This is a genomic window from Actinophytocola algeriensis, from assembly GCF_014203735.1.
In the GTDB taxonomy this organism is placed as follows: Bacteria; Actinomycetota; Actinomycetes; order Mycobacteriales; family Pseudonocardiaceae; genus Actinophytocola; species Actinophytocola algeriensis.
In genome coordinates, this window is the sequence record NZ_JACHJQ010000008.1 from 331,787 (window position 1) to 388,806 (window position 57,020).

The following is a 57,020-nucleotide window of genomic DNA, read 5'->3' on the forward strand; positions in this document are numbered from 1 at the left end:
TGAGCGGAGCTTGCGGAGCGAGCATTGTTCCTGAGCGGAGCTTGCGGAGCGAGCATTGTTCCTGAGCGGAGCTTGCGGAGCGAGCATTGTTCCTGAGCGGAGCTTGCGGAGCGAGCATTGTTCCTGATGGATCCGTGAACGCACCGTGCGGAGCCGGTCGGCCGACCGGCTCCGCACGGTTTCGTGCCGTGCTGCGTTCCTGTCAGCGGGCGGTGTAGGTGAGGCAGTTCGCGGCGTGATCAGCGTCGCCGGGACCGACCCGCACCGCGTCCGCGGTGCACTCGAGGTGCTGGTTGTGCATGCAGTCGGCTCGCGTGCACGCGCCGACCTGGGACACGATCATGGGCAGGCCGCCCTTGGCGGACAACGGGATGAACGTGCCGCAGTCGGCCGCTCCGTTCGAGCCGCTCACGGTGATCGCGAACGCGTGGCACCCCTCGTGGTCGTTGTACGAACACGCGGTGACCGTGCACTCGCTGACGGCGGGCATTTCCGTGGTGGTCATGTCATCTCCTCCGAAACAGTTCGGCGTATTTGACGGTGCCACCATCGGAATGGGTCCGCAACAGGAAGGGTAAGGCCATCCTTACCTTATCTGCCTGCGGAAACACGTTTCGAATTCAACCCCGAAATCGATCAGGTGCGATTCCGCAAAGCCGCGATCGCCGTGGCGACAACGGGTTTCGTGGCCGAGGACGCCTGTGCCCACGCCTCGAAATCGAGCACCGCGTCGAACGCCCCGCCCGCGGCGATCGCGACGGTCCGTTTGACATCCGCGACGAGCCCCGGATCGAGCGCGGCGTACCGGGTGGCGGTGGCGAGCGCGGCACCGAGCGGGTCGTCGACGACCCGCCAGCACGAGGCCGGCCGCCTCGGCCTCGGCGGCGCTGAGCGTGGCGCCGTCGAGGAGCACCGCCAAGGCGCGCTGCGGGCCGAGCGCGTCGACGAGGAAGGCCGTGCACCCGCCGCCGGGGTGGAGGCCGAGCCGGGTGAACGTGATGCCGAACCTGGCGCGCGGGCCCGCGATCCGCAGGTCGCAGCACAGGGCGAGATTGGCCCCGGCGCCGACCGCCGCGCCCTGCACGGCCGCGATCGTGGGGATCGGGAGGCGGCGGACGCGCAGGAAGCTGTCGTAGGTGGCGCGCAGCCGGTCTCGCAGCACGTGCACGGGGAGGCCGGGGTCGCCGAAGGTGGCGGTGAGGTCGGCGCCCGCGCAGAACGCGGTGCCGTTGCCGGTGAGCACGAGCGCACGAGCGTCCCCGTCGGCGGCGACCGCGTCGACGGCGGCGCACAGGTCGTCCCGCAGCGCGGGTGAGATCGCGTTGCGGCGGCCGGGGTCGTCGAGCCGCAGCAGGCGCACGCCGGGTGCGGGTTCTTCCAGCCGTACCAGAGACATCGCGGTCACCGGCCGGACGGACGGGTCGTGACCGCGGCCCACACGGTGTCCTCGGTGCCGGTGAGGTCGTACAGGCGTGCGGCGTGCCGCCGGGCGGGGCCGGTTTCGTCACGCAGTGCCCAGAGCAGGGTGGTGTAGCGGTGCAGTGAGTGCTCCTGGGTGATGCCCATGGCGCCGTGGAGCTGGTGCGCGAGCCGGGCCACGGTGGTGACGACGGGGTCGAGCAGCGCGGCGGCCGCGGCGACCCGCGCGGGTTCGAGCCCGACGGCGGCCGAGGCGGCGACCTCGAGCAGCACCCGCGCGCACTCCATCTCGGCGAGCCGGTGCGCGACGGCCTGCATGCGCACGAGCGGCCTGCCGAACTGGACGCGGGTGGTCACGTACTCGCGGGTCAGGCGGCACACGCCCTCGACGGCGCCGAGCGCGGCGTGCACCCGCAGCACGGTGAGCCGCCCGGCCGGGACCGGCACGGGGTCCGCCGCCACGTCCGCGCACTCGATCCGGACCCGGGCCCGGCCGGCGAGATCACGCCAGGGCCGGGTCGTCACACCGCCCGCGGCCAGGTCGACGCGGACGGCGGTGTCCGGGCCGAGGAACAGCACGGAGCGGGGCGGCGCCGCGTCCGGCCGGTCCGGCCACGCCGCGTCACCTGCCACCGTGATCCGGCCGTTCCCGGCCGCGCCGTCCGCCGTCACCGCCACCACGTCGACGGCCGCGGCCCTGGCCACGGCCACCTCGGCGAGCGGGAGTGGCTGAGCGTGCCTGCCGGTGGCCCGGACCAGGGCGGCGAGGTCGGCGAACGTGCCGCCCGCGCCGCCCTGCTCCTCCGGCACCGCCACCTCGGTCCAGCCGAGGTCGACGGCTGTCGCCCACGGGTCCGTCGTGGACGACAGCACCTCGTCGGCCATCCGGCCGACCTCGTCGATCTCCTGGGCGGGCGCCTGGCGGGACACGATCGTCAGCAGCATCTCGTCGGTGCCGCCGCGGATCGCGGCACCCGGCACCGCCAGCTGTGCCTGTGCCAGGAGACCGGCGAGCCCGTCCCCGTCCAGCTCCGGCACGACCTCGCTCACCGTGCGGGCGACGTCGACCAGCTCACGTTCGAAGGTGGTGCCGAGGTACTTCAGCACCGCGGCGGCAGCGGCGGGCGCGTGTCCCGCGTCCATCGACTCCGCGACCCGGCACGCCAGTTCCCGCAACGTCATCAGCCGCGCCACGAGCGTGCCGACCGAGGCCCGGTCGGGTCCCGACAACGGGCGGGCCAGCACCGCGGCCAGCAGCGGGTAGGTCGACAGCACCCGTTCCATCCCGCCGCGTTCGAACGACAGCTGTTCGGTGACCTGCCGCCAGCCCGCGCCCTCGGTGCCGATGACGTGGTCCGCGCGCACGTCGTCGAACACGACCTCGTTGAAGTGGTGCTCGCCGGACAGGCCCAGGATCGGCCGGACCGTCACCCCCGGCGCGCCCATGTCGACGACGAACTCGGTGAGGCCGTCATGCTTGCCGCCGCTGTCGTCGGTGCGGGCGAGGACGTACGCGTGGGTGGCGCGGTGTGCGTAGGTGGTCCAGATCTTGCTGCCGGTGATCCGCCACCCGGCGCCGTCCGCGGCGTCGTCGCGGACCGCCTTCGTGCGCACCGACGCGAGGTCCGAGCCCGACTCGGTCTCGCTCATGCCGAGGCAGAAGGTCATCTCGCCCGCCGCGATGCCGGGCAGAACCGCGGCCTGGAGCTCCGCGCTGCCGTTGCGGAGGATGGCGGGGCCGATCTGCCGGTCGGCGATCCAGTGCGCGGCCACCGGTGCACCGGCGCGCAGCAGTTCCTCGGTCACCACGAGCCGTGCCAGGTTCGACCGGCCCGCGCCGAAGGGGGCCGGCCAGGAGAGGCCGATCAGTCCCCGCCGCGCCAGCTCGCGCGTGAACGCCGCGTCGTGGCCGCGCATCCACCCGTCACAGCGGGGCGCCACGCCCACGACCAGGTCGCGGACCTCGCGGCGCAGCTCGTCCAGTTCGTCACCCATGCACGGCCTCCCGAGCCACCACGTATCCCCGCCCGGCCGCCTCGGTCAGCACCTCGGCGGCCACGTCCATCTCCCGCCCGGTCGGCGGTTCCTCCTGCTCCGCACCCTCGGTGTCCACCCCCAGCTGCCGCAGCCGGTGCACGAGCACGTCGCCGGTGGCGGTCAGCAGCCGCGGCTCGGCGCCCAACCGGACCGTGCCCCACCGGGTGCGCAGCCGCACCGGGCCGCCGGGCGCGGCGGTGACGTGTTCGACCCGCTCGACGATCCGCGCGGGATCCGCGCCGCCGTAGAGCAGGAGCAGATCGCGCGCCGCGCCCGCCGCGTCCGCCGCGCCTCCGCCACCCGGCATCCGGACGCGCGGTGCCCGGTAGTCGCCGATCGCGGTCGAGTTCACGCACCCCGCCAGGTCGACGTTCGCCGCGTCCAGGACCACCAGGTCGGCCCGGCGCACCAGCGTGCCGAGCACGTCACCCCGCCACACGATCGCGCCGCCGAACGCGGCGAAGTCGGTGGTGGACGTCGGCAGCACGTCGGCGGGCCCCTCGGTCGCGAACCCGGCCTCGAACAGCTGCCGGAACGACCGCGAGCCGCCGTCCAGCCGCGCGGCCACCTCCCCGGCCAGCACGGGCCAGTGGAACCCGGTGAACACCCAGCCCCGGAACTCCCTCGCCGCCACGGCGAGGAACGCGACGACCTCCCGGTTCACGCGTCCCTCCCGGTGTAGGCCGCGACGTCTCGCGGATAGCGGCCCGGGACACCGTCGGGGGCCGCCGCGCCCGGTGACACCACGACGGTGTCGACGAGCAGCCCCGGCAGGTCGGCGCGCACCCCGGCGGGCAGGCCGGGTTCCTCGGCGACCACCACGACCCGGCGGGCGGCCTGCGCGGCGACCACCGCCTCCCCAGGCGGCGCGCTGAAGACGCTGTTGCCGACCGCGTCGGCGCGGTCCACGTGCACGAACGCGATGTCGACCGGCAGCGCCTTCACCACGGTGGCCGCCCCGAACGGGGTGCTGACGGTCGCGAGCATCCCGCCGGACCAGTCGCCGGTGGCGTACCCGGTGCCGGGGTGCACGCGGACCGGTGCGAACGGCACGCCCTGTGCGGCGGCACCGAGCGCGGCCGCGAGGACGCCCATCGGCAGTTCGTGCCACCGGATGTCCACGCCGTCCTGCCACGCGCGCCGGAAGTGCCGCGTCGGGGCGGGACCGACGGCGTTCCAGCAGTGCGCGAACGTCACCTCCGACACCACGCCGGCACCGATCAGCCGGTCCAGCAGCAGACCCCCGGAGGCGAGCACGACATGCAGGCCACGGGCCTCCTGGCGGACCAGCTCCGCCCCCACCGCGAACAGCTGGGTGCCGAAGTTGCCGAGCCACACGGTGTCGCCTGCCGAGACGGTGGCGACGGCCTCGGCGAGCGTGGTCACCGGCGGCTCCCGGCGGCCTGCCGGACGAGGAGCTGCGCAGGCCGGTACCGGGGATCGCCGAACTCGTCGAGCAGGCCGCGCAGTCCCGCCAGCACCTCGGCGGCACCGGCCTGTGCCAGGTACTCCAGCGGCCCGGCCGGGTGGTTCATGCCGAGCCGCAGCGCGAGGTTCACGTCGTCGGCGGTCGCGGTGCCCTCCTCGACGAGGGTGAGTGCCTCGTTGACCATGGTGTGCGCCAGCCGGTCCACGACGAGCCCCGGCAGCGCGAGCACCAGGACCGAGGCGGCCCCGACCGCGTCGACGGCGTCGTGCGCGGGTGCGATCTTCGCGACCTCGTCGGCGACGACCTCGGCGAAGAACCCGTCCGCGGTCCGGTGCAGCCGCACCCAGCCGACGTCCCACGGCAGGGCGGACACCCAGCCGCCGTGGGAGGAGTCGACGACGACCCGGCCGTGGCGGGCGAGTGCGGTCACGACGGCCACGTCGGCGTCGGTGCAGGACGAGGTGCGGTAGAGCACGACGTCACCGTCGCCGTCGGTGGGCAGCGGGAGCTGCGCGGCGCCGGGGCCGGTGATCCGCACGCGGAGGGCGGTCGGCTCCGGCGCGCGCACGACCGCGGCCTGCGCGGCTTTCGGTTTGCCCTCGGCGTAGTCGTAGTAGCCGCGGCCGGCGGCGCGGCCGGTGGTGCCTGCCCGCACCAGCTGCCGGGTCAGCGGGATCGGCCGGTAGCGCGGGTCGCCGAACTCCCGCAGCGCGGTCTCGGACGATCCGAGGTGGGTGTGCAGACCGGTGAAGTCCAGCAGTTCCAACGGACCCATGCGGTGGCCGAGGGCACCCCGCACCGCCGCGTCGACCACCGGCGCCGCCACCCCCTGCGTCACCAGCAGCTGCGACTCGTAGTACAGCGGGCGGCAGACGCGGTTGACGATGAAGTTCGGCGAGTCCGCGCACAGCACGGCCGTCTTGCCGAGCGCGGCGACCCAGTCGCGGGCCTGTGCCACGACTTCCGGGTCGGTGCGCGCGCCGCGGATGACCTCCACGAGGCGCATCTTCGTGGGCGGGTTGAAGAAGTGCATGCCCACGACGCGGGCCGGATCGCCGTAGGCCACCCCGAGTTCCCCGATGGACAGCGACGACGTGTTGGACGCGACGACGAGTTTGTCGTTGCCCGCGGCACGCACCTTCGCCAGCAGCGCCTGTTTGGCGTCGAACCGTTCCACGATGGCTTCCACGAACAGGTCCGCGTCGCGCACGGCCTCCGTCACGTCCTCGGCCGTGGTGACCTCGACCGGGCCCTCCGCCACCAGCAGCGCGTGTCCCCTGGCGGTCGCCTCCGCGTCCACGTCCACCACGGTCACCTCGGCTCCGGCCGCCGCGAACACGCGTGCGATGCCCCGTCCCATCGGGCCGAGCCCGGCCACCGTCACCCGCATCACGCCACCCTCTCCAGTACCGCCGCCACGCCCTGACCACCGCCGACGCACAGGCTCGCCACCCCGAGCGTCCCGTCGCGGCGGGCCAGCTCGTGCAGCAACGCCACCACCAGGCGGCAGCCGCTCTGCCCGGTCGGGTGACCGAGCGCGATGCCGCCACCGTTCACGTTGACGCGTTCCTCGTCCAGCTTCAACGCGCGGGTGTTCTGCACGATCTGCGCGGCGAACGCCTCGTTGATCTCCACCAGGTCCATGTCCGATGTGGACAGTCCGGTGCGGTCGAGTGCCATCGGGATCGCGGCGGCCGGCCCGATCCCCATGACCGTCGGGTCCACCCCCACCGCGCTGAACGAGCGCAGCCTGCCCTGCGGGCGCAGTCCGTGCGCGGCGACGACGTCGGCGCCCGCGAGCACCACGGCCGCGGCGCCGTCGGCCATCTGGCTCGCGTTGCCCGCGGTCACGGTGCCGTCCGCCACGAAGGACGGCTTCAGCCGTGCCAGCCGCTCGGCGGTGGTGTCGGTGCGGAACCCCTCGTCGCGGTCGAGCACGTCACCGTCGGACAGCGGCACGTCGACGACCTGGCTCGCGAACCGGCCCTGCTCCCACGCGGCGGCGACCCGCTGGTGGCAGCGCAGCGCCCACGCGTCCTGGTCCTCCCGCGAGATCCCGTACCGCGCCACGATGTTCTCCGCGGTCTGTCCCATGTTGAGTCCGCAGACCGGGTCGGTGCCGCCGTCGCGCCAGCCGTCGGCGAGGACGATGTCGCCGCGGCGCACACCGCCCCACCGGAGCGCTCCCGGTGCGAGGTAGGGCATGGTGCTCATCGACTCGGCGGCGACGGCGACCGCGATGTCGGCTTCCCCGGAGGCGACCGACTGCCACGCCAGCTGCACGGCCTTCAGCCCGGACGCGCACGCCATGTTGATGGTCTGCGACGGCGCTCGCTCGGGGAACCCCGCACGCAGTGCGACCTGGCGGCCCGGGTTGGGACCGTTGCCAGCCTGCCTGCAGTTGGCGAGCACGACCTCCTCCACCAGCTCCGGCCCGAGGCCAGCGCGGGCGACCGACTCGCGGGCGGCGAGCGCGGCCAGCTCGACGACGCTGGTGTCGCGCAGGGCACCGCCGTAGCGCCCGTTGGGCGTGCGGACGGCACCGAGCAGCAGGACGTCACGGGACATGAAGCACCTCCGGTACCTCGCGGTCTCCGGCGCGGACGACCCGCCGCGCCTTGTGGGTCGTCCGCGGCAGTGCACCGGGCGCGACGATGTCGACGACGGCCCGGACCTGTAGCTCCGACCGGAGCGCGGCCGCGAGCCGGTCGCCCAGCTCGGCACCCGTCGCCGCTTCGACCTGCACGCGCAGCGCGGTCGGGTAGCCGGTGCCGGGGTCGGCGAGTGCCGGGTCGAGGACGACGCGGAACTCGGCGAGGTCGCCGACGGTGTGGCGGACGACGTTCTCCACCGCGGACGGGAACACGTTCACACCGCGCACGACGAGCATGTCGTCGGCGCGGCCGCGCACCCCGCCGGCGAGCCGCGCGTGGGTGCGGCCGCAGTCGCAGCGGGTGCGGTCGCGGACCACGACGTCCCCGGTCCACCAGCGGACCAGCGGGCAGGCCTGCTTGTCGAGGTGGGTGAGCACGAGGACGCCGGGCGCACCGTCCGGTACGGGTGCGCGGGTGACGGGGTCGACCACCTCGGCGTAGGCGAAGTCCTCGGCCAGGTGACCGCCCGCCTGCGCGGCGCACTCCCACGCGGTGGGCTGGAACTCCAGGCTGCCGTAGCCGTCGTAGCAGCGGGCGCCCCATTCGCGTTCGATCAGCGCCCGGGTGGCGGGGACCTGGCCACCCGGTTCACCGCCGACCATCACGTGCCGGACGACCGAGTCCGTGAGGGGCCTGCCGAGGTCGCGGGCGCGATCGGCGAGGTGCAGCAGGAACGACGGCGTGCCGCCGACGGCGGTGGTGCCGTACCGGAAGAGCGTCTCTAGCTGGCGTTCCGTGTCGCCGGAGCCGCCCGGGATGACGGTCGCGCCGAGGCGCGTGTACCCGAGCGTGCCGCCGAGCCCGCCGACGAACCACGCGAAGGAGAACAGGCACTGGTACACGTCACCCGGCCGCACGCCCTGGCTGTGGGCGGCGCGGGCGTAGAGGTCCGCCCAGCGGCCGAGGTCCTCGGCGGTCCAGCCGACCGGGGTCGGCACACCGGTGGTGCCGGAGGAGAAGTGCAGCCGGGCGAGGTTCTCGCGTGGTGTGGCGAGGAAGTCGCCGTAGGGCGGGTGTTCGTCGATCGAGCGCTGGTAGTCGGCCTTGCCGGTGCACGGCAGCGCGGCGAGGTCGTCGAGGTCGGTCAGGTCCGAGGGGTGCCAGCCCAGGTCGTCCCACTGGCGGCGGTAGTGCGCGCTGTCGGCGTGGAGGCGGGTCAGCTGGGTGCGCAGCGCGGCGAGCTGGTGGTCGCGGATCTGTTCCGGTGCCCAGGTTTCGCAGTCGTGCCGGGTGTCCGGCGTCGTCGGCATGGTCAGACCGCCTCCAGCACGGCACCCGTGCACATGGTGCTCGCGGGGCTGCCGAGGAACGCGACCAGATCGTCGATCTCGGCGTCCGGGGTGGCGAGGATCGCGTTCACCCGGACCCCGCGCGGCGCGGCTTCGCGGGCGAGGCTGCGGCACAACGAGGTCACCGCACCCGTCAGCGCCGGACTGTCCACTGTGGTGCACCGGATCAGCACGCCGTCGCCGGGGGCCGCCGCCAGCACCGCGTCGCGGGCCGCGACGAACGCGTCGCCGAGGTCGGCGGCGACCGCACCGGACGCGGACGCCGCCAGGTCCCCCTCCCCCGCCACGTCGACGACGACCTGTGCGGTCACGCCGCCGCCTCAGCCGCGATCGCGCGCGACAGCACGAGCCGCTGGATCTCCGACGAACCCTCGTAGATCTCCAGCACGCGCTGGTCGCGGTAGAGCCGCTCGGCCGGGCAGGGCTTGCAGAAGCCGTCACCGCCGTACACCTGGACCGCGAGGTCCACGGCCCGGTGCGCGACCTCGCTCGTGTACAGCTTCGCCATCGCGCCGGGCATGGACACCGGCTGCCCCGCGTCGTAGGCCGCGGCGGCCTGGTAGGTGAGCATCCGCGCCGCGGACAGCTCGACGGCGAGGTCGGCGAGCCGGAACCCGATGCCCTGGTTCTCGACGACCGGTCTGCCGAACGTGTGCCGCCGCGTCGCCTCCGCGGCGGCGAGCCGGTACGCGGCGTGCGCGATGCCGAGTCCTTGCGCGGCGACACTGACGCGGCCGAGGTCGAGGGTCTGGAACGCGAGCTTCAGCCCCCGGTTCACCTGCCCGAGCACGTCGGCCGCCGCGACGCGCACGTTGTCGAGCTTGAGGTTGCTCGTGCGGGTGCCGCGGATGCCCATCTTGTCCTCGATGCGGTCGATCACCACCCCGGGCGCGTCGGCAGGCACGACGAACGCGGTGATACCGCGGGCACCCGCGCCAGGGTCGGTCTTCGCGAACACGACGTAGCGGGTGGAGACGCTGCCGTTGCCGATGTAGATCTTCTCGCCGGTGAGCCGGTACCCGTCACCGTCGGCCTCGGCGCGGGTGCGGATCGCGGCCGCGTCGCTGCCCGCGCCCTGCTCGGTGAGCGCGAAGCTGATCGCCTCGCCCGCCCGCAACGGGCCGAGGAGGTCCCGCTTCTGGTCGTCGGTGCCTGCCAGGCGGACCGGCACGGCACCGAGCGCGTGCGCGGCGAGGATGGCGCCGGTCGACGCGCACGCGGCGGAGACCTCCTCGACGACCGCGCTGATCGCCGTCATCGACAGTCCGGCACCGCCGAACTCGGCGGGCACGAGCATCCCGGACAGTCCGGTCTCGACGAACGTCGCGATGTGCTCGTGCGGGTAGCGCTGTTCGCGGTCGAGTTCCTCGGCCAGCGGCGCGAACCGCTCGGCGGCGGTCCGCCGTGCCAGGTCCCGCCACCCGGCGGCATCGGCGTCCAAGGTCGGTTCCCAGAGCACCGTCATGGCCGCCCCTCCTTGCCAAAATCAACGTCGACGTAGATGCTGACAAACGTACACACGGGAACCGCCAAGTCAAGGGGTCGCCGGGCATGGGCAAGCTCACCATCAGCAGGAACGACCCGGTCGCGGTCGTCACCATGAACTCGCCGGAGAACCGCAACGCGCTGTCGACGGACGTGCTGGTCGAACTGGCCGACGCGCTCGACTCGCTCGACGCCGACCCCGAGGTACGCGCGATCGTCCTGACGGGCGGCCCCGCGCTGTTCGCGTCCGGCGCGGACGTGCGGCAGCTGCGCGACATCGCGCCGGTCGAGTACGCGGCGTCGGCCCGCGGGACGAGCTGGCGCCGGATCGGCGCCCTGGACACCGTGCTGGTCGCGGCGGTCGCCGGCTACGCGCTCGGCGGCGGCTGCGAGCTGGCGCTGGCGGCGGACCTCGTGGTCGCGGCCGACACGGCGGTGTTCGGGCAGCCGGAGGTGAAGCTGGGACTCGTGCCGGGCGCGGGCGGCACCCAGCGGTGGGCACGGGTCGCCGGGCGGTACGCGGCCGCCGGCGTGGTGCTGACCGGGCGGACCGTCGACGCGTTCGAGGCCCGCGAGCTCGGGCTGGTGCACCGGATCGTGCCCGCGGAACGGCTGGTGCCCGCCGCGATGGCGCTCGCCGGGGAGATCGCCGCGAACGGCCCCCTGGCCGTGACCGCGGCACGGGCGGCGGTGCGGCGGGCGGAGGAGCTGCCGCTGTCGGCGGCGCTGGAGTTCGAACGGCAGCAACTGCTGCTGATGCTGACGAGCGACGACCACGTCGAGGGGATCACGGCGCTGCTGGACAAGCGGCCGCCGCGGTTCACCGGACAGTGAGGATGACCATGACCGTTGCGCGAATCTCCGTCTCCGCCCAGGAGTTGCGGGCCGCGGAAGGTGACGCCGTGCTCATCGCGGCGCCCGGGGTGCGGTACTCCCCCGAGGTGGCGTCATTCGTGCGGCGCCTGGCGTCGCTGCCGCTGCCGACCGTCGCCGTCGTGAGTGGACAGTGCGACGCGAGCGCGCTGGCCGTGCTGGCGTCGGTGAGCCTCGGGTTCGTGACCGATGACGTGGTCGTGTCGGTCGACGCCAGGACCGTGCTCGCGCTCGGGCTCACCTCCGCGCTGCCCGCCGCGCTGGGCGGGACGCGGGCACGGGGTCTGTTGTTCGCGGAATCGGTCGACGCCACCGGGTTGCGCGCCTGTGGGCTCGCGCAGAGCGGGGACGCCGAGGACGCCGTGAAACGCCTCGCGCGGCCGTCGGCCGCGCTGGTGGTCCGCTCGCTGCGGGTGGCTGCCCGGTCCACACCGGACCAGGCGCGGCTGTACGACGCCGAGTTGCCGGCATGAGCGGAGCTTGCGCACAGGGCGCCGCCCTCGCGTTCGGGTGCGGGCCCATCGGCGGCCGCGGCGACGCAGGGCGGGCCGAGTCGCTCGCCGCGCTCGACGCCGCGTGGGCCGGTGGCATCCGGCACTTCGACACCGCGCCCAGCTACGGCGACGGCGCGGGGGAACGGCTCCTCGGCGCGGCGCTGCGGCGGTTCCCGCGTGCCGAGGTGACCGTGTCGAGCAAGGTCGGCCGCGTGCGGATGGCGATCGCCGACCCGTACGGCCCCGACACGTCCCGCAGGGAGCCGCTGTTCGACTTCACCTCGGCCGCCGTGCGGCGGAGCGTGGCCACGAGCCTCGACCGGCTGGGACTCGACCGCCTCGACCTGGTGCTGGTGCACGACCCGGACCAGCACCTCGACGTGACGCTCGCGGAGACCGTGCCCGCGCTGCGCGAGATGCCGGAGGTCGGCGCGGTGGGCGTCGGCACGACGTCGGTCGCGACCGCGGGCGCGCTGCTCGGCGTGGTGGACGTGGTGATGATCGCGAACGCGTGGAGCCTCACACGCCGCGACGCCGCCGGGCTGCTCGACCGGTGCGCGGCGGCCGGTGTGGCGGTGCTGGCGGCGGCCCCGTTCGACTCCGGGCTGCTCGCCGACGGCACCGCGAAGTACCTCTACCGGGACGCACCCGCCGACGTGCTCGCCCGGGTGCGGGTCATGGCCGCGGTGTGCGAGGCCCACGGTGTGCGGCTCCCCCAGGCCGCGTTGCGGTTCCCGCTGCGGCACCCGGCGGTCAGCCGGGTCGTCGCGGGCATGCGGTCGGCGGCCGAGGTGCGGGAGAACCTCGCGCTGATCGGCACGCCGGTGCCCGAGGCGCTGTGGGCGGCGCTCGATCAGCTCGTCACGTAGTCCTCGAAGACGCGGTCCGCGTCGTCGTCGCTCCACATCGGACCGGGCGGGTAGTAGAAGGCGAACTCGTCGATGCCGGCCTCCCGGTAGCGGCCGGTGAAGTCCTCGACGGCCGCGACCGACCGCCAGATCGGCGTCTCGGTGACGGCCGGGCTGCCCGCCAGGAGCATCCTCCTGATCGGGCCCACCCGCTCCGCGCGGCGGCGGGTCAGCGCCAGGTGCTCGGACATCGGCAGCCCGAAGCCGCCGTAGGACACCCAGCGGTCTGCGTGGGTGGCGGCGATGTCCAGTGCGCGTGGGCCGTGTGCGGCGACCGTCAGCGGCACGCGGCCGGTCACCGGGGCCAGCGCGGGGACACCGTCGAGGACCGGCTCGCCACGCAGCGCCGCGGCCACGGTCGCGACCACGTCCGCGAACGGCACGTCCGCACCCGCCGCGCGGTCGGCCGCCGCGTAACCCGAGCCGAGGCCGAGTTCGAGTCGGCCGCCGGAGATGTGGTCGACCGACAGCGCGTGGCGCGCCAGCACCGCGGGTGGGCGCAGGATTCCGTTGGCCACCAACGGTCCCAGCCGGAGCCGCGTGGTCGACGCGGCGAGCGCGGGCAGGACGCTCCACGCGTCGAGCCACGGCTGTGCCGGGTGGGCGGGGTTGAGCAGGTGGTCGTCGACCCAGACCGTCGACACGCCCATGTCCTCGAGCCGCCGCGCCCTCGCCAGCAGCTCCGGCCAGCCGACGTTCGGGATGAGCAGCGCGTGGATCACCGGGGAAACCCGCCGACCTTCGCGAGCCGTCCCGACACCGGGACGCCCAGCTTCCCGGTCACCCACTCGGCGTGTGCGATGGCCTCGCCGAGGTCCAGTCCGGTGTCGTAACCCATGCGGTGCAACGTGTACACGAGGTCCTCGGTGGCGACGTTGCCGGACGCGCCGGGCGCGAACGGGCAGCCGCCGATGCCGCCGAGGGACGCGTCGAGCGCCCGCACCCCGCTGCGCACGGCCGCGACCGCGTTCGCGACACCGGTGTTGCGGGTGTCGTGGAGGTGGATCCGCATCGGCACGTCCGGCGACAGCTCCCGCAGGATCCCGAACCGGGTCTCGACATCCGACGGCACGGCCACGCCGATCGTGTCGGCGAGACACACCTCGTCGGCACCGAGGTCCGCGACCGCCGCCGCCACCGACGTGAACCGGTCCTCGGGCACCTCGCCCTCGAACGGGCAGCCGAACGACGCGCCGATCGTGACCGCGACCTTCACCCCGTCGACCCGGCCCCGGCCGCGGATCTCCCGCACCACGTCCAGGGCGTCGAGGGTCGACATGCCCTGGTTGCGTTCGCTGAAGGTGTCGCTGGCGAGCACGACCGTGGTCACCTCGCGGATGCCGGTGGCGACGGCCCGTTCGTAGCCGCGCACGTTGAGCACGAGCGCGCTGTAGCCGATGCCGTCAGTCCCGTTCGCCGGCAGCGCCGTGGCGACCTCGGCCGCGTCCGCGAGCTGCGGCACCCGGTCGGGGCGGACGAACGAGGTGACCTCGATCCGCCGCGCACCGGTGCGGCGGGCCCGGTCGACCAGCTCCAGCTTGTCCGCTGTGGACAGCGTGGTCCTCTCGTTCTGCAGGCCGTCGCGTGGGGACACCTCGACGATCTCGACGCGGGTCACCGGCGTCTCCTATCCCGTCAGGGACGCGGCGGAGACGAGCCCCGAGCCACCGTCCAGTTCGATCAACGCGCCGCTCACCGCGTCGGCGACCCCGGACCCGAGCGCGGCCACCCATTCCGCGACCTCCGCGAGGGACGTGTCCCGGCCGAGCGGGGTGGTCGCGACGATCCGCGCGAGCACCTCCGGTGGCAGTTCGTCGCCGACACCGGCGGTGAGCACGGTGCCGGGTGCGAGGCAGAACAGGCGGACGCCCGGCCATTCCCGGGCGAGCGAGCGGGTCAGCGCGGCGATCCCGGCGCGGGCGGCGGCCGAGTGCGCGAGCCCGGCGATGCCGCGGTCCGGCGCGGACAGCGACAGGTTCACGACGCGCCCGCCCGCAGTGGTCAGGCCGGCGCGCGCGGCCTGCAGGAGCGCGGCGAGCGCGGTGAGGTTGAGGTCGGCGACGGCGTCGAAGCCACGCCGGGAGATGCCGGCCGCGGGGGCGACGAACTGGCCGCCCGCGTTGTTGACGAGCAGGTCGAGCCGCCCGAGCCCGGCGACGAACGCGGCGGCGGCGGCCCGGTCGCGGACGTCGAGCGGGGTGGCTTCGAACCGCTCCCCCGCGAGCCGCGCGGTCTCGGCGAGCCGCTCTGGCCTGCGCCCGACGCCGACGACGTCCGCGCCCAGTTCGACGAGCCGCAGGGCGACGGCCCGCCCGATGCCGGTCCCGGCACCGGTGACGAGCGCGGTCCGGCCCCTCATGGCGCCGGCGGGGAGGACCCGGCACCCGGCCGGTCGCGAGGCGGTCACGACAGCCCCGGCACGGCCGCGAGCAGCCCGCCGTCGACGGGCAGGACCGCGCCGGTGACGAACGAGGAGCGGTCGTCGAGGAGCCACCACACGGCCTCGGCCACCTCCTCGGGTTCTGCGGCGCGGCCGATGGGGTGCGCGGCGGTGAAGTCGTCGAGCCCCTGCACGAGACCGGTGCGGACGAGCCCGGGCGCGACGGCGTTCACGCGGACGCCCCGCGTGGCGTACTCGACGGCGGCGGTCTTGGTGAGCCCGACGATGGCGTGCTTGCTGGCGACGTACGCGGCCGACCGCGCCACGCCGCCGAGCCCGGCACCGGACGCGGTGTTGACGATCGCGCCACCACCGGCGGCGAGCAGGTGCGGCAGCTGGGCACGCATGCAGGCGAGGACCCCGCCGACGTTGACGCGCTGGACGCGCCAGAACACGTCGTCGGGGTAGTCGGCCAGCTCGGCCCGTGTACCGGTGACCCCGGCGTTGTTGCAGGCGAGGTGCAACCCGCCACCCCACTCGACCGCCCGTGCGACGGCGGCGTCGACCGCGGCGCTGTCGGAGACGTCCACCCGCACCGCGAGCCCACCGATGTCGGCGGCGACGACCCGTGCCGCGTCGAGGTCCCGGTCGGCCACGACGACGGCGATGCCTTCGCGGGCGATCCGGCGGGCCGTGGCGGCACCGATCCCCCGCCCGCCCCCGGTGACGAACGCGACCCGGCTCATGCCCGGCCCCCTCGGGTCAGCCCTTGGGTGCCAGGGAGGACAGCGCCATCTCGATGAAGACCTCGCCGAAGTCCGCCAGGCTGCGTTCGCCCTCCGGGTTGTACCAGCGGTGGATCCAGTTGAACATGCCGATGATGCCCAGGACGGCGATCGACGGGTCGATGTCGTCGCGGAACTCGCCCGCGTCGGCACCCGACTTGATGACCTGGGAGAGGACGCGGCCGTAGCGGTCGGCGTTCTCCCGGATGTGGTCGGCCTCCGGGCCGGACATCACCTGGTGCACGTTCTCGCTCAGGAAGATGAACAGCTCCGGCAGCTCGGCCATCGTGCGCACGTACTCGCGCAGCGCCGCCGCGAGGCGTTCCGGCGCCGGGTCGGGCTGGGCCGCGACCTCCTCCAACCGGGTGCGCATCGTCTCGATGGGATCGTGCAGGAGGCCGACGAGCAGCTCCTCCTTGGTCCCGACGTAGTAGTAGAGCGTCGCGCGCCGGATGCCGACCTCGGTGGCGACGTCCTCCAGCGTCGACTGGCCGTAGCCGAGCCTCGTGAACACGCGGCCCGCACCCGCCAGGATCTCCTCCCAGCGGGCGTCCGACCGGCGGCCGCTCGCCTGCCTGCGTTCCATGCGCCTGCGTGCGATGTCGCTCGCGGGTGCCGTGGATTTCGCCGCGCTTTTCGCGGCGGTCTCCCCAGCGGCTTTCGGCGCGGTACGGCGTTGACGTGGCGCGGCCACTCCCGATCGAACCCCCTCGCGGTCCAGAGACGTTCCCTGCCGCACACACCCTAGACCGCACGGAGCGTCCGCTTGAGGACCTTGCCACTCGCGTTGCGCGGCAGGTCCTCGTCGACGTGGAAGACGGCGGGCACCTTGTACCCGGCGAGCCGGTCGCGGCAGTAGGCCCGCACCGCGTCCTCGTCGAGCCGGGCACCGGACTCCAGCACGATGTGGGCGCGCACGACCTCGCCCCAGTGCTCGTCCGGCACGCCGACCACGGCGACCTCGCGGACCCCGGGGAAGCGGCCGAGGACGTCCTCGATCTCGACCGGGTAGATGTTCTCGCCACCTCGGATGATCATGTCCTTCTTGCGGCCGGACAGGTACAGGTACCCGTCCTTGTCCCGCCACGCCATGTCCCCGCCGCGGAACCAGCCGTCGACGATGACCTTCGCGGTCTCCTCCGGCTGGTCCAGGTAGCCGGACATGACCGCGTCGGACCGGGTGACGATCTCGCCGACCTCACCGTCCGGCACGTCGTTCAGGCCGGCGGTGTCGTCGGGGTCGCACAGGCGCAGCACCACACCCATGCCCGCCTTGCCGATGGACCCGAGCAGGTGCTCCTGGCCGTCCAGCGCCAGGCGGTGGTCCTCTGGTGTCAGCACGGTCTGCAGCCCGGCCTCGGTGCCGGCGCCGAACATGTTCATGAAGTCGCAGTGGAACCGGTCCATGGCCCGTCGGAGCAGCGACGGCGACATGGGCGCCGCGCCGTAGCCGATGGAGCCGAGCTTCGAGAAGTCGCCCGTGACCACGGCCGGTTCGTGCAGCAACGTGTCGATCATGGTCGGCACGAGGAACACGCCGTCGAGGCCGCGGTTGGCCATCCAGTGCGCCACCGTCGCCGCGTCGAACGCGGGCAGCACCAGCGACGTGTGCCCGCGTGCGACACCCGCGAGCGTGTAGAGCATGCCGCCGACGTGGAAGAGCGGCGCCGCCGAGTAGTGGAAGGAGATGTTCGTCATCCGCCGCTCGACGATGCACTGCATGACCATGTGCTTGGCCATGCGCTGCGAGTGCATGACGCCCTTCGGCAACGCGGTCGTGCCGCTGGTGAACGCGAGGCACACCAGCTCGTCGTCGGACACGGGCGTGTCGATCTCGACGTCGTCGCCGCCGGCGACCAGCGCCTCGTACGACTCGTCCCCGGACGCCGAGTCGTAGCTGATGGTCGCGGTGAGCCCCGGCACGTCCACGGCGCGCACCATGTCGGTGTACCGGTCGGAGAAGAACAGCACCTTCGCCCCCGCGGTCCGCAGCAGCGTCTGCAGCTCCGGCTTCGCGAGGCGGAAGTTCAGCGGCACGTACACCGCGCCGAGCTTCATGCAGGCGAGCAGGGTCTCCACGTACTGTGGCGAGTCGGTGGCGAAGAGTGCCACCCGGTCACCCTTCCCGACCCCCATCCGCCGCAGGTGGGAGGCGATGCGGTTGACCCGGCTGTTGACCTCCCCGAACGTGTACGAGACGGTGCCGGTGACGAAGCAGTCGCGGTTGGGCACCGTACTCGCGTTGATGCGGATCCAGTCCGCGATGCGGGAGTTCTGCTGGACACTCATCGTCCACTCCGGAGGGTCTCGCTGCGGGCGTCGGGAGGTCAGGACAGCTTCGGCATTACCTCGGTGCCGATCAGTTCGATGGAGCGCATCACCTTCTCGTGCGGGATGTTGTACGACTGCACGAGCAGGAGCAAGATGTCCACGCCCACCGCTTCGTAGCGTCGGCACATGGACACGAAGTGGTCGGGGTCGCCACACAGGACGGTCTCGTTCTGGACGAGGTAGTCGAAACTGAGGTCGTTCAGCTCCATGCCGCCGAGCAGCTTGCGGGCGTACTCGTAGCTGCCGAGGTTCGTGCCCTCCTGCCACGCGCCCAGCTCGGCGATGGTCTTCAGCGACGTCTGGATGTACCAGGGGAACGCCTCGCGCGAGTCGTCGTGGGCCTGCGCCGTGGTCTCCGCGCAGTGGGCCTGCGCGAAGGTCGCGATCCGGTTGTTGACGAACTTCCCGACGGGCTTCACCTGCTCGAGACCCTCGTGGTAGCGCCCGATCCGCTTGGTGAGCGCCTCCGGCGGGACGGCGACGGAGAACGACAGCAGGCCGAGGCCCTTCTGCCCGATGATCTCGTGGCTGTCCGCGCTCGAACTGGCGCCCCAGATCGGCGGGTGCGGCGCCTGCATCGGCTTGGGCACGACCCCGCGCGGCGGCAGCTTGAAGAACTCGCCGTCCCAGCTGAACTCCTCCTCGGTCCAGCAGCCGACGATGACGTCGAGGGCCTCCTCCCACATGGGCCGCGTGTCCGGCGGGCTGATGCCGAACCCCTCGATCTCCAGGCGGGTGCCGGAGCGGCCGGTGCCGAACTCGAGACGGCCCTTGGACAGGATGTCCACGGTGGCCGCCGCCTCCGCGGCGCGGACCGGGTGGTTGTACGGGAACGGCAGCAGCCGCACGCCGTGACCGATGCGGATGTTCTCCGTGCGGGCGGCGATCGCGCCGTAGAACACGCCGGGCGCCGACGAGAACGAGTACTCGTCGAGGAAGTGGTGTTCGACCGTCCACACGCTGTGGAACCCGAGCCGGTCGGCCAGCTCGATCTGCTGGAGGGTGTTCTCGAACGCGTTGTAGGCGCTGTCCGGGCCCCATGGACGGGGCACCGGCAGCTCGTACATCAAGGCCAGCTTCATGCCGCGGCTCCCGCGATCGATCCGGTGTGGACGGTACCGGGCGTGAGGCCCAGGTCGTAGGCGACGAGCTGCCCGGTCAGCCCGAACGTGACGTAGAGCGAGCCGTCGGCGCCGACGCAGCAGTTGGTCGGCTGGGTGCCGTCGCCGGTCTCGATGGACTCCTTGCGCTCACCGTCCACATAGACGTGGACGGCGTTGCCGATGCTGCCGCACACGTACAGCGTGCCGTCGCCGTCGAAGCAGAACCCGTCCGGCATGCCGGACGGCAGTTTCAGGACCTGCCGAGGCTCCCCGAACTCGCCGCCGCTCACCTCGAACGCGAGCACCTTGCGGGTGAGCGACTGGCTCAGGTACAGGCGGCCGTCGGGTCCGAACGCGACACCGTTGGGCATCGCGGGGACCTCGACGTGCCCGAGCCGCGTGCCGTCCGGCCCGATCGCGACGATCCGGCCCGGCCTGATGTTCCGCAGGTCCTCCCAGTTGGCGCTGTCGGTGACGTACAGCGTGCCGTCCTGGCCGAAGCACAGGTCGTTCGGGCGGTGCGGGGCGTCACCGGGGAGTGGGCCGCCGACCGTGGTGACCGTCCCGTCCTGGTCGACGCGCTGCACACATCCGTCGAACTCGCGGGGTGCGTGCCAGTAGCCGGTGCCTTCCGCGGACAGCCCGCCGTTGTTGGCGACGTACACCTCGCCTGCCGCGCCGAGCGCGCTGCCGTTGGGACCGCCACCGCAGTCACCCAGCACGGTCACGGTCCCGTCGGGTGCGACCCGGCTGACCGACTCGCCCTTCATCTCCACCACCGCGACCGAGCCGTCGCCGAGCCAGCTCGGCCCCTCGGGGAAGCGGAGTCCGCTCGCGACGACACGTGGCGCGGTCATGCCTGCGCTCCCGCGGCTTCCAGCTCCGCGAAGTCCACCGGCGGCACCTCTTTCAGCCGCGGCATGACCTCGCTCGCGAACAGCCGCATGTTGGCCTCCGCCATCTCGTGCGACATCCCGGAGAACGAGCAGACCGCGTTGAAGCCGTCGTTGCCGACCTTGGACCGGATGTCCATGATCCGCTCGTGGCACTGGTCGGGCGTGCCGTAGATCTGCAGCTCGATGAAGTTGTCGACGACCTTGCTGCTGCCCTTGTTCTGGATGTAGGACGCGAGCTTGCGGTAGTACTCGTAGCCCTGCGTGTTGGCGAAGTGCCGCCCGCCGAGCTCGTAGTGCGACATCACGGACTCGTAGTAGGCGCCGATGTACTCCTGTGCCATGTCCTTCGCCTTCACCGGGTCCTTGTCGCAGCACACCCAGCCGGTCACCATCGGCGCGGGCGCCGCGACGCCCTTCAGCTCCTGGAACTGCTTGCGGTAGGTGCGCATGTCCTCCGACACCTCCTCCCAGTCCTTCTGGGGGTTGATGAGGATGCCGGCACCGACGTCGGCCATGATCCGCACCGACTCGGGTGACACCGCGGCGGCGTAGAGCCGGTCGCGGAACGACCTCACCGGCGCGGGCCGCAGATCACGCCTGGGGATCTGGTAGTACTTGCCGTCCGCCTCCAGGACACCGGTCTCCAGCGCCCGCAGCACGATCTCGGCCGACTCGACGAACCGCTCCCGCGACTCCTCCATCGGGATCCGCAGGCCCTCGAACTCGATCCGGCCGAGGCCGCGGCCCATGCCGAAGATGAACCGGCCGCCCGACATCAGGTCGAGCATCGTGACCTGCTCCGCCACCCGCACCGGGTCGTGCCACGGCAGGATGACCGCGCCGGAGCCCAGCAGGATGTTCTTGGTGCGACCGGCCATGTAGGACAGGAACTGCACCGGGTCCGGGCACATCGTGTAGGAGGTGAAGTGGTGCTCGACGCCCCACAGCATCTCGAAGCCCAGCGGCTCCGCGAGGTCGCACAGCGCCAGCTCGTCGGTGTAGACGCGCTGGTCGTCGGCCGCGTCGCCGCCGCCCTGGAAGATCGTGGTGTAGCCGACTCGCATCGGGGTCAGACCCTTCTGTGCTCGATTTGGTCGCTTCGCTTCTCCGCTAGCACGCCGTCTTCCCTCGTCACGTGCTCGGCGCTGGCGCGCCTGCGCGCGCTCCTCAGTCCAGACGGCGTCCGCTCCGGCCCTCAGCTCCCGTCCCCCAGCCGCTGGTAGGTGCCGTGGCAGAAGACCAGCGGGCGCCCGGCGGGGCGCGCCGACAGGTCGTGCACGTCGGCGAGGACGAACCGGTGGTCGCCCGCGTCGCTGATCGTGTTGGCCGTGCAGTCGAACCAGGCCAGCGCGGTGTCCAGCACGGGCGAGCCCATCGGCGAGGGGTGCCAGCCGACGCCCGCGAACTTGTTCCCGCCGCGCATCGCGAAGGCCCGGCAGGTCGCCTCGTCGTCGTCGGCGAGCACGTTGACCGTGAACCGGCCGAGCGGCTCGATCCGCGGCCACGTGGTCGAGTCGTGGGCGACGAAGAAGCCGACGAGCGGCGGGGCCAGCGACACCGACACGAACGAGCCGACGGCGAGCCCGACCGGCGCGCCGTCCGGGGTCGTGGCCGCGACCACGACCACACCCGTCGGCACGTGCCGCATGACCGACCGGAACCGGTCAGGGGTGATGTCCTCCCGCATGGTGGTCACCACGGCTCCCGTCCGTCGGTGGTCCCGGTCGAGGCCAGCCCGAGGTCGTGGCCCAGCCGGACCTGCTTGGTGTGGAGGTAGTGCACGTTCTGCGGCGCGGGGACCGTCCGCAGTGGACGACCGGTGACCCGCAGCCCGGCCGCGCGCAGCGCGCGGACCTTGTCGGGGTTGTTGGTCAGCAGCACCACGTCGGTGAGCCCGAGCCGGGTGAGCAGCTCGGCGGCGGGCGCGAAGTCGCGGGCGTCGGCCGGGTGGCCGAGGCGCAGGTTCGCGTCCACGGTGTCCGCGCCGCGGTCCTGCAGCGCGTAGGCGCGGAACTTGTCGGCGAGGCCGATCCCCCGGCCTTCGTGGCCGCGTTCGTAGACCAGCACGCCCCGGCCCGCCTCGGCGATCGCGGCCAGCCCGGTGCGGAGCTGTTCGCCGCAGTCGCAGCGCAGCGAGCCGAACAGGTCACCGGTCGCGCACTCGGAGTGCACCCGCACGAGCACCGGGTCCGTGCCGGACAGGTCGCCCATCGAGAGCACGAGGTGCTCGGTGCCGTCGGGCTCGGTGGTGAGGTTCGCGGTGAACTCGCCGTACGCGGTGGGCAACGGGATGGTCGGCACCTCGCGCTCGTGCCTGCGGGCGGCGACGATCTCCCCGATCTCGACGACCGGCAGGTCGTAGCGGCTCGCGAACGCGGCCACGTCCTCGCCGCGGACCATGCCGCCGTCCGGCCGGGTCAGTTCGCAGATCACCATCACCGGGTCGATCCCCGCCATGGCACCGAGGTCGACCGCCGCCTCCGTGTGCCCGGTGCGCCCGAGGACGCCGTCCGGGTGGGCGCGGAGCGGGAACATGTGGCCGGGGCGGGAGAAGTCCGCCGGGCCGGCGTTCGGGTCGGCCAGCTTGCGGGCCGTCACCGCGCGGTCACTCGCGCACACGCCCGTCGTGGTCCGCATCAGCGCGTCCACGGTGACCGTGAACGCCGTGCTGTGCCGCTCGGTGTTGTCGGTGACCATCAGCGGCAGGTCCAGCGCGTCGGCGCGCTCGGCAGGCATCGGCACGCAGACGATCCCGGAACTGTGCCGCAGGAGGAACGCCATCTTCTCCGGCGTCATGTGCGCGGCGGCGAGGACGAGGTCCGCCTCGTTCTCGCGGTCCGCCGCGTCCACCACGACCACGAACTCCCCGTGGGCCACGGCGTCGAGTGCATCGTGCAACTTGCCAACCATCGCGCGGCTCCTCCGTCATCACTCGTGTTGACGATGACGGTAACCCGGTGCGATTCCTACGTCAACGTTTACGTTGACTATTGCCAAAGGTGCAGGTCGGAACCTACATTGACGGCGCGGCAGTGCTTTGAGACCGCACCCGTGCCCGTTTCCGTCGATGACGACAGGGGTCTACGCACATGACCGTCAGCACGGAGCCCACCGCTCTCCCGGCCGAGTTCGCCTGCGCCGGGGGGCGCGAGTTGGCCATGGAGATGATGCGCAGGATGCAGCGCGTGCGCCTGTTCGAGGAAGCCACCAAGGTCCTGTTCCACGCGGGCGAACTGCCCGCCATGGTCCACCTGTCGATCGGGCAGGAGGCGGCCGTCGTCGGCGCGTGCCTCGCGACCGGGACGTCGGACTACATGACCGGCAACCACCGCTCGCACGGGCACCCGATCGCGAAGGGCGCCCGGCTGGACGCCCTCATGGCAGAACTGCTGGGCAAGGCGACCGGGGTGTGCGGCGGCAAGGGCGGCAGCATGCACCTGGCCGACTTCTCGGTCGGCAGCCTCGGCGAGTCCGGCATCGTCGGCTCGGCCATCCCGGTGGCGACGGGCGCCGCCCTCGCCGCGCAGGTGCGCGGGTCCGGGCAGGTGGCGCTGTGCTTCTTCGGCGACGGCGCGGCCAGCGAGGGCGTGCTGCACGAGTCGATGAACATGGCGAGCATCTGGAAGCTGCCGGTCGTCTACTTCTGCGAGAACAACGGCTACGCGGTGAGCGTGACGGCCGAGGAGTCGCTGTCCGTGCCGGACGTGTCGATGCGGGCGGCCGGGTACTCGATGCCCGGGGTCACCGTGGACGGCCAGGACGTGCTGGCCGTGTACCGCGCGACGGCCGAGGCGGTGCGCCGGGCACGGGCCGGGGAGGGGCCGAGCCTGGTGGAGGCGAAGACGTACCGGTTCCACGAGCACGCCTACGGCCTCCAGGTGCCGACGCCCTACCGCGACCAGTCCGTTGTGGACAGCTGGTTCGCGACGGTGGACCCGCTGACGCTCTTCCACGACCGGCTGGTCGCGTGGGACGTGGCCACGTCCCAGGAACTGGACGCACTGCGTGCCGAGGTGCGGTCCGAAGTGGACGCGGCGGTCGAGTTCGCACGGGTGTCCCCGTTCCCACCGCCCGAGGCGGCTTACACCGACGTGTACAAGGAGGTGACCGCGTGACCACGGCTACCCGCGCCAAGCAGCTGGGTTTCCTGCAGGCCATCAACCGCGCGCAGACCGAGGAGATGACCCGGGACGAGCGGGTGATCCTGATGGGTCAGGACCTGCGCGCCAACGTGTTCGGCGCCGCGGCGGGCGCGCTGGAGAAGTTCGGCCCGTCGCGCATCCGCGACCTCCCGCTGGCCGAGGCCGGGTCGATCGGCGTCGCGGCGGGTGCCGCGATGGCGGGCCTGCGCCCGATCATCGACCTGACGGTGGCGAGCTTCGTGTTCGGTGCCATGGACCAGTTCGTGTCACAGCTGGCGAAGGCGCGCTACATGTTCGGCGGGCAGGCGACACTACCAGTGGTGGTGCGCGCGGCGCTGTACTACCACGGCGGCACCGCGGGCCACCACGCCGACCGGCCCTACCCGATGTTCATGAACGTCCCCGGCCTGAAGATCATCCTGCCGTCGACCGCCCCGGACCTGCTCGGCCTGCTGAAGTCCGCGATCCGCGACGACAACCCGGTGCTGTGCTTCGAGGACGCGAACCTGTGGGGCCGCAAGGGTCGCGGCCCGATCCCGGACGCGGACCACATCGTGCCGCTGGGACAGGCGGCGGTGCGCCGGACGGGCACGGACGTGACGATCGTCGGCATCGGACTGGGTGCGTTCCTGGCCGAACAGGCCGCGGCGGAACTGGCGGCGGACGGCATCAGCGCGGAGGTCATCGACCCACGCACCCTCGTGCCGATGGACTGGCCGACGATCTTCGAGTCGGTGACCCGCACCGGCAGGCTGGTGGTGGTGGACCCGGCGAACCGCACGTGCAGCGCCGCGAGCGAGATCGCCGCCCGCGTGGCGGAGGACTGCTTCGACGCGCTGCGCGGCCCCCTGGTCCGCGTGACGACGGACGACACGCACGTGCCGTTCAGCCCGGCGCTGGAGAAGCAGATCTACCCGAGCAAGGACAAGGTCGTCGCGGCCGTGCGCCGCACATTCGTCTGAAGGAGAACACGTTGGCACGGCACGAGGTCAGACTCCCCCAGCTGTCGATGGGCATGAGCGACGCCGAAATCGTCGACTGGTACGTCGAGGACGGCGAGGAGGTCACCGAAGGCGCGGACCTGGTCGAGATCGAGGCCGAGAAGGCCCGGCAGGTGATCACCGCCCCACAGACCGGCGTGGTCCGCGAGCTACAGGGAGACAGCGGTGACGTACTGGAGGTCCGCGACCTCCTGTGCGTCATCGAGACCGGGTGAGCGCCGCCGCGGCCGCCGACGGCGCTCACCCGACGAGGACTGCTCTCCCCACGCGCGTGCCTTTCGCGCCTTGCGGGCCGGCCCGGCCACGTGACCCAACGAGGAGCCATGCGGAAGTCGGCCAGGTCCGGGTAGCTCGCCCGGATCAGGTCGATCTCGTCCATCGCGCAGCCCGGGACCGCGGCGACGCGTTCGTCGGCCGCCACGCCGGGCAGGACCGTGGCGGCTTGCTCGTCGTCCAGGGCCGGGTCGAAGTGGCCTTCCGTCGCTGCCAGTAGCAATCGTGAGATCCGGCCGCCGCCCGCCGAGATCACCTCGCCCGTGACCGTCGACGACGGGTGGGCCAGCGCCAGCACCGCCGCCGACACGAAGGCCGGGTCGAGCTTGTCGTTCAGCCTGCCGTAGACATCCGCCGCCATGCGGGACTGGGCGACCGGCGCGATCGCGTCACCCGTACGTCGGTGAAGTGGTTCGTCCGCGCGATGCCCGCGCGTTGTTGACCAGGACGTCCACCCGGCCATATGCCGACACCGCCATCCACAACGGACTCACCTCCGCCGCCACCGCTTCTCCCCCTGCCGCGCGGACCTCGGACACCACCCGCTCCGCCGGGCTGTCGCCGTTGGCGGCGCCGTCCACGCCGACACCGATGTCGTTCACCACCACCCGGGCACCCGCCGCGCGAAGTCGAGTGCGTACCGCCTGCCGAGGCCGTTGCCCGCGCCGGTCACGATCACGACCTGCCCACTGAAGTCCAGCACGACTACCTCCTCGCGAACTCGGGGCCCGCCAGCGCCTGCTCCTCCAACACCAGCCCGTACCCCAGTGCGTTGCTCGCGGCCGCCTTCAGGTGCCGGTTCAGCACGGACTTCGTGCTCCGCAGGGCGAACGGCGGCAACCCCGCCCACCGCGCGGCCAGCGCGCGGGCCGCCGACAGCGGGTCGTCCACCACCTCGTGCACCAACCCCACGGAGAACGCCTCCTCCGCTGTCAGCACCGACCCGTTCAGCACGAGGTACTTCGCCCGGTTGAGCCCGACCAGCACCGGCCACAGCGCCGCGCTGCCGTTGCCGGCCGTGACGCCACCGAGGACGTGGCGGTCCCCGAGCTGGGCCGACGGCGCCACGAACGCCACGTCCGCGAGCGTCGCCAGGATCGCGCCGAGGCCCAGCGCGTCACCGTTCACCGCCGCGATCACGGGCTTGTCGAGGTCCAGCAGCGTCTCGACGATCAGCGCCGCCTCCTGGATCGGCGTCAGGCCGGTGAGCGTCGTGAAGGTCCGGGCCGGGCTGCTGTCCCCACCCCGGCAGAAGGTGTCACCCGCGCCGGTCAGCACGACGACATCGACCCGCGAATCCCGTTGCAGGTCCGGGAAGATCGTGGTCAGTTCGGAGTGCATCGCGTCGTCGACGGCGTTGCCGTGGGCCGGGCGGTCCAGAGTCAGGGTGGCGACGCCACCGTCCACTTCGGTCCGGATCCTGGTGTAGTCGACCATGATCGCAAATTGTATGCAATCGAGAACTACGCGTCCAGGCTGCGCAGGATCCGGTCGCGGCCCTGCATGATGTGCTCGTGCATCAGCTGCGCGGCGCGCACCGGTTCACCCTTCGCGATCGTGTCGCGGATGAGCTGGTGGAAGAGGTTCGACCGTGCCAGCTCATTGTTCGTGAACTCGTGCAGGGCCTCGAAGACGAGCGGCGCGTCCACCGCGCTGCTGAGCAGGTGCGCGAGCCGGGCGTGCCCGCTCGCGGCGATGATCGCGGCGTGGACGCGGCGGTTGGCCTCCCCGATCAGCCGGGTGCGCTCGAGGTGGTCGAGGTCGCGCCGCCGGATCGCCCTGCCGAAGTCCCGGATGCCGTCGTCGATGGCGGCGATGTCCCCGGCGGCGGCGCGGGAGGCGGCCAGCTCGGCGGCGTAGGACTCCAGCCGGGCGCGCAGTTCGTACAGGTCGAGCACGTCCTGGCGGCCCAGTGACCGCACCACCGCGCCGCGGTTCCGTTCGGTGACCACGAGTCCGTCCGCGGCGAGCATCCGCACCGCCTCGCGCACCGGCGTGCGGGACAGTTTCAGTTCGGCGGCGATCCGCGCCTCGATCAGCCGCTCCCCCGGGCGCAGCCTGCCTTCCACGATCCAGGCGCGGATGGAGCTGTAGGCGAGGACCGGGCCTGCCATGCCCGCGTCCGGCAGGGGCCCGCCGCCGTACGCCGCCGCGACGCCGTTCTCGTTCACCCGAACCCCTTTCCGCCCTGCTCGGACGTGGAGGGTACGCGCCCGGTGACACGGTGTGCCCGGACGTGGACGCGCGCCATCGCCGGTGCCGGTCAGCATACAATCCGGACCTCGCGTCAACAAGAGTGCTGACAAACCCTTGTCTCGATCTCCGGATTGTGTGCAATATGTGTCCACTGTCGAATCAGGAGGGTGGCGCGGCGTTGGGTCCCCTTAGTGGAGTCAGAGTTCTCGAACTGGGCAGCTTCATCGCGGGCCCGTTCGCAGGCCAGTTGCTCGCCGACTACGGCGCGGAGGTCATCAAGATCGAACCGCCCCGTACCGGCGATCCCATGCGGCACTGGGGAATCACGAAGGACGGAGAGTCCCTGTGGTGGCCCGCGATCGCGCGGAACAAGAAGTCGGTGACCGTCGACCTGCGGGGCGACCGGGGGCAGCGGCTGGTGCGTGATCTCGTCGCGAGCTGCGACGTGGTGCTGGAGAACTTCCGGCCGGGCACGATGGCGCGGTGGGGTCTCGACTACGAGAGCCTGCGCGCGGTCAACCCGGGCGTCGTGGTCGTGCACGTCTCCGGATTCGGCCAGACCGGGCCGAATGCGGGACATGCCGGCTTCGGCAGCGTCGCGGAGGCGGTCGGCGGCATCCGGTACACGACCGGGTCGCCGGACGACACGCCGGCGCGCGCGGGCATCAGCCTCGGCGACTCGCTCGCCGCGTTGTTCGCCGTCATCGGCACCCTTTCCGCGCTGCGGGAGCGCGACACCAGCGGCGCGGGCCAGGAGGTCGACGTCGCCATCTACGAGGCGGTGTTCGCGCTCATGGAGTCGATGCTCGCCGACTACCACGTCGGCGGCGTCATCCGGACCCGCAGCGGCAGCGTCCTGCCCGGTGTCGCACCGTCCAATGTGTACCCGACGGCGGACGGCGCGGAGGTCGTCATCGCCGCCAACGCGGACTCGGTGTTCGGCAGGCTCACCGAGGCGATGGGCACACCGGAGCTGGCGACCGACCCGCGCTACGCGACCCACCAGGCCCGCGGTGCGGCGATGGTGGAGCTGGACACGCTCGTCGGGGCGTGGACGAAGTCCTACGACAGCGGTGAGCTGGTCGAGCTGCTCCAGCAGCACGGCGTCCCGGTCGGCATGATCAACACGGCCGCGACGATCCTCACCGACGCGCACTTCGCCGCCCGCGACATGATCCTGTGGCGGCAGGCCATGACCGGCACGGAGCTGCCGATGAACGGCGTGGTCCCCAAGTTCTCCCGCACCCCGGGCGAGATCGAGCGCACCGGCCCGGCACTCGGTGCCGACACCGAGGACGTGCTCACCAGGCTCGCGAACGTCGACGGCACGGAATTCGCCACCCTGCGCGCGGACGGTGTCGTATGAGCGGAGCCAATCATCGAACGCCGTGGCGCCTCGGCGCCTGTGAGGAGGCGGCATGACGAACGACCTCCTGTCACTGGACAACGTCACCGTCCGCTTCGGTGGGGTGGCCGCACTCGACAAGGTCTCCTTCACCGTCCGCGGAGGACAGGTCGCCGCACTCATCGGCCCCAACGGTGCGGGCAAGACCACCGCGTTCAACGCGATCAGCCGTCTCGTGCGGCCCGCGGAAGGGCGCATCCACTTCGACGGCAAGGACCTGCTCCGGCTCGACGCCGCCGCGCTGAGCGGGCTCGGCATCGCTCGCACGTTCCAGAACCTCGCGCTCTGGCCGGGGATGACGGTGCTGGAGAACGTGATGGTCGGCGGGCACGCCCGCGGCCGGGTCGGCTTCGTGACCTCGCTGCTCGGCAGGCCCGCCCGCCGCGAGGACGGCGAGCTGCGGGCCCGCGCGTACGCGATGCTCGACTGGTTCGGCGTCAGCGACGTGGCCCACCGCGAGTGCAAGGGCCTCCCGTTCGGCACGCTCAAACGTGTCGAGCTGGCCCGCGCCCTCATCAGTGACCCCACGCTCCTGCTCCTCGACGAACCAGCGGGCGGTCTCGCGCACGGCGACGTGCGCGAGCTGGGTGAGCTGCTGCTGCGGCTGCGCGACGAACGCGACATGACGCTGCTGCTCGTGGAGCACCACATGCAGTTCGTCATGGGCATCTCCGACTACGTGGTCGCGCTCGACTTCGGCCGCAACCTCGTCGCGGGCACCCCCGCCGAGCTGCGGGACTCCCCCGAGCTGGTCGAGGCCTACCTCGGGACACCGGCATGAGCGAGCTTGCGAGCGAATCAATGAGACAGGGCGAGCTTGCGAGCGAATCAATGAGACAGGGCGAGCTTGCGAGCGAATCAATGAGTCAGGGCGAGCTTGCGAGCGAATCAATGAGTCAGGGCGAGCTTGCGAGCGAATCAATGAGACAGGGCGAACTTCCGGGCGAATCAGTAACACAGCGCGAGCTTCCGGGCGGATCAAGGACACATGGCGCGCTTCTCGAACTCCGCGACGTCCACGCCTACTACGGCGACGTCGAGTGCCTGCACGGGATCGACCTCACCGTCGACCAGGGTGAGGTGGTCGTGGTGCTGGGCGCGAACGGCGCGGGCAAGACCACACTGCTGCGGTCGATCTGCCGGCTGGTGCGCACGAAGGGCGACATCACCTTCGGTGGCAAGCAGATCGGCGGGAAGTCCACCTACGACGTCGTCCGCCGGGGCGTGTCGATGGTCCCCCAGGGCCGCGGCACGCTCGTCGACCTGTCCGTCGACGACAACATCCGCGCGGGCGGCTACATCCGCCGCGACAAGGAGGTCGAGGCGGACGTCCGCTACTGGTACGACGTCTTCCCCCGGCTGGCGGAGCGCAAGTCGACGTCGGGGGGCAGCCTGTCCGGCGGTGAGCAGCAGATGCTCGCGATCGCACGGGCGCTGATGAGCAGGCCCACGCTCCTGCTGCTCGACGAGCCGTCACTCGGGCTCGCGCCGATCGTCGTGCGGCAGCTGTTCGACGTGCTGGCCCGCGTGTGCGCGGAACGCTCGGTCGCCATGGTCGTCGTGGAGCAGAACGCGGCGCTGGCGCTCGACATGGCCCAGCGCGGCTACGTCCTCGAGGCGGGCACGGTCGCGGTCACCGGCGCCGCCGACCGGCTGCGGAACGACGAGTCCGTCCGCCGCGCCTACCTCGGTTACTGACACCAGGACCCCCACCACACCCGAAGGAGGGTGCCAAGTGGCGATCACCACCACCGGCAGGCCGGAGACTCCGACCGGCCGCACACCTCGAGGCGGTGACCTGCTCGCGGCCCGTCGCCGACGTTCCGCCGCGAGGAGCCTCGGCGTGGTCGGCGCGCTCCTCGCGGCGTTCTCCGTGTACGCGGTCATCGACGGCGGCCTCACCCTGTACCTCCAGCGCGTCATCGACGGCGCGACCAACGGGGTGCTGTACGGCATGGTCGCGCTGGCGCTGGTACTGGTGTTCAAGGCGACCGGCGTCATCAACTTCGCGCAGGGCGCCATGGCGATGGTCGGCACGTTCCTCGCGTTCACCGCCTTCGACAAGTGGGGGCTGCCGCTCATCGTCGCGATCATCGTCGGCATGGCGATCTCCGCGGTCGCGGCCGCGGGCATCGAACGCACGCTGATCCGGCCGTTCGACCCGAGCAACCACCTGGCCATCACGATCGTGACGCTCGCGCTGTACCTGGCGTTCAACGCACTGGCCGCGCTGCTCTGGGGCTTCGACCCACGCGGGTTCCCGTCCCTGTTCCCCACCGGCTCCGGCGACTACCTGTCCATCGCGGGCGCCCGGCTGTACTACACGAACCTCGGCACCGCACTGTTCGTCGGGCTCGTCGTGCTGGTCCTGCACCTGGTGCTGTCCCGCGCCCGGCTCGGTCTCGCGTTCCGCTGCGTGGCCACGAACGTGGAGTCCTCGCGGCTGCTCGGCATCCACATCGGACGGACCGTGCAGGGCAGCTGGGCGATCGCGGCCGCGGTCGGCACGCTCGCGGGGTGCCTCGCGGCACCGACCACCTACCTGGACCCGACGTTCATGGACAAGATCCTCGTCTACGCCTTCGCGGCGGCCACCCTCGGTGGGCTCGACAGCATCGCCGGTGCGCTCGTCGGCGGGGTCGTCGTCGGTCTGTCGATCGCGTTGCTGACCGGCTACATCCCCGTGCTGGGCGGGCAGTTCGCGCTCGGCTGCGCGTTCTTCGTGATCATCGCCGTGCTGCAGTTCAAACCCTCCGGCCTGCTCGGCCGCCGCACCCAGGACCGTGTGTGATGGCCAGGTACACGATCGACGAGGGCAGCACCACCCACCGGAGGCTCAGGTGGGGCCTCGGGTCGCTCGCCGCCGCGTTCCTCGTGGTGCTGCCGCTCATGATCCCGTCCGTGGCGCAGATCGAGACGATCACGCAGATCGTCTGCTACAGCGTCGCGATCCTCGGTCTCGGGCTGCTCACGGGCCATTGTGGACAGATCTCGCTCGGGCACAGCGCCTTCGTCGGCGTCGGTGCCTACACCACGATCATCCTGGTCGCCGACCACGGCTGGCCCTACCTCGCCACGATTCCCGTCAGCATCGTGCTGTGCCTCGTGGCCGGTGCGCTCGTCGGCATCCCGGCGCTGCGCATCCGCGGGCTCTACCTCGCGACGGTCACCCTCGCCGTCGCGGCGCTGTTCCCCGTGCTCATCAACCAGTTCCCGAGCTTCACGGGAGGTCCCAACGGCAAGTTCGCCGCCGAGGAGATGACGGCGCCGGACTGGTTCTTCGTCAACCCCTACACCCCGACCGGTCCGCCGACCGACCACTACTACGCCATCCTCGTGGTGGCGGCGCTGATGTTCCTGATCGCGGGCAACATCGTGCGCAGCAGGGTGGGCCGGGCGATGCACGCCGTGCGCGACGCACCGCTGTCGGCCGCCGCAGCGGGCGTCCGGGTCGCGCCGGTGAAGATCTTCGCCTTCGCCGTCAGCGCCGCGTTCGCGGGTGTCGCTGGTTCCCTGCTCGTGATCCAGGTCCCGGCCGTCTCGGACGCGCGGTTCGACCTGTACCTGTCCATCTTCCTGCTCGTCGCGCTGATCGCCGGGGGCAGCGCGTCGATCTGGGGTGCGATCCCGGGCGCCATCGTGTTCGTGGTCCTGCGCACCTACATCGCCGACTGGGCCGAGTCGCTCGACCTGCTCAGCGGCCGACCCGACGGCGGTCAGATCGTCGGCATCATGTCCGGCGCCCTGCTCATCGCCTTCGTGTTCCTGTTGCCGGGCGGGGTGATCGACGGACTCGCGCGGCTGCGCCGCCGGGTCGTCGAGATCGTCCCCCGGCCCCCACGCGACTGGGAGCGGTACCGCAACGCCACGCCGTCCCGGACCGCACAACCGGCTGTGAGAGAGAGCTGAACCATGATCCGATCCACCTGGCAACGGCGCCTGGCGATCCTGGTGGTCGCCGCCGCCACGACCTCGCTGGTGGCGTGCTCGCACGAGGAGGCCAAGCAGGCCGCCGAGGCGCAGAAGTGCGGCCCGTCGACCTCGAAGCCCGCCGACACCACGACACCGGACGACGGCACCGTCCCGGCCCCGAACCCCGACGCGAAGAACTGGGGCCAGTCGGAGGGCTGTGTCTACACCGGACCCGGTGACTTCACGCTCGACCTGAGCGACTGCCCGTCGAGCTGGGACAACAACGCGGGCATCACCGACGACGAGATCCGGCTGTTCACCAGCATGCCGCACTCCGGTGCGCTCGCCGCGTACGGCGCGATCAGCGAGGGCATCAAGACCTACCTCGACTACGTGAACCGCAACGGCGGCGTGCAGGGCAGGAAGGTCACGATCGACGTCAAGGACGACCAGTACCAGCCGGACCAGACGCGCAAGAACGTCGAGGAGGCCGTCCAGTCCGGGGACTACGCGGCGAGCTTCGCGGTGCTGGGTTCGCCGAACAACCTCAACCTGATGGACTACACCGACAAGAACTGCGTCGGCCACTTCATGGTCGCCGCGTCGGACAACGAGTTCGGCGACCCGACAAACCACCCGTGGACCACCGGGTTCGGTCTCGACTACTACAACGAGAGCGGCATCTGGGCATCCTGGATCAAGGAGAAGTTCCCGCAGGGCGCGAAGGTCGCGACGATCTCGATCGGCAACGCGCTCGGGCAGGCCTACATCAACGGGTTCAAGCGGGCCGTGGCACAGACCGACGGCATCGAGATCATCGACGAGCAGACCAACGACGTGACCGCGCCGAACGTGGACAACGAGGTGACGAGCGCGGCCGCGTCGAAGGCGGACGTGGTGGTCGTCGCGGAGGCGGGCACGTTCTGCACGCAGGCGATCGGCGCCATCGAGAAGTCCTCCTGGGACCCGGTCGTGGTGGCGGCGCAGCCGTGCGCGCAGATCCAGACCACCTACGCACCGCTCGGCAAGCAGGGGCTCACCGGCAACGGCACCAACGTCGTCCGCTACTACTACGCGCCGACCGACCCGGACAACGCCAACAAGGAGTTCGCGCAGCTGTACACCGACACGGTGACGGCGGCCGGGCTGGACGCGAAGAACGCGCAGATCGCGAACGGCTGGTTCTGGGCGTGGTACGTCGTGCAGGCGCTGCAGGACGCGTCGGTGATGAAGGGCGGGCTGACCCGCGCCTCGATCAACATCGCGGCGCACTCGTACACGTCGACGTACCCGCTGATGATCGAGGGTGTCGAGGGTTCGGTCAGCGGCACCCAGGACGCCTACCCGTTCGAGGCCGGCGGCATGTACACCTACACCGGCGCGACGCCGAGCACGACCGGGCACTTCGAACCGGCGGGCCCGTTGATCGACAACGGCGGCAAGCTCGGCAACTGGGAGAAGGCCAAGGCAGGCAAGTGAGGCACGCCGAGGCTCGCGAGCTGGCACGGGCGGTCACCGCACGGTCCGTGTCCAGCCGCGAGCTGGTCTCCGCACACCTCGACCGCATCGCCGACTCGGACCTCAACGCGGTGGTCACGCTCGACGCGGACCGGGCGCTGGCCGAGGCGGCGGCCGTGGACGCGGAGACCGCACGGGGTGCCTCGCGGGGGCCGCTGCACGGGGTGCCGGTCACGGTGAAGGACGCGATCGCGACGGCCGGGCTGCGCACCACCGGCGGGTCACCGGAGCTGGCGGACCACGTGCCGTCGCGGGACGCTCCCGCGGTGGCGCGGTTGCGGGCGGCGGGCGCGATCGTGCTAGGGAAGACGACGTGCCGACCTGGTGCGGCGACATCCAGACCTACAACGAGGTGTTCGGCACCACCCGCAACCCGTGGGACGTCACCCGCACACCCGGTGGGTCGTCCGGTGGCAGCGCGGCCGCGGTCGCCGACGGGTTGGCCGCGTTCGACCTCGCGTCCGACATCGCGGGCTCGATCCGCATCCCGGCGCACTTCTGCGGGGTGTACGGGCTGAAGCCGTCGGTCGGGGGTCGTGCCGGACGGCCCGGTGCCGAGGACCTTCCACGTCGCCACCTGGCTCGACGACCCGTCATGCCTGGTGGGCGGCGCGGTCGCCGGGGTGCTGGCGCGGGCGGTGGACGCGCTCGCGTCCTCTGGCATGCGGGTGTCGGCGCCGCCCCCGCCCACCACGTTCGACGAGCTGTGGGCGCTGCACATGACGACGATCGGCTGGTGCGGGCTGTTCAGCGTGCTGGGCCTGCCGTCGATGGTGCTGCCCGCCGGCCTGACCGCAGACGGGTTACCGGTGGGGGTGCAGGTGGTGGCGCCGCACGGGCACGACCACGTGGCGGTCGCGTTCGCCCGTGCGGCGACCACTGCCATCGGCGCGGTCATCGGCGGCGGGGACCGAAACGCAGTCCGAAGTCCACCGCCGCGATCGTGACGAAGGGGCGGTACGGGCGCAACCAGGCCAGCGGCCCGCCGACCCGCCAGTTGCCCCGCGCGAGGTGGACCTTTCCGGCGGCACGCAACGGTGTCCTGGCGAGCGCGGCGTCCAGTGCCTGCCAGATGGTGCCCGGCAACGGGAACGGCAGTCGCAGCCCGGCCCGGCGGCGCGCCACCCGTGCCTCGGCCACCACCTCGCCGTCCACCCTGGCGACGCCGTGGAACGCCGGTTCGTGGGTCATCTCGAAGCGGGCCAGCTCCTTCGGGATGCCCCACAGTTCCCGGCCACCCGCCTTGGACGCGGCGCTGTCCACCCAGATGTCCGTGATGGACAGTCCGGGGATCGCGCCGTGGCGGACCAGCGGTGCCGCCAGGAACTCGTGGTAGGGCAGCAACCCGCCCGGCTGGTAGTCCACGAATCCGGTGGCGACGAGCGACTTGCCGAGCACGGAGACCGGCCGCACCCCGGGCGGCAGGGTCGGGAGTACCCGCGTCGGCACCAGCCACAGCGAGACGTACCCGAGTCCCTTCAGGTCCCACGGCTCCGGCGGGTAGGAGGTCTCCTGGCGACGAGGGGCGTTCATCGGGCACCTTCCCTGGGGATGATCGGCAGCCGCAGCGCGGCGGGCGCCGACTCGGGTACCACCGGGTTCCCCGGTCGCACCGGCGGCAACCGTTCGTAGGCCGCGCCGAGCGGTGGCCGGCCGTCGGCCTCGCCTTTGTTGGGCCACAACGACATCGCGCGTTCTGCCTGCGCGGTGATGGTCAGCGCCGGGTTGACGCCAAGGTTCGCCGAGATCGTCGAACCGTCCACGACGTGCAGGCCCTCGTGCCCGAACAGCCGGTGGTAGGGGTCGACGACCCCGGTCTCCTGCGTCGCGCCGATGGGGCAGCCACCGATGAAGTGCCCGGTGAGCGGGATGTTCGCGAGGTCGGTCCACGCGCCGCCGGGGATGCCGCCGATCTTGTCCGCCATCCGGCGGGCCACGTCGTGCCCGGCGGGGATCCACACCGGGTTCGGCTCGCCGATCCCCTGCCTGGTCGTCATCGTCCGGCGCCCGAACAGGCCACGCTTCGTGTAGGTGGTGAGCGAGTTGTCGAGGTTCTGCATGATCAGCAACCCGATCGAGCGTTCCGACCAGCGCCGAGGCAGGAGCAGCCTGGGCAGGTCGCGGCGGCGGCGCACCATCTCACGCAGGCCGAGCGCCCACCGGCGGCGGCCTGCCTTCGGGTCGGCCAGGACGGTCATGAGCATGCCCATGAGGTTGCTGCCCCGCCCGTAGCGCACGGTCTCGACGTGGGTGTTCGGGTCCGGGTGCATCGACGAGGTGATGGCGATGCCGGCGGAGTGGTCGACGTCGTCGGTGCGGGTCTTGACGCCGAGCACCGCCTCGGAGTTGGTCCGCGCGAGCGTGCCGAGCCGGTCGGAGATGCCGGGCAGGCTGCCGCGGTCCCGCAGCCGGTGCAGGAGTCGCTGGGTGCCGAGGGACGCGGCCGCGAACACGACCTGGTCGGCGGTGAACGTCCGCGCACGTCCGCGGACCTTGGCGCCGGTCCGTCGCGTGTGGACGGTGTAGCCACCGCCGGGCCGCGGCCGCACGTCGGTGGCGGTGGTCAGCGCGTGCACCTCCGCACCGGCCTGTTCTGCCAGGTAGAGGTAGTTCTTGACGAGCGTGTTCTTCGCGCCCTGGCGGCAGCCCGTCATGCACGAGCCGCAGTGCGTGCACCCGGTCCGCTCGGGGCCCGCACCGCCGAAGAACGGGTCGGCCACCCGCTTGCCCGGCCCCGTGCCGAAGTACACGCCGACGTCCGTGGGGTGGAACGTGCCGCCGACGCCGAGGTCACCGGCGACCGCGCCGAGCACCCGGTCCGCCGGGGTGGTCGTGGGGTAGCTGGTCACGCCCAGCATCCGCTTCGCCTGGTCGTAGAACGGGGCCAGCTCGGCACGCCAGTCGGTGATATCCGCCCACTGCGGGTCGCGGTAGAACGGCTCCGGCGGCTCGTACAGCGTGTTCGCGTACACGAGCGACCCGCCGCCGACACCCGCGCCGGACAGCACGAGGACGTCCTTGAGGAGCGTGATCCGCTGGATGCCGTAGCACCCGGCCGCGGGTGCCCACAGGTAGTCGCGCACCCGCCAGCTGGTCTTCGCGAACTCCTCGTCGGCGAAGCGCCTGCCGGCCTCCAGCACCCCGACGCGGTAGCCCTTCTCGGTCAGCCGCAGCGCGGTGACGCTGCCGCCGAACCCGGACCCGATCACCAGCACGTCGTAGTGCATCTCAGGCTCCCTGCCGCAGCCGAGGGCCGACCACCGCGTACTCGGCCGCGTCCACCCGAGCCGTGCGCCTGCGGTACTCGCGGACCAGGCCCGGCCAGTTGGTGGTGACGCGGCCGTTCTCCTCGCGGTACCAGCTCTCGCAGCCGACCCACACGCTGCGGCCAAGGCGATCGCGCATCTCGGTGTCGAACCGGTCGGCCGCCGTGCGCTTGACGTCCACATAGGACCGCGGCCGGGCGGCGACCAGCCGGACGAGGTCGCGGATGTAGCCGAACTGGCCCTCCATCATCGCGATGATCGAGTTGCCGCCGAGGTTGGTGTTGGGGCCGTAGACCAGGAACATGTTCGGGAAGCCGGGCACGGCGATCCCGAGGTGGGCGCGGGCGCCGTCGGCCCACTCGTCGTTCAGGTCGCGGCCGCCGAGCCCGCGGATCGCCATGGGGGCGAGGAAGTCGGTGGCGGTGAAGCCGGTGCCGTAGACGAGCACGTCGGCCTCGTGCACGCGGCCGTCCTCGGTGCGCACCCCGGCCGGGGTGATCTCGGTGATCCGGCCGGTGACGACGTCGACGTTCGGCTGTGTCAGCGCCGGGTACCAGTCGTTGGAGAAGAGGAGCCGCTTGCACCCGATGCGGTAGCCGGGCATGAGCCGGGCGCGCAGCTCCGCGTCGGGGACCTGGACGCGCAGGTGCAAGCGGAAGATCAGGTCGGCCAGCCTGCCGAGCGGCAGCCACGCGGTGAGCGCGGTGGTCAGCAGCTCGCCGATGCCGAAGGTGGCGCCCCGGCCCAGTTGCTGGCTCGCGGGGACCGCGGTGAACATCCGGTGGTGCCACGGCCGATACGCGCGGTCGGGCTTGGGGATCACGTACGGCGCGGACCGCTGGAACACGGTGACCTGTGCCGCCGATGGCTGGATGCGGGGCACGAACTGGATCGCGCTCGCACCGGTGCCGACCACCGCGATCCGCTTGCCGGTGAGGTCGACGTCGTGGTCCCACCGCGCCGAGTGGAACGCGGGCCCCGCGAACGTCGCCGCGCCCGGCAGGTCGGGCACGATCGGGCGCGACAGCTGACCGACCGCCGGGATCAGCACGTCGGCGGTGACGGTCTCGCCGCCCGCGAGGTCGACGTGCCAGACGCCGTCGCCTTCGTCGAACCACGCGCCGGTGACCTCGGTGCCGAACCGCACCTGGTGCAGGACTCCTTCCGCCTCGGCGGTCCGGCGCAGGTAGGCGAGGATGTCGGGCTGCTCGGAGTAGCGGCGCGGCCAGGTCCGGTTGGGTGCGAAGGAGTACGAGTAGAGCGAGGACGGGACGTCGCAGGCCGCACCGGGGTAGGTGTTGTCCCGCCACACGCCGCCGATCCCGTCGGCCTTCTCGAGGATCGTGATGTCGGTGAAGCCGGCCCGCCGCAGCACGCACGCGACACCGATGCCGCCGAACCCGGCACCGATGACGACGACGGACGGTGTCGTTGTGCTGCTCACCTCCATGAAAGTAGGGATCGGTTGGGGGCCCGGCCAGACAACAGCGGCCAGGCGATCCATAATTTCGGCCATGACGCGTTTGGCCGAGTCCGCGGTCCGGCACTGGGACTTCCGTCGCGGGGTCGAGGGCACCAGCGTGCTGGTGCGGTTCGGCACCGACCACGGCGTCCCGCGCCGGACCCTGCTGGCCGGGTCCGGGCTCACCGCGGCCCAGCTGGCGGACCCGTCGCTGGAGGTCGAGGCGCGGCAGGAGCTGCGGGTGGTCCGCAACCTGGCGGCCGCGCTCCCGGACGCGGGGGTGGCGGCGGGCCGCGAGTACCACGCGACGACGTTCGGGATCCTGGGCTTCGCGTTCCTGTCCAGCCCGACCATGGGGGCCGCGGTCGCGGTCGCCCTGCGCTACTACGACCTCAGCTTCGCGTTCAGCATCCCGGACGTGACCGTGGCCGACGGGCAGGTGCGCCTGGTGCTCGACGACCGGCTCCTCCCGGCCGACGTGGCCCGCTTCCTCGTCGAACGCGACCTGGCCGCGATCCACACGGTGATCGACGAACTGCTGCCGGCCGGGGTCCCGCTGACCGGCCTCGAGTTCCGCTTCGCCGAGCCCGAGGTGTCCGACCAGTACGAGGCCACCTTCGGCCTCCGGCCGCGGTTCGGCTGCCCGGCGAACGTGGCGACCTTCGACGCGTCGTACCTCACCGAGCCACTGCCACTGGCGAACGCCCACACGGTGGCGATGTGCGAGGCGCAGTGCCGGGACATCGTGGCCCGCCGCAGGGCCCGCTCCGGGACGGCGCACGAGGTCCGTGAGCTGCTGACCAGGCTGGGCGCCCTCGGTTCGCCGATGCCCGAGGTCGCGCGGGAGCTGAACCTGAGCACCCGCACGCTCCGGCGCCGCCTGGAGGAGGAGGGCACCAGCTTCCGGGCCCTGCTCGACGAGGTGCGGGAGGCACTCGCGGAGGAACTCCTCACGAAGGGCGCGGTTCCGGTCGAGGACGTGGCGGTCCGCCTCGGCTACGCGGAGGCGTCGAGCTTCATCCACGCGTTCAAGCGCTGGAAGGGCGTCACCCCGATCGCGTACGTACGGCAGCGGCCGGGTGCCCGATAGCGAAGCTGCGGGGAAGTTGCCGGTCCACTGTGGCCATCCGTGGGTGAGGATTGTGGTGTCACGTCACGATAATTCCTGGGGGGCTCCCACGATGCGACGCATCGGAAGTTCCGCGCTGGCCTTCGGGCTGGCGTTGTCCGTGCTCACGGTCGCGCCCGCGGCAGCGGCGCCGAGACCGGCGGAGAGACAGGCAGCCGCCGCGGCGAGCGGGTTCACCCCCGTGTCGCCGAAGCGGGTGCTCGACACGCGGATCGGGGGTGGGCCGGTCGGTCCGGCGGGCACCGTCACCATCGACCTGTCGGCGGCCGTGCCCGCGTCGGTCACCGCGGTGGCCCTGAACGTCACCGGCACCGGGCCGACGACCGCCACGTTCGTCACCGCCTACCCGGCCGGGACCGCACGGCCCACCGCGTCGAACCTCAACCTGGTGACCGGGGAGACCCGGGCCAACCTGGCGACGGTCGCGGTCGGCGCGGACCGGAAAGTGGTGCTGTACAACAACACCGGCTCGGTCCACCTGCTCGCCGACCTCACCGGGTACTACGCCGCCGACGCACCGGGCCGGTTCTCGGCGGCGAGCCCGAACCGGGTGATGGACACCAGGACCCAGGTCGAGTTCCGGCCGCCGGGGCCGTTCGGGCCGGACACGGTGGAGACGCTCGACCTGTCGGGCAAGGTGCCGGCGTCGGCGACCGCCGTGACGTTCACGCTCACCGGGACCGCGGCCACGACGAGCACGTTCGTCACGGCCTGGCCTTCTGGCACCCCGCGGCCCACGGCGTCGAACCTCAACCTGGCGGCCGGGGCCACCACGCCGAACCAGGTCGTGGTCGCGCTCGGCGCGGACCGGAAGGTCGACCTGTACAACAAGAACGGCGACACGCACCTGATCATCGACCTCGCCGGGTTCTACACGCCGGACTACGGCGCGCTGTTCACGCCGGTGCCGCCCAAGCGCGTGCTCGACACCCGCCGCAGCGGGCCGGTCGGCGCGGGGGGTTCGCTGGACGTCGGTATCGGGCCGCTGCCCGCGCTCACCACCGGTGTGGTGCTGAACCTGACCGGCACCCAGCCCACCGCGGGCACGTACCTCACGGCGTGGCCGCCGCCGGAGCCGCGACCGACCGCGTCCAACCTGAACCTGACCCGTGGGCAGACGGCCGCGAGCCTGGTCACGGTGGGCATGGGCGACAAGTCGGTGCGGCTGTTCAACAACGCGGGCACCGTCCACCTGATCGCCGACATGGCGGGCTACTTCTCCCTGCCGCCGTTCTCCTGCACCGACGGCTGCGTGTACGCGTGGGGCGACAACGGGTGGGGCGTGCTCGGCACCGGCTCCCCCAACGCGACCGCCGCCGTGCCCGCCCTGGTGTACGGGCTCTCCGACGTGGTCGCCGTGTCGGACGGGACCGCGCTGAAGGCGGACGGCACCGTGTGGGCGTGGGGCCACAACTACGCCGGCCAGCTCGGCAACGGCTGGTCCGGGTACGGCGCCAAGTCCGTGTTCCCGGTGCCCGTGCTCGGGCTGGCCGACGTGGTCGCGATCGACGGCACCCTGGCGCTGAAGAGCGACGGCACGGTGTGGGCGTGGGGTGACACGCCCGGCGGCGGGTACGACGTGCCCGCCCAGGTGCCGGGACTGACCGGGGTCACGGCGGTCGCGAGTGCGCCGGGCTCCGGGTACGCGCTGAAGGGCGACGGCACCCTGTGGACGGTCGGCACCGAGCCGGCCCAGGTGCCGGGGCTGACCGACGTCCGGCAGGTCGAGGTCGGCCTCTACAACGTCTACGCGCTCACCGGCGACGGCACGATGTGGGCCTGGGGCGACAACCGGCAGGGCCAGACGGGCAACGGCACGGTCGGCGGTGTGGACTGCATCGACCTCCCGGACGCCGAGAACTGCTGGTTCGACGAACCGGCGCCGGTGACCGGCCTGAGCGACGTCACGTCGATCGGCGCCGACTCCGGCCACGGGTTCGCCGTGACGGCCGACGGCAGGGCGTGGGCATGGGGCAGCAACTACCGCGGCGGCCTCGGCAGAGGACTCGACTGCAACGCCTGTGCCTCCGGTACCCCGATGCCGGTCGCGCTGACGAACGCGCGGACGATCACCGGCTTCCAGGACGGTGGCTACGCAGTGGACGCGGACGGCCAGGTCTGGGCCTGGGGCAACAACGAGAAGCACGCCCTCGGCCAGACCGGCGGCACGCAGCCCGGTGAGTACTCGACCGTTCCGGTGCGGTTGGCCGCACCGACGGGCGTCACCGCGGTGGCGGGCGGGTTCAACTCCGGTTTCGCACTGGTTCCGTAGTCCACGGCACGGTCACCCGCGAGTAGCGTCTCGCGGGTGACCGTGGTCGTGGGTGTGGACGGCGCGGGGCGAACCCATCGCCTGCGCCGGATCCTGGCCGCCACACCGTCGAGCCGGTGGTTCACCGGCGTCGACGACCTGGCCGCCGCCGACGGCCTGGTGGTGGTCGACGACGCCCACCGCCTCGACCCGGCCGCACTGCGTGCGCTGACCGTGGCCGCACGCGCGGGGACGAAGCTGGCGATCGCCCGGCGCCCCACGATCACGAGCCGCGCACTGGCCGAACTGGACGAACTGGCCGCGGCGGACGGCGTCGAGGTACTGGCCCCGCTCGACCGGGACGGCGTGGCCGCGCTGCTGGCTGAGGTCACGGGACGCCCGGTGTCGCCGGACGTGGCCGTCCGGGCACACGAGGCGTCGGCGGGGATGCCGGTGGTGGTGGCGCTGTCGCGGGACCGGGGCGCACTGGTCGCCAGGATGCAGCGGTGCCTGGCGGTACTGCCCGAGGAGGCCGCGGCGGTGGCCCGGCTACTGGCACTGCGCCTCGACCTGCCCGACGACGTCCTCGGTGGCGCCGCGACCATGCGCACCCTCAAGGAAGCGGGCCTGCTCGAACCGGGTGGCGAGCGGATGATCCCGGCGCTCGCGGACGTGGTGCTGGATGAGCTGTCGCCGCCGGAACGGCGCTCCCTGCACGACACCGCCGCCCGCGCCATGCTCGCCACCGGCGCCGACCCGGTCGCGACCGCCACCCAGCTGCGCGCGGCCCGCATCCGGACCCCGGCCGCGGCGCAGGTATACCTGCGGGCGGGCGAACAGACCCGCTTCACCGACCCGACCGCCGCACTGTCGTGGTTCGACGACGCCACCGACGCGGGCGCCGACCCCACCGCGGTGGCCCCGGGCAGAGCCGAGGCCGCCACACTGCTCGGCCTGACCACCGACGTCGAACCGGGTGCGGGACGGCTCGCGCTGGTCGCCGGTGCGGCCGCGGCCCACGACGGCCGCACGGCCCGCGCCGCGGACGCACTCCTCACCGCTCCCCCGCCTGGCCTGCTCCTGGCCGTCCCGTTGCTGGCGGCGACGGGGAGGCTGGGCGAAGCCCGCGACCACCGGCCCGGGGACGGCACCGGTCCGCTGGCCAGGTTCGCGGCCGCCGCCGTCGTGGCCGCCGAGGACCCGGAGGCGGCGGTGCCGCTTCTCATCGAGGCGGCCGAGGACGTCGAGCGGGCCACCCCCACCGCCGTCCTGCCCGACACGCCGCACGCCATCGGGGCGGTCGTCGCCGTCGCCGTCGGGGACCTCGCCACCGCCGAACACCTCCTCACCCGCGCGCTCACCGCCGGGATCGGTGGCCCGGCAGGCGCGGAGCGGCACCGGCTACTCCTCGCCTGGGCACGCATGCGGGCGGGCCGCTACGACACCGCGCTCGCCGAGCTGCGCCGGGACATCGAGCTACCCGGCCGCGAACGGCTCCTCCGCGCCGCCATCAGCGCGGGCATCGCCCGCAGGCGGGGTGACATCGCCGGGCTGCACGCCGTCTGGGACGCCGTCGAACCCGTGCTCGCGCGCCGGGCCGTCGACCTCTGGCAGCTCGAAGCCGTCGAGGAGCTGCTCGTCGCCGCCGCCCGGCTGCGGCACCGGCGCCGCGTCGAACCGGTCCTCGCCGCGCTCGACGGGATCGTCCCGCCCGCGTGGCGCCCCGCGCTCGGCTGGCTGCGCGTGCAGGTCGCGGTCGCCGACAACGACCCGGACACCGTTGCCGCGCAACAGCTCCCCGGCACGCTCGGGGAGGCGGCGGCATTGTGGGCGACCGTCCTGCGCGGGGAGACGGCCGACCCGGACACCGTCCACGACCTCACCGAACGCCTCGCGGACCGGCAGCTGCCGTGGGAGGCGTCGCGGCTCGCGGGTCAGGCCGCCATCACCACCACCGACCCGGCCGCCGCGCGCAGGCTCCTCGAACGCGCGCGGGAACTGTCCGATCCCGACAAGGCGGCGAGCCCGGACACGGCCGGCCTGTCCGAACGGGAGCTCGAGGTCGCCCGGATGGTCCTCGCGGGCAGCACGCACCGGGAGATCGGCGCACAGCTCTACATCTCGCCCAAGACCGTCGAGCACCACGTCGCCCGCATCCGCGGCAAGCTCGGCGCGACCTCACGGGCGGAACTGCTGGCCATGCTCCGGGAGATCGTGCCCGTGCGGTGACCGCCCGGGTGCGGACAGGGACATTCGGCGTTCCCCGACACGTCCGGCCCGCCGCACCGATCTACCCCCTAGCGGCCCCCAGCGGTGACGGGGGTCTCCCCGATGTCCGCACGGGGTCTCCCGCCGCACTCTGGTGTCACGCCCGAAACGCCAGGGGCCGCAGCCCGAGCCAGGAGGTAGCAATGACCGTCAACGTGACCGACTCCCTCAAGGACTTCATCCGCAACATCATGTCCGACCGGCAGTTCGCCGGGAACTACGCGGAGGACCCGCAGGGGATGCTCGCCGCGCAGGGCGTGACCGACCACGATCTGTCCGCGGTGGACGTGCAGGCCGCCGTCCGCGAGGTGTGCGCCGACCCGTCGGTGCCCGCCGAGGCCCGCACCGCCGTGCAGAACAGCGGCCCGCCACCGTCGTCCGGTGGCGCCTCGCACTCGGTGGACAGCGTGGTCCAGCACCTGAACCACATCACCTACGCCACCTACGAGGGCGACGACTACATCACCAACCTCATCGACCAGTCCGTCGACAACAGCGTGGACATCAGCGGTCCCGTGTTCGGCGACGTCAACGCGGTCACCGGCGAGCAGGGCCAGATCATCGACGGCCCGAACTTCGGCCAGGCCAACACCGGCGACGGCGCCGTCCAGGCAGGCGACGACGCGTCCGGCGTGAACACCGGGGTCAACACCGGCATCAACGCGGGTGGCGACGTCGAGAACGCGGTCGTCGGCGACGGCAACCAGTCCGCGCAGGTCAGCGGCGACGCCGACGGCACGGTGTTCAACTTCGGCGGCGGCGACGTCAACAACCTCGGCAACGCCGACATCGACGACTCGTCCCTGTCCTTCGGCGACGGCGATGCCACCACCATCTCCGACGTCACCGTCGACGACGGGTCGGCGATCGCGGTCGGCGGCAACGCCAGCGGCTCGAACGTCGAGGACAACGACACCACGGTCGTGACCACGGTCGAGGACAACGACACCACGAGCAACGACACCACGATCAACGACAACGACGTCTCGCTGCAGGACAACGACACGACCGTCACCGCGGTGCAGGACAACGACGTCGTGCAGGACAACGACACCGCTGTCGCGGGCGACGACCAGCTGGCCGTCCAGTAACACCGGAAGACAGCAGGCCGGTTCGGGTCCACGGGCCCGCGCCGGCCGCTGCCCTGCCCTCCTCTCGGGAGTCACGATGACCAAGGCAGCAGCGTCCACCGCACCGGCCGTGCCCACCGGGGGCCCGGCGGCCCGCGCGGGCGACCTCGTGGACCTCGGGCTGCGCGCCTGCGAGGCGTTCGGCAGACCGGACCTCGCCGGGCGGCTCGCCGGGATGAAGGCCCGGCTGGCCGACCCGGTGTCGCACATCGTCGTCGCCGGAGAGTTCAAGCAGGGCAAGAGTTCCCTCGTCAACGCGCTCGTCGGGGCGCCGGTGTGCCCGGTCGACGACGACGCGGCGACCGCGGTGCCGACGTACGTGCGGCACGGCGACGAGGCGAGCGCCGAGCTGGTCTGGCAGGGCGACGAGCAGCGGCGTGAAGCCATCGCGCTGGCCGACGTGCGGCAGCACGTGGTCGAGAACGGGACCGAGGGCGAACGGGTCGCCGGCGTGGAGGTCCGCATCCCGCGCGCGATCCTCGCGGGCGGGATGGTCCTCGTCGACACCCCCGGTGTCGGCGGTCTCGGGTCTGCGCACGCCGCCGCGAGCCTCGCCGCGATCTCGCTGGCCGACGCCGTCCTGTTCGTCACGAGCGCCGCGCAGGAGCTGACCCGCAGCGAGATCGACTTCCTCCGCCGCGCCCGCGCCCTGTGCCCGACGGTCGCGTGTGTGCTCACCAAGACCGACTTCTACCCGGCGTGGCGGCGCATCCGCGAGCTGGACGAGGCACACCTGGCCGCCGAGCCGGGGCCCGCGGTCCCGCTGCTCGCGGTGTCCTCGTCGCTGCGTGCCCGCGCGGTGAAGAACAGCGACGCGGGGCTGAACGCCGAGTCCGGGTACCCCGGGCTGATCGAGTTCGTGCGCGACCTCGTCGGCGGCTCCGCGGAGCAGCGGCTCGCGAACGAGGCCGCCGCCGAGGTGGTGTCGCTGTGCGACCAGCTCGGGGCGTCGTTCGCCGCCGAGCGGGAGGCGCTCGCCGACCCGGTCTCGGCGCAACGGGTGGTCGACGAGCTGACCGCGGTGAAGTCCCGCGTCGAGCAGCTCAAGACCGCGGCCGCGAGGTGGAACCAGACGCTGACCGACGGCATCGCCGACCTCACCTCGGACATCGACCACGATCTGCGGTCCCGCATCCGCGCGGTCACCGCGGAGGCCGACGAGGCGCTCGAGAAGAGCGACCCGGCGGACACGTGGCAGGAGATGGGTTCCTGGCTGCAGGCCAAGACCGCGGCGGAACTGCTCACGAACTACGAGCTGCTGCGCGACCGCGCGACCGACCTGTCCGAGCGGGTCGGCGAGCACTTCCGCGCGGCGTCCGGGGTGCTGCTGCGCACGCCCACCGTGCACGACCCGACACCGCTCGCCGCCGGCGAGGTCGACCAGGACCTCGACCTGAAGAAGATGCGCGTGGTCAAGCAGGCGATGGTCGCCATCAAGGGCGCGTACGGCAGCGCGGTCATGTTCTCCCTTCTGGGCAGCATGGTCGGCATCGTCCTCGGTCCGATCGGCGTCGGGATCGGCCTCGTGCTCGGGCATCGTGGCCTGCGCGAGGAGAAGAAGCGACAGGTCCAGAAGAGACGGACGGAGGCCCGCAACGCCGTGCGCCGGTACTGCGACAAGGTCACGTTCGTCGCCGCCAAGGACTCCCGCGACACGCTGCGCCGCGTGCAACGCGAGCTGCGCGACCACTACACGTCCCTGGCCGAGGAGCTGAACAAGTCCAACGCGGCCGCGCTCACCGCCGCGACCGAGGCCGCGAACCGGTCGCAGACCGACCGCGTCAAGCGCCTCAAGGACGTCGACGCCGAACTGGAGCGGCTCCGCAAGCTCCGCGCGCGTGCCGAGGCGGTCGCACGATGAGCGGCGCGACGGAGCGAATCATGACACCGCGACTCACCGACCGCACCAGGACCGTGCTGGCACACGGCATCGAGGTCTACCGCGGCACGCCGCACGCGGCCCGGCTCGCCGCCGCGCGGGACCGGCTCGACGACCCGCTGCGCGTCGCGGTCGCGGGCCGGGTCAAGGCGGGCAAGTCCACGCTGCTCAACGCCCTCGTCGGGGAGCGGCTCGCGCCGACCGACGCGGGCGAGTGCACGCGGATCGTCACCTGGTACCGGGACGGGCACACCTACCAGGTGCGTGCCCAGGTCGGCCGGGAGCAGCGGCAGCTGCGGTTCGCGCGGGAGCACGACCGGCTCGACATCGACCTCGGCGGGCTGAATGCAGACGACGTCAGCGAGCTGGTGGTGACCTGGCCCGCGCAGGCGTTGCGCGCGGTGACGCTCGTCGACACCCCGGGCATCGGCTCGCTGACGACTTCGGCGGCGCGGCGGACGTGGGACCTGCTGGTGCCAGACGAGGAGGAGACCCCGGCCGACGCCGTCGTCTACCTGATGCGCCACCTGCACGCGGGGGACGTCGAGTTCCTGCGTGCCTTCCACGACGCCGAGGTGTCCCGGCCGAGCCCGGTCAACGCCATCGGCGTGTTGTCGCGGGCCGACGAGATCGCCGTCGGCCGGCTCGACTCGATGGCGTCGGCCCGCCGCGTCGCCACCCGGCTCGGCGCCGACCCGAACGTCCGGCGGCTCGTGCAGTCGGTGGTGCCGGTGGCCGGGCTGCTCGCGGAGACGGCGGTCACGCTGACCGAGGAGGAGGTCGCGCGGCTGCGCCGGATCGCGGACCTGCCGGTGAAGGAGGCCGAGGAGCTGCTGCTGTCGGCCGACCGGTTCACCTCGTCGAAACCGGAGCTGGGCCTGACCGAGCTGGAACGGTCGGCACTGCTCACGCGGTTCGGCGTGTTCGGGGTGCGGCTCGCGAGCACCATGCTGCGCCGCGGCGTGGCGGGCACGGCGAGCGAGCTGGCGACGGAGCTGGCCGACCGCAGCGGGCTTGGCAGGCTGCAGGAGTTGTTGCGGTCGCTGTTCTTCGAGCGGCGCGACGTGCTGAAGTGCCGGTCCGCGCTGCTCGCGGTCGCCGAGCTCACCCACGCGTGGCCGCGACCGGGGTCGGAGCGGCTCGCCGCGGAGGTCGAGGAGGTCGTGGCGTCGGCGCACCCGTTCAACGAACTGCGCGTGCTGTCCGGGCTGCGGGCCGGCTGGGTGTCCGGCAAGGACGAGGTGCTCGACGAGCTGGAGCGCGTCATCGGCGGCTCCGGCGGTGCCACCCACCAGCGGCTGCGGCTACCTGCCGACGCCGGTGGCCCGGAACTGAACGCGGCCGCCGTGACCGCGCTCGAGCGGTGGCAGCGCCGCGCGGAAAGTCCCATGACCAGCTACGAGATGGCGGTCGCCGCCCGGGTGGCGGTCCGTTCGTGCGAGGGCATGCTCGCCGACCTGTCCCGATAGGAGCTTTGCGATGTACGCGTTGGGCATCGACCTCGGCACGACCTACACGGCCGCCGCGGTGTGGCGGGACGGCCGCGCCGAGATCGTCTCGCTCGGTGACCGGACCGCCGCCATCCCGTCGGTGGTCCTGCTCCGGGAGGACGAGACCTTCCTGACCGGTGAGGCGGCGAACCGTCGCGGGCTCACCGAACCGAACCGGGTGGCGCGGGAGTTCAAGCGCCGCATCGGTGACACCACACCGATCATGCTCGGCGGCACGCCGCACTCGGCGGAGTCGCTGACGTCGCGGCTGCTGCGCGCGGTCGTCGAGGAGGTCGTGAAACGCGAAGGCGGCCCGCCGGCGCAGGTGTGCGTGTCGCATCCCGCGAACTGGGGTCCGTACAAGACCGACCTGCTGGGGCAGGCGGTCCGGATGGCGGACCTGCCTTCGGTGCGGTTCATCACCGAACCCGAGGCCGCGGCGACGCACTACGCGCAGGAGCAGCGGCTCGGCGTCGGCACGGTGGTGGCGGTGTACGACCTGGGCGGTGGCACGTTCGACGCGGCCGTACTCCGCCGTACCGCGGGCGGTTTCGCGATCCTCGGCAAGCCGGAGGGCATCGAGCGCCTCGGCGGCATCGACTTCGACGCGGCGGTGTTCAACCACGTCCGCACCGCGCTGGGCGGCAAGCTCGACGACCTGGACGAGGACGACCCGGCCGCGATCACCGCGGTGGCCCGGCTGCGCGAGGAGTGCGTGCAGGCGAAGGAGGCGCTGTCGGCCGACACCGACACGACGATCCCGGTGCTGCTGCCGTCCGTGACCACCGATGTCCGGTTGACCCGCGGCGAGTTCGAGGCGATGGTGCGGCCCGCGCTGCACGGGTCGATCGAGGCGCTGCGGCGCGCGGTGCGGTCGGCGGGGAGCACACCGGAGCAGCTGCATTCGGTACTGCTGGTCGGTGGGTCGTCGCGGATGCCGATCGTGGGGCAGCTGGTGTCGGCGGAGCTGGGCAGGCCGGTCGCGGTGGACACGCATCCGAAGCACGCCGTGGCGCTGGGTGCGGCGTGGCGTGCGGGTGCCGCCTTGGGACGTCCGGCCGGGAGTCCGGCGGTGCCGCGCGGGCCGGTGGGCGTGCCACCCGTGCCCGGCACACCTCCCCGAGGCGTGCCGATGGCGGCGCCGGTCGCGGCGCCGCTGCCGGGCGCGGCCAGGACCGAACCGCTGCGCCAGCCCCGCGGCACCGAACCGGCGGCCCCTGGCCGCGGTCCCGAACCGACCTCCAGCCGTGTTCCGGAGACGACCCCCCACCGCGGTCCGGAAACGGTGACGCGCCAACGCGTCCCCGACCTGGCGTCCGGCCCGGCGACCCGCACCCGTCCGCCGGTCGCCGAGCCGATCGGCCCGCCGCCCGCCGAGAAGTCCGACCGCCGCAAGCGGCTCCTGGCGCTGGGGGTCGCGGGCGCGGTGGTGGCGTTGCTGGCAGGCGGCGGCGTGGCGTTCGCGGTGTTCGGCGGTGACGACGACCCCGCGGGCACCGGTGCGGGCACCCCGGCCACCACGTCCACGACGGTGTCCGAGGCGTCCCTGCTCCCACCCGACGAACAGTGCACCGACGCGATCATGGCCAACCCGCACTGGGTGTGCCTGACCTCGGCGGTGGTCGCGGACGGCACGATCACCATCCAGTACGTCAGCGACGGCGGGGCACTGACCGTCAACGGCGGCAGGCACCTCCACATCTACGGCGGCGACGGCACGAACCCGTCCGACCAGGTCATGGGCCACCAGGTCCCGGAGTCCGAGCAGGGCAAGTGGTACGTGGAAGACCGCCGCCCCGCGGTGCTCGACGTGACCGACCAGCGGTTCGCGCTGGCGATCGGCGACGCCCCGAAGGTGTGCGCCCGCATCGCGACCGCCGACCACGTCCTGGTCACCGCCCAGGACGGCACCTACCGGACCGGCAACTGCATCCCGATCACCCGCGGCGCCGACACCGCACCGGAACCCGCGCCGAAGACGACGAAGAAGAACCGTCAGCCGCGCACCGACACCCCGACCACGACGACGGAGACGACCACCACCACGACCGACACCACGACAACGGACCCGACTCCGGACAGCGAACCGGAAACCCCGTCAGCGGAGCACGCGGACGGCTGAGATCCGGTGCCGGATGGCTGGGCAGGTGCGGAGCGCCTGCCCAGCCATTGCCGTGGAATTCGTTCGACGGGGCTCCGGGACGGTGTGGCTCAGTCGAGGGGGTCCTCGTCCGCGCTGTCGTCCTCGTCCGGGGTGAGGCCCTCGATCGGGGGTTCCGGGGTGAACGTGGCGGGTGACCACTCCGGCTCGGGCGCTTCCACCCGGTCCGGCGCGGTGTCCTCGACCGTCTCCGCCGGCTGCGTCGACGGCTCCGTGACGCCACCGGCGCCCGCGCCGAAGTCCAGTTCGTCCGGGTCTGCCCAGTCGGCGGGCTCCTGTGGTTCCTCGGCGGGCTCGTCGAGGTCCGCTGCCGGTGGCGCCGCCGAGGTCAGCAGGTCGAACCAGTTCGCGGGTTCCGCCGACTCGACGGGGACCGGGCCGTGGGCCGCCACGTAGGGGGCCAGCGCCTCCGCCACCGCCACCGGCGCGGTGTCCGCGTACGACACCACGGCCTCGCTCACCAGCGGTTCCGGGAGGTCGGCGTGCCCATGCTCGGCCAGGTACCCGGCCGGGTCCGCGCCGTAGGCCGCGCGCGCCCCGGCGTCGCCGGCCAGGTCGGCCAGCAGTTCGCGCAGGGGGCGGGCATCCATGTCCTCAACTGTAGAGAACGGTCCGCGGCCCGGCGTCGGGGAAACCCCCACCCGGACCCCGGGGTCACGGCAGTGCCGGGACCGCGACATCCTCCCGCAGCCGGGCCGCGTCCTGGCCGGGTGGCGCGCCGAACAGCCTGCGGTACTCGCGGTTGAACTGCGACGGGCTGTCGTAGCCGACCACGTGCCCCACCGCCGCCACGTCGCCAGGCCGGGCGATCAGCAGCGACCTGGCCTCCTGCAGGCGGATCCGCTTCTGGAACTGCAGCGGGCTCATCGTCGTGACCTCCCGGAAACGCCGGTGGAACGCCGACTCGCTCATGCCGGCCAGGCGCGCCAGGTCGGCGATCCGCAGCGGCGACGCGTAGTGGTCACGGATCCACCGGATCGCCCGGCTCACGTGCGTCAGCCCGCTGTCCGCCAGACCGATCTGCCGGACCATGCCGCCGTGTGGGCCGGTGAGCAGCCGCCACAGGATCTCCCGTTCGATCAGCGGTGCCAGCACCGGTATGTCCGCGGGCCGGTCGAGCAGCCGCAGCATGCGGGTCACCGCGTCCAGCAGGTCCACGTCCGCGTCGCCGGTCGCGATGGTCGGTGCGCCGGTGCGGGACCACTGGGTGGCCGGTGTGTCCAGCAGGAGCGGGGCGATCGACGCCGGGCGCAGTTCGAGGCCGACGCCCAGTGCGGGAGTCGCCCGGCTCGCGCCGACGAAGTTGCCCGTCACCGGCAGGTCGGCACTCACCACGAGGCACTGCCCGGCGCGGTACGAGTACGTCCGGTCGCCGAGCACCAGCCGTTTGCCGCCCTGTGCCATGACGACCAGCAGCGGTTCGGTCAGCGAGTACTCGTGCGCCGATGTCTCCACTTTGGACACGAGGAGGCCAGGGACCGGAGTGGTCAGGTCCGCTCGGGCATGTCTCGCGACCAGGTCGCGGAGCTCGGCCAGCAGGCCATCGGGGGTGCGCACCTCCCAACGGAACCACATCGCGGGCACGATCGCGACCAACTGAGCAGGATCGTGCAAGAGCCTACGTGGATCGGTCTACCGTCGCCATCGCCCGGCCGGTTCCATGGAGACATGCCACTCGATCACTACCTCACCCTCGGCCGGTCGGGCCTGCGGGTCAGCCCGTTCGCTCTCGGCGCCATGACCTTCGGCGAGGATCCCGGTGCCGCCGGGACCGGCGTCGAGGAGTCCGGGAGGATCCTCACGTCCTATCTGGACAGAGAAGGGAACTTCGTCGACACCGCCAACTTCTACACCAACGGCCATTCCGAGAAGATCCTCGGCGACTACTTCGCCGCGCGGCCGGGAAGCCGCGACCGCGTCGTGCTGGCGACGAAGTTCTTCTTCAACATGCACCCCGGCGACCCGAACGGCGGCGGCGCCGGCCGCGGTTCGATCATCGCGCAGCTGCACGAGTCCCTGCGACGCCTGCGCACCGACCACCTCGACCTCTACTGGTTGCACAATTGGGACCGGAACACGCCGATCGAGGAAACGATGCGCACGCTCGACGACCTCGTCACCGCGGGCAAGATCCGCTACGTCGGCTTCTCCAACGTCCCGGCGTGGGTCACCGCGCAGGCACAGACGACGGCGCTGCTGCGGGGCTGGACCCCGCTGGTCGCGCTGCAGGTCGAGTACTCGTTGCTCGCTCGCACGGTCGAGGGTGAGATCGCACCGCTCGCGCGTGACCAGGGCATGGCGCTCGTCCCGTGGAGCCCGCTGAAGAACGGTTTCCTGTCGGGGAAGTACCGCCGAGGCACCGAGGTCGCCGATTCCGCCCGCTCCGCCTACGTCGGCGCCCCGACCGACGACGAGTTCACGGTCATCGACGCGGCCACCGCGGTCGCCGACGAGCTGGGCACCACCACGGCGGCGGTGTCACTCGCGTGGCTCCGCGCCCGCGAGGGCACGGTCGTGCCCATCGTCGGCGCGCGCCGCCTGGCACACCTGGAGGACAACCTCGCTGGGATCGACGTGACCCTCGCACCGGACCACCTGCGGCGCCTGGACGAGGCCTCCGCCCCCACCCTGGCCTACCCGGCCCCGTTGCACGGCGAACTGCGGGCGATGCTGCAGTTCGGCGGCACGACCGTCGACGGCGAACCGTCCACTGTGTACCCACCACTGCTGCAGAGCGCGGTCCGCTACTGAGGCTCCCGCCGCCCGCCGGATTCGTTGACATTCCACTGGTTGGACCGTGCACCGGCGGCCCTTTCCCGGCGGGCCGCCCGGATGTCATCCTGGGCGTGCCGACGATGGGGGTGACGAGGTCGCGCCGGAAGCAGGGCCGGCGCTCCTCCCCCGTCCCTTCGAGGGGTGCCCCCGATGCCGTCGGACTCCGGATCCGGTGCGCCGCCCGACCGGGTGGCCGCCGGATCCCGGGGCGCGGGCCGATTGTCCACAGTGGACATCAAAGGGTGCGCCCCGCACCTGGCTACACTGCTCCGTCGTGCAGGAAACGCGCCTCGACATCGACCGGATCCGGGCGGCTCGCCGGGTGATCGCCCCGGTCTTCCTCGACACCCCGCTGTACCGCTGCGAGGCGCTGGAGCCCGGCCTCGGGTGCGCGGTGAGCATCAAGCTCGAGACCGCGAACCCGGTCCGCAGCTTCAAGGGCCGCGGCTCCGAACTCGTCGCGCACCTGCTCACCGGGGAGCGGGCCGTCGTGTGCGCCAGCGCGGGCAACCTCGGCCAAGCCCTTGCCTGGTCCGGCCGCGGCCGCGGTCTCGACGTCACCGTCGTGGCGTCCCGCTTCGCGCCCGCGACCAAGCTCGACCGCATCCGCGCGCTGGGCGCCCGGCTCGAACTGGTGGACGGCGACCACGAGCTGGCCAGGGAGCGAGCAGCCGCCATCGCGCGGCACGACGGCATCCGGCTGGTCGAGGACAGCCTGGACATCGAGACCTGCGAGGGCGCGGCGACCATCGGCCTGGAGCTGGTGGCCGCCGCGCAGCCGTTCGACGCCGTCCTCATCGCCCTCGGCGGCGGAGCGCTCGCCACCGGTGTGGGGCACGTGCTGAAAGCGCTGGCCCCCGAGGTCGAGGTGATCTGCGTCCAGCCACTGGGCGCACCGGCCATGACGCGGTCCTGGCACGAACGGCGCGTCGTCACCACCGACTCGACCGACACCATCGCCGACGGCGTCGCGGGCCGGTACCCCATCCCGGCCGTGCTGGCCGACCTGCTCCTGGTCGCCGACGACGCTGTCCTGGTCCAGGAGGAGTCGATCACCACCGGCATGCGGATGCTCCTCGACCACGCCGGCCTCGTCGTCGAACCGTCGGCCGCGCTCGGCATCGCGGCGATCCGCGAGGACCGGGACCGCTTCGCGGGACGGCACGTGGTCACCATCGTGTGCGGCGGCAACGTCGACGTGGCCGCCTACCACCGCTGGGTCGGCGCGACCTGACCGGCGGTCAGGACACCGGGTTGTCGAGCAGCTCGCGGGTGGGCGCGTGCCGGACCTCGCCCGCGTGCGTCACGCAGCACCCGGCGACGATCTCGTCGTCGAAGTCGATGGTCGGTGCACCTCCGGACCGCAGGTGCAGCAACAGGTTCACGACGTTGGTGCTGTATAGCTGGCTCGCCTGCGCAGGCAGCTGGCTCGGCACGTTCGCGCCACCCCACACCAGCACGCCGCCGATGGTGACCTCCTCGCCCGGCTTCGCGCCTTCGACGTTGCCGCCGGACTCCGCCGCCAAGTCCACCACGACCGAACCGGGCCGCATCGCGGCCACCATCTCCTCGGTCACCAGGATCGGCGCGGTGCGCCCTGGCACCGAGGCGGTGGTGATCAGCACGTCCGCGTCCGCGACGTGCGGCGCGAGCAGCTCACGCTGCAGCCGCGAGCGTTCCTCGGTCATCTCCCGCGCGTACCCGCCCGTGCCCTCGAGCGTCGGCAGGTCCAGTTCGACGAACTCCGCGCCGAGGCTGCGCACCTCCTCCGCGGAGGCCGCCCGCACGTCGTAGGCACGCACTACGGCACCGAGCCGCCGTGACGTCGCGATGGCCTGCAGTCCCGCGACTCCGGCACCGAGTACCAGCACGGTCGCGGGCCGGATGGTCCCGGACGCCGTCATCGACAGCGGCAGGAACCTCGGCAGCCGCTCGGCGGCGACCACCGCCGCGCGGTACCCGGCGACGAAAGACTGTGACGACAACGCATCCATCGCCTGTGCGCGCGAGATGCGCGGCACCAGCTCCATGGCGAGTGCCGTGTGACCGCCGTCACGCAGCGCGCGGACCAGGTCGAGTTCCTGCGCGGCGGGGAGGAAGGAGATGGTGATCGCACCGGGCGCGAGCTCGCCGATCCGGTACTCGGGGATCGGCTGCACCGAGAGCACCACGTCCGCACCGCGCAGCGCGTCGCCGGCCACCACGGCGCCCGCCTGCCGGTAGTCGTCGTCGGTGTACCCTGCGGCGGCACCGGCCCCCGGCTCGACCGCGACCGCCACCTCGGCGGTGCCATCGGCGGAAACGTCGGTTGAAACGTCGGTAAGGCGCGACACCAGCCCGGGCACCAGCGCCACCCTGCGCTCGCCCGGTCTCGTCTCGCCAACCACGGCGATCTTCACGAATCGCACCCTAGACCATCGATTTCTCGGAAAGCGACACCAAAACCGTTCACCAATCAACCAATCCAATGAGGACAAAAGCGCCGGTGATCGCGCTTCGAGCACCTCATTGGGCCGAAAGAGTGAATCTTGCGATTGTCTGTCTTTTCACTCTTCCACCGTTCGGCGGCCCCGCCCCACACCCGTCGCCGATAACGTGGGGCGCCCACCAAATACCGGTCCGGGATGACAGACCTCGACCAGGAGAGGAACACATGCGGTTCGTGCACGCGACATCACG

At 72.4% G+C, this 57,020-nt stretch carries 52 protein-coding genes and 1 pseudogene; 23 read left to right on the plus strand and 30 right to left on the minus strand.

Annotated features, from left to right (window positions below):
* Positions 1 to 202: 202 nt before the first annotated feature.
* The 10 genes from FHR82_RS35115 to FHR82_RS35160 all read right to left on the minus strand — a co-directional run bounded on the left by FHR82_RS35115 (position 203) and on the right by FHR82_RS35160 (position 10,293).
* Positions 203 to 505 (minus strand): DUF1540 domain-containing protein, encoded by a 303-nt coding sequence (locus tag FHR82_RS35115; RefSeq protein ID WP_184814909.1) that lies wholly within the window; start codon positions 503 to 505, stop codon positions 203 to 205.
* A gap of 81 nt (positions 506 to 586) precedes the next feature.
* On the minus strand, positions 587 to 1,396 hold the full coding sequence (locus tag FHR82_RS35120) for an enoyl-CoA hydratase-related protein (RefSeq protein ID WP_221464670.1): 810 nt from the start codon (positions 1,394 to 1,396) through the stop codon (positions 587 to 589).
* Positions 1,397 to 1,401: 5 nt separating this feature from the next.
* Positions 1,402 to 3,414: an acyl-CoA dehydrogenase family protein gene (locus FHR82_RS35125; protein WP_184814910.1), complete on the minus strand. Its 2,013-nt coding sequence runs from the start codon at positions 3,412 to 3,414 to the stop codon at positions 1,402 to 1,404.
* Positions 3,407 to 4,120 (minus strand): co-chaperone HscB, encoded by a 714-nt coding sequence (locus FHR82_RS35130; protein ID WP_184814911.1) that lies wholly within the window; start codon positions 4,118 to 4,120, stop codon positions 3,407 to 3,409. Before FHR82_RS35130 ends, FHR82_RS35125 begins: the two co-directional genes overlap by 8 nt.
* On the minus strand, positions 4,117 to 4,842 hold the full coding sequence (locus tag FHR82_RS35135) for a CoA-transferase (RefSeq protein ID WP_184814912.1): 726 nt from the start codon (positions 4,840 to 4,842) through the stop codon (positions 4,117 to 4,119). The genes FHR82_RS35130 and FHR82_RS35135 overlap by 4 nt, the downstream gene beginning before the upstream one ends.
* On the minus strand, positions 4,839 to 6,275 hold the full coding sequence (locus FHR82_RS35140; RefSeq protein WP_184814913.1) for a 3-hydroxyacyl-CoA dehydrogenase NAD-binding domain-containing protein: 1,437 nt from the start codon (positions 6,273 to 6,275) through the stop codon (positions 4,839 to 4,841). The genes FHR82_RS35135 and FHR82_RS35140 overlap by 4 nt, the downstream gene beginning before the upstream one ends.
* Entirely contained in the window at positions 6,275 to 7,453 is a 1,179-nt protein-coding gene (locus tag FHR82_RS35145; RefSeq protein ID WP_184814914.1) for a thiolase family protein, read from the minus strand. Before FHR82_RS35145 ends, FHR82_RS35140 begins: the two co-directional genes overlap by 1 nt.
* Complete coding sequence (locus FHR82_RS35150) at positions 7,443 to 8,789, minus strand: phenylacetate--CoA ligase family protein (protein WP_184814915.1); 1,347 nt, start codon at positions 8,787 to 8,789, stop codon at positions 7,443 to 7,445. Before FHR82_RS35150 ends, FHR82_RS35145 begins: the two co-directional genes overlap by 11 nt.
* 2 nt (positions 8,790 to 8,791) lie before the next feature.
* Positions 8,792 to 9,139: a Rossmann fold domain-containing protein gene (locus FHR82_RS35155; RefSeq protein ID WP_184814916.1), complete on the minus strand. Its 348-nt coding sequence runs from the start codon at positions 9,137 to 9,139 to the stop codon at positions 8,792 to 8,794.
* Entirely contained in the window at positions 9,136 to 10,293 is a 1,158-nt protein-coding gene (locus tag FHR82_RS35160) for an acyl-CoA dehydrogenase family protein (protein ID WP_184814917.1), read from the minus strand. The genes FHR82_RS35155 and FHR82_RS35160 overlap by 4 nt, the downstream gene beginning before the upstream one ends.
* 86 nt (positions 10,294 to 10,379) lie before the next feature.
* Here FHR82_RS35160 and FHR82_RS35165 point away from each other — a divergent pair, with 86 nt between their 5' ends.
* The 3 genes from FHR82_RS35165 to FHR82_RS35175 are packed head-to-tail and all read left to right on the plus strand — an operon-like array spanning position 10,380 to position 12,549.
* Complete coding sequence (locus FHR82_RS35165; RefSeq protein WP_184814918.1) at positions 10,380 to 11,147, plus strand: enoyl-CoA hydratase/isomerase family protein; 768 nt, start codon at positions 10,380 to 10,382, stop codon at positions 11,145 to 11,147.
* An 8-nt stretch (positions 11,148 to 11,155) separates the two neighbouring features.
* Positions 11,156 to 11,659, plus strand: coding sequence for a hypothetical protein (locus FHR82_RS35170; RefSeq protein WP_184814919.1), 504 nt, complete (start codon positions 11,156 to 11,158; stop codon positions 11,657 to 11,659).
* Positions 11,656 to 12,549 (plus strand): aldo/keto reductase, encoded by an 894-nt coding sequence (locus FHR82_RS35175; protein WP_184814920.1) that lies wholly within the window; start codon positions 11,656 to 11,658, stop codon positions 12,547 to 12,549. Before FHR82_RS35170 ends, FHR82_RS35175 begins: the two co-directional genes overlap by 4 nt.
* On the opposite strand, the gene FHR82_RS35180 is transcribed toward FHR82_RS35175, so the two are convergent.
* From FHR82_RS35180 to ribB, 11 genes are all read right to left on the minus strand, one after another.
* Positions 12,534 to 13,310, minus strand: a complete 777-nt coding sequence (locus FHR82_RS35180; RefSeq protein ID WP_184814921.1) for an LLM class flavin-dependent oxidoreductase — start codon at positions 13,308 to 13,310, stop codon at positions 12,534 to 12,536. The two genes, FHR82_RS35175 and FHR82_RS35180, sit on opposite strands and share 16 nt — an antisense overlap.
* Positions 13,307 to 14,206: a hydroxymethylglutaryl-CoA lyase gene (locus FHR82_RS35185; RefSeq protein ID WP_184814922.1), complete on the minus strand. Its 900-nt coding sequence runs from the start codon at positions 14,204 to 14,206 to the stop codon at positions 13,307 to 13,309. Before FHR82_RS35185 ends, FHR82_RS35180 begins: the two co-directional genes overlap by 4 nt.
* A 9-nt stretch (positions 14,207 to 14,215) precedes the next feature.
* Positions 14,216 to 14,947 carry an SDR family NAD(P)-dependent oxidoreductase gene (locus FHR82_RS35190; protein WP_184814923.1) on the minus strand — a complete coding sequence of 244 codons (732 nt, stop codon included), beginning with the start codon at positions 14,945 to 14,947 and terminating at the stop codon, positions 14,216 to 14,218.
* 44 nt (positions 14,948 to 14,991) lie between these two features.
* Positions 14,992 to 15,714 (minus strand): SDR family NAD(P)-dependent oxidoreductase, encoded by a 723-nt coding sequence (locus FHR82_RS35195; RefSeq protein WP_184814924.1) that lies wholly within the window; start codon positions 15,712 to 15,714, stop codon positions 14,992 to 14,994.
* A 16-nt stretch (positions 15,715 to 15,730) separates the two neighbouring features.
* On the minus strand, positions 15,731 to 16,447 hold the full coding sequence (locus FHR82_RS35200; protein ID WP_221464671.1) for a TetR/AcrR family transcriptional regulator: 717 nt from the start codon (positions 16,445 to 16,447) through the stop codon (positions 15,731 to 15,733).
* A 50-nt stretch (positions 16,448 to 16,497) separates the two neighbouring features.
* Entirely contained in the window at positions 16,498 to 18,042 is a 1,545-nt protein-coding gene (locus FHR82_RS35205) for a class I adenylate-forming enzyme family protein (protein ID WP_184814925.1), read from the minus strand.
* Between the two features lie 38 nt (positions 18,043 to 18,080).
* Positions 18,081 to 19,166: an LLM class flavin-dependent oxidoreductase gene (locus tag FHR82_RS35210; protein WP_184814926.1), complete on the minus strand. Its 1,086-nt coding sequence runs from the start codon at positions 19,164 to 19,166 to the stop codon at positions 18,081 to 18,083.
* Positions 19,163 to 20,044 (minus strand): SMP-30/gluconolactonase/LRE family protein, encoded by an 882-nt coding sequence (locus FHR82_RS35215; RefSeq protein WP_184814927.1) that lies wholly within the window; start codon positions 20,042 to 20,044, stop codon positions 19,163 to 19,165. The genes FHR82_RS35210 and FHR82_RS35215 overlap by 4 nt, the downstream gene beginning before the upstream one ends.
* Positions 20,041 to 21,147 (minus strand): LLM class flavin-dependent oxidoreductase, encoded by a 1,107-nt coding sequence (locus tag FHR82_RS35220; protein WP_184814928.1) that lies wholly within the window; start codon positions 21,145 to 21,147, stop codon positions 20,041 to 20,043. Before FHR82_RS35220 ends, FHR82_RS35215 begins: the two co-directional genes overlap by 4 nt.
* A gap of 131 nt (positions 21,148 to 21,278) precedes the next feature.
* Positions 21,279 to 21,770, minus strand: a complete 492-nt coding sequence (locus tag FHR82_RS35225; protein WP_184815094.1) for a flavin reductase family protein — start codon at positions 21,768 to 21,770, stop codon at positions 21,279 to 21,281.
* Between the two features lie 5 nt (positions 21,771 to 21,775).
* A complete protein-coding gene (gene ribB, locus FHR82_RS35230) occupies positions 21,776 to 22,993 on the minus strand; it encodes a 3,4-dihydroxy-2-butanone-4-phosphate synthase (protein ID WP_184814929.1) in 1,218 nt (405 codons plus the stop codon).
* Positions 22,994 to 23,172: 179 nt separating this feature from the next.
* Between ribB and FHR82_RS35235 the strand changes: the two genes are divergently transcribed.
* The 3 genes from FHR82_RS35235 to FHR82_RS35245 are packed head-to-tail and all read left to right on the plus strand — an operon-like array spanning position 23,173 to position 25,441.
* Positions 23,173 to 24,198 (plus strand): thiamine pyrophosphate-dependent dehydrogenase E1 component subunit alpha, encoded by a 1,026-nt coding sequence (locus FHR82_RS35235; protein ID WP_221464672.1) that lies wholly within the window; start codon positions 23,173 to 23,175, stop codon positions 24,196 to 24,198.
* A complete protein-coding gene (locus tag FHR82_RS35240; RefSeq protein ID WP_221464673.1) occupies positions 24,195 to 25,187 on the plus strand; it encodes an alpha-ketoacid dehydrogenase subunit beta in 993 nt (330 codons plus the stop codon). Before FHR82_RS35235 ends, FHR82_RS35240 begins: the two co-directional genes overlap by 4 nt.
* Positions 25,188 to 25,198: 11 nt before the next feature.
* Positions 25,199 to 25,441: a biotin/lipoyl-containing protein gene (locus FHR82_RS35245; RefSeq protein ID WP_184814930.1), complete on the plus strand. Its 243-nt coding sequence runs from the start codon at positions 25,199 to 25,201 to the stop codon at positions 25,439 to 25,441.
* Between the two features lie 447 nt (positions 25,442 to 25,888).
* On the opposite strand, the gene FHR82_RS35250 is transcribed toward FHR82_RS35245, so the two are convergent.
* The 3 genes from FHR82_RS35250 to FHR82_RS35260 all read right to left on the minus strand — a co-directional run bounded on the left by FHR82_RS35250 (position 25,889) and on the right by FHR82_RS35260 (position 27,670).
* On the minus strand, positions 25,889 to 26,107 hold the full coding sequence (locus FHR82_RS35250; protein WP_184814931.1) for an SDR family oxidoreductase: 219 nt from the start codon (positions 26,105 to 26,107) through the stop codon (positions 25,889 to 25,891).
* Positions 26,108 to 26,204: 97 nt separating this feature from the next.
* Positions 26,205 to 26,936, minus strand: coding sequence for an enoyl-CoA hydratase/isomerase family protein (locus tag FHR82_RS35255; protein WP_184814932.1), 732 nt, complete (start codon positions 26,934 to 26,936; stop codon positions 26,205 to 26,207).
* Between the two features lie 26 nt (positions 26,937 to 26,962).
* Positions 26,963 to 27,670: a GntR family transcriptional regulator gene (locus tag FHR82_RS35260; RefSeq protein WP_184814933.1), complete on the minus strand. Its 708-nt coding sequence runs from the start codon at positions 27,668 to 27,670 to the stop codon at positions 26,963 to 26,965.
* Between the two features lie 203 nt (positions 27,671 to 27,873).
* On the opposite strand from FHR82_RS35260, the gene FHR82_RS35265 reads away from it, so the two are divergent.
* The 8 genes and pseudogenes from FHR82_RS35265 (at position 27,874) to FHR82_RS47730 (ending at position 35,477) form a co-directional block, all read left to right on the plus strand.
* Entirely contained in the window at positions 27,874 to 29,061 is a 1,188-nt protein-coding gene (locus FHR82_RS35265) for a CaiB/BaiF CoA transferase family protein (RefSeq protein WP_225943851.1), read from the plus strand.
* Positions 29,062 to 29,113: 52 nt separating this feature from the next.
* Positions 29,114 to 29,881 (plus strand): ABC transporter ATP-binding protein, encoded by a 768-nt coding sequence (locus FHR82_RS35270; protein ID WP_184814935.1) that lies wholly within the window; start codon positions 29,114 to 29,116, stop codon positions 29,879 to 29,881.
* Between the two features lie 140 nt (positions 29,882 to 30,021).
* The gene (locus tag FHR82_RS35275) at positions 30,022 to 30,798 is read left to right on the plus strand and encodes an ABC transporter ATP-binding protein (protein ID WP_184814936.1); all 777 of its coding nucleotides are present in this window, start codon (positions 30,022 to 30,024) and stop codon (positions 30,796 to 30,798) included.
* Positions 30,799 to 30,835: 37 nt separating this feature from the next.
* Positions 30,836 to 31,891, plus strand: coding sequence for a branched-chain amino acid ABC transporter permease (locus tag FHR82_RS35280; protein WP_184814937.1), 1,056 nt, complete (start codon positions 30,836 to 30,838; stop codon positions 31,889 to 31,891).
* Positions 31,891 to 33,009 carry a branched-chain amino acid ABC transporter permease gene (locus FHR82_RS35285; protein WP_184814938.1) on the plus strand — a complete coding sequence of 373 codons (1,119 nt, stop codon included), beginning with the start codon at positions 31,891 to 31,893 and terminating at the stop codon, positions 33,007 to 33,009. The genes FHR82_RS35280 and FHR82_RS35285 overlap by 1 nt, the downstream gene beginning before the upstream one ends.
* 3 nt (positions 33,010 to 33,012) lie before the next feature.
* Positions 33,013 to 34,491 carry an ABC transporter substrate-binding protein gene (locus FHR82_RS35290; RefSeq protein ID WP_184814939.1) on the plus strand — a complete coding sequence of 493 codons (1,479 nt, stop codon included), beginning with the start codon at positions 33,013 to 33,015 and terminating at the stop codon, positions 34,489 to 34,491.
* A gap of 110 nt (positions 34,492 to 34,601) precedes the next feature.
* Positions 34,602 to 35,002: pseudogene (locus tag FHR82_RS35295) on the plus strand (amidase family protein); the annotation flags it as partial.
* Positions 35,003 to 35,066: 64 nt separating this feature from the next.
* Complete coding sequence (locus FHR82_RS47730) at positions 35,067 to 35,477, plus strand: amidase family protein (RefSeq protein WP_311771423.1); 411 nt, start codon at positions 35,067 to 35,069, stop codon at positions 35,475 to 35,477.
* On the opposite strand, the gene FHR82_RS35305 is transcribed toward FHR82_RS47730, so the two are convergent.
* Genes FHR82_RS35305 through FHR82_RS35315 form a run of 3 tightly spaced genes read right to left on the minus strand, consistent with a single transcriptional unit; the run spans position 35,425 to position 39,246 of the window.
* On the minus strand, positions 35,425 to 36,063 hold the full coding sequence (locus tag FHR82_RS35305; protein WP_184814940.1) for an acetoacetate decarboxylase family protein: 639 nt from the start codon (positions 36,061 to 36,063) through the stop codon (positions 35,425 to 35,427). The genes FHR82_RS47730 and FHR82_RS35305 overlap by 53 nt on opposite strands.
* Positions 36,060 to 37,757 carry a GMC oxidoreductase gene (locus tag FHR82_RS48105; protein ID WP_184814941.1) on the minus strand — a complete coding sequence of 566 codons (1,698 nt, stop codon included), beginning with the start codon at positions 37,755 to 37,757 and terminating at the stop codon, positions 36,060 to 36,062. Before FHR82_RS48105 ends, FHR82_RS35305 begins: the two co-directional genes overlap by 4 nt.
* Position 37,758: 1 nt before the next feature.
* A complete protein-coding gene (locus FHR82_RS35315; protein ID WP_184814942.1) occupies positions 37,759 to 39,246 on the minus strand; it encodes a flavin-containing monooxygenase in 1,488 nt (495 codons plus the stop codon).
* 64 nt (positions 39,247 to 39,310) lie between these two features.
* Between FHR82_RS35315 and FHR82_RS35320 the strand changes: the two genes are divergently transcribed.
* The 7 genes from FHR82_RS35320 to FHR82_RS35350 all read left to right on the plus strand — a co-directional run bounded on the left by FHR82_RS35320 (position 39,311) and on the right by FHR82_RS35350 (position 51,527).
* Entirely contained in the window at positions 39,311 to 40,348 is a 1,038-nt protein-coding gene (locus tag FHR82_RS35320) for an AraC family transcriptional regulator (protein ID WP_184814943.1), read from the plus strand.
* Between the two features lie 91 nt (positions 40,349 to 40,439).
* A complete protein-coding gene (locus FHR82_RS35325) occupies positions 40,440 to 42,659 on the plus strand; it encodes an RCC1 domain-containing protein (RefSeq protein ID WP_184814944.1) in 2,220 nt (739 codons plus the stop codon).
* Positions 42,660 to 42,695: 36 nt separating this feature from the next.
* Positions 42,696 to 44,867: a LuxR family transcriptional regulator gene (locus FHR82_RS47740; RefSeq protein ID WP_184814945.1), complete on the plus strand. Its 2,172-nt coding sequence runs from the start codon at positions 42,696 to 42,698 to the stop codon at positions 44,865 to 44,867.
* Between the two features lie 182 nt (positions 44,868 to 45,049).
* A complete protein-coding gene (locus tag FHR82_RS35335; protein WP_184814946.1) occupies positions 45,050 to 45,997 on the plus strand; it encodes a hypothetical protein in 948 nt (315 codons plus the stop codon).
* Between the two features lie 76 nt (positions 45,998 to 46,073).
* Positions 46,074 to 47,897, plus strand: coding sequence for a dynamin family protein (locus FHR82_RS35340; RefSeq protein WP_184814947.1), 1,824 nt, complete (start codon positions 46,074 to 46,076; stop codon positions 47,895 to 47,897).
* Positions 47,898 to 47,917: 20 nt separating this feature from the next.
* A complete protein-coding gene (locus FHR82_RS35345; RefSeq protein WP_184814948.1) occupies positions 47,918 to 49,384 on the plus strand; it encodes a dynamin family protein in 1,467 nt (488 codons plus the stop codon).
* A 10-nt stretch (positions 49,385 to 49,394) separates the two neighbouring features.
* Positions 49,395 to 51,527 carry an Hsp70 family protein gene (locus FHR82_RS35350; RefSeq protein ID WP_184814949.1) on the plus strand — a complete coding sequence of 711 codons (2,133 nt, stop codon included), beginning with the start codon at positions 49,395 to 49,397 and terminating at the stop codon, positions 51,525 to 51,527.
* Between the two features lie 89 nt (positions 51,528 to 51,616).
* On the opposite strand, the gene FHR82_RS35355 is transcribed toward FHR82_RS35350, so the two are convergent.
* Positions 51,617 to 52,156: a hypothetical protein gene (locus FHR82_RS35355; RefSeq protein ID WP_184814950.1), complete on the minus strand. Its 540-nt coding sequence runs from the start codon at positions 52,154 to 52,156 to the stop codon at positions 51,617 to 51,619.
* A 64-nt stretch (positions 52,157 to 52,220) separates the two neighbouring features.
* Entirely contained in the window at positions 52,221 to 53,141 is a 921-nt protein-coding gene (locus FHR82_RS35360) for an AraC family transcriptional regulator (protein WP_184814951.1), read from the minus strand.
* A 93-nt stretch (positions 53,142 to 53,234) separates the two neighbouring features.
* Here FHR82_RS35360 and FHR82_RS35365 point away from each other — a divergent pair, with 93 nt between their 5' ends.
* Both FHR82_RS35365 and FHR82_RS35370 read left to right on the plus strand, forming a co-directional pair.
* Positions 53,235 to 54,317: an aldo/keto reductase gene (locus tag FHR82_RS35365; protein WP_184814952.1), complete on the plus strand. Its 1,083-nt coding sequence runs from the start codon at positions 53,235 to 53,237 to the stop codon at positions 54,315 to 54,317.
* 298 nt (positions 54,318 to 54,615) lie between these two features.
* On the plus strand, positions 54,616 to 55,575 hold the full coding sequence (locus FHR82_RS35370; protein WP_184814953.1) for a threonine ammonia-lyase: 960 nt from the start codon (positions 54,616 to 54,618) through the stop codon (positions 55,573 to 55,575).
* A 7-nt stretch (positions 55,576 to 55,582) separates the two neighbouring features.
* Here the strand turns inward: FHR82_RS35370 and FHR82_RS35375 are convergent, their stop codons facing one another.
* Complete coding sequence (locus tag FHR82_RS35375; RefSeq protein ID WP_184814954.1) at positions 55,583 to 56,740, minus strand: NAD(P) transhydrogenase subunit alpha; 1,158 nt, start codon at positions 56,738 to 56,740, stop codon at positions 55,583 to 55,585.
* Positions 56,741 to 57,020: the final 280 nt, after the last annotated feature.

Coding starts and splice junctions, on each gene's coding strand:
- FHR82_RS35325 (WP_184814944.1), top strand. CDS start 40,440: ATGCGACGCATCGGAAGTTCCGCGCTGGCCTTCGGGCTGGCGTTGTCC.
- FHR82_RS35160 (WP_184814917.1), bottom strand. CDS start 10,293: ATGACGGTGCTCTGGGAACCGACCTTGGACGCCGATGCCGCCGGGTGG.
- FHR82_RS35275 (WP_184814936.1), top strand. CDS start 30,022: ATGAGACAGGGCGAACTTCCGGGCGAATCAGTAACACAGCGCGAGCTT.
- FHR82_RS35290 (WP_184814939.1), top strand. CDS start 33,013: ATGATCCGATCCACCTGGCAACGGCGCCTGGCGATCCTGGTGGTCGCC.
- FHR82_RS35120 (WP_221464670.1), bottom strand. CDS start 1,396: ATGTCTCTGGTACGGCTGGAAGAACCCGCACCCGGCGTGCGCCTGCTG.
- FHR82_RS35170 (WP_184814919.1), top strand. CDS start 11,156: ATGACCGTTGCGCGAATCTCCGTCTCCGCCCAGGAGTTGCGGGCCGCG.
- FHR82_RS35315 (WP_184814942.1), bottom strand. CDS start 39,246: ATGGAGGTGAGCAGCACAACGACACCGTCCGTCGTCGTCATCGGTGCC.
- FHR82_RS48105 (WP_184814941.1), bottom strand. CDS start 37,757: ATGCACTACGACGTGCTGGTGATCGGGTCCGGGTTCGGCGGCAGCGTC.
- FHR82_RS35145 (WP_184814914.1), bottom strand. CDS start 7,453: ATGTCCCGTGACGTCCTGCTGCTCGGTGCCGTCCGCACGCCCAACGGG.
- FHR82_RS35285 (WP_184814938.1), top strand. CDS start 31,891: ATGGCCAGGTACACGATCGACGAGGGCAGCACCACCCACCGGAGGCTC.
- FHR82_RS35220 (WP_184814928.1), bottom strand. CDS start 21,147: ATGCGAGTCGGCTACACCACGATCTTCCAGGGCGGCGGCGACGCGGCC.
- FHR82_RS35355 (WP_184814950.1), bottom strand. CDS start 52,156: ATGGATGCCCGCCCCCTGCGCGAACTGCTGGCCGACCTGGCCGGCGAC.
- FHR82_RS35210 (WP_184814926.1), bottom strand. CDS start 19,166: ATGAAGCTGGCCTTGATGTACGAGCTGCCGGTGCCCCGTCCATGGGGC.
- ribB (WP_184814929.1), bottom strand. CDS start 22,993: ATGGTTGGCAAGTTGCACGATGCACTCGACGCCGTGGCCCACGGGGAG.
- FHR82_RS35190 (WP_184814923.1), bottom strand. CDS start 14,947: ATGAGGGGCCGGACCGCGCTCGTCACCGGTGCCGGGACCGGCATCGGG.
- FHR82_RS35235 (WP_221464672.1), top strand. CDS start 23,173: ATGACCGTCAGCACGGAGCCCACCGCTCTCCCGGCCGAGTTCGCCTGC.
- FHR82_RS35195 (WP_184814924.1), bottom strand. CDS start 15,714: ATGAGCCGGGTCGCGTTCGTCACCGGGGGCGGGCGGGGGATCGGTGCC.
- FHR82_RS35225 (WP_184815094.1), bottom strand. CDS start 21,770: ATGCGGGAGGACATCACCCCTGACCGGTTCCGGTCGGTCATGCGGCAC.
- FHR82_RS35255 (WP_184814932.1), bottom strand. CDS start 26,936: ATGGTCGACTACACCAGGATCCGGACCGAAGTGGACGGTGGCGTCGCC.
- FHR82_RS35115 (WP_184814909.1), bottom strand. CDS start 505: ATGACCACCACGGAAATGCCCGCCGTCAGCGAGTGCACGGTCACCGCG.
- FHR82_RS35205 (WP_184814925.1), bottom strand. CDS start 18,042: ATGAGTGTCCAGCAGAACTCCCGCATCGCGGACTGGATCCGCATCAAC.
- FHR82_RS35360 (WP_184814951.1), bottom strand. CDS start 53,141: ATGTGGTTCCGTTGGGAGGTGCGCACCCCCGATGGCCTGCTGGCCGAG.
- FHR82_RS35335 (WP_184814946.1), top strand. CDS start 45,050: ATGACCGTCAACGTGACCGACTCCCTCAAGGACTTCATCCGCAACATC.
- FHR82_RS35305 (WP_184814940.1), bottom strand. CDS start 36,063: ATGAACGCCCCTCGTCGCCAGGAGACCTCCTACCCGCCGGAGCCGTGG.
- FHR82_RS35340 (WP_184814947.1), top strand. CDS start 46,074: ATGACCAAGGCAGCAGCGTCCACCGCACCGGCCGTGCCCACCGGGGGC.
- FHR82_RS35345 (WP_184814948.1), top strand. CDS start 47,918: ATGACACCGCGACTCACCGACCGCACCAGGACCGTGCTGGCACACGGC.
- FHR82_RS35140 (WP_184814913.1), bottom strand. CDS start 6,275: ATGCGGGTGACGGTGGCCGGGCTCGGCCCGATGGGACGGGGCATCGCA.
- FHR82_RS35350 (WP_184814949.1), top strand. CDS start 49,395: ATGTACGCGTTGGGCATCGACCTCGGCACGACCTACACGGCCGCCGCG.
- FHR82_RS35365 (WP_184814952.1), top strand. CDS start 53,235: ATGCCACTCGATCACTACCTCACCCTCGGCCGGTCGGGCCTGCGGGTC.
- FHR82_RS35175 (WP_184814920.1), top strand. CDS start 11,656: ATGAGCGGAGCTTGCGCACAGGGCGCCGCCCTCGCGTTCGGGTGCGGG.
- FHR82_RS35165 (WP_184814918.1), top strand. CDS start 10,380: ATGGGCAAGCTCACCATCAGCAGGAACGACCCGGTCGCGGTCGTCACC.
- FHR82_RS35125 (WP_184814910.1), bottom strand. CDS start 3,414: ATGGGTGACGAACTGGACGAGCTGCGCCGCGAGGTCCGCGACCTGGTC.
- FHR82_RS35150 (WP_184814915.1), bottom strand. CDS start 8,789: ATGCCGACGACGCCGGACACCCGGCACGACTGCGAAACCTGGGCACCG.
- FHR82_RS35320 (WP_184814943.1), top strand. CDS start 39,311: ATGACGCGTTTGGCCGAGTCCGCGGTCCGGCACTGGGACTTCCGTCGC.
- FHR82_RS35215 (WP_184814927.1), bottom strand. CDS start 20,044: ATGACCGCGCCACGTGTCGTCGCGAGCGGACTCCGCTTCCCCGAGGGG.
- FHR82_RS35270 (WP_184814935.1), top strand. CDS start 29,114: ATGACGAACGACCTCCTGTCACTGGACAACGTCACCGTCCGCTTCGGT.